This window comes from Streptomyces sp. NPDC017890 (assembly GCF_044328675.1).
Classification (GTDB): domain Bacteria; phylum Actinomycetota; class Actinomycetes; order Streptomycetales; family Streptomycetaceae; genus Streptomyces.
On the sequence record NZ_JBIRHU010000016.1, the window covers coordinates 168030 to 215424 of the forward strand.

The following is a 47395-nucleotide window of genomic DNA, read 5'->3' on the forward strand; positions in this document are numbered from 1 at the left end:
TGGTCGCGGCCGGCCAGGCGCAGGGTCGCGAGGTCGTCACCGTCGAGGGCCTGGCCGACTTCGCCAAGGAGCGCGCCGAGGGCTGCGCGACCGGCGCCTGCGGCAGCACCGGCGGCGTCGAGGGGAGAGGCACCACCCTCGACCGGGCCAAGCGGTGGCAGGCAGAGGGCACCGACTCGCAGACCGGCGAAGGCACCGAACTGGCCCCCATCCAGCAGGCGTTCATCGACGCCGGCGCCGTCCAGTGCGGCTTCTGCACGCCCGGTCTGCTGGTCGCCGCCGACGAGATGCTGGAGCGCAACCCGAACCCGACCGACGCGGACATCCGCGAGGCGCTGTCGGGCAACCTGTGCCGCTGCACGGGCTACGAGAAGATCATGGACGCGGTCCGCCTGGCCGCGGCCCGTCAGTCCGAGGGGGTCTGAACATGGCTGCCACCGGCGCACCCACGAAAATCACCCAGGGGTCCCAGACCAAGGGCGGCATCGGCGAGTCCACGCTCCGCCCGGACGGCACCCTCAAGGTCACCGGCGAGTTCGCGTACTCGTCCGACATGTGGCACGAGGACATGCTCTGGGGCCAGATCCTGCGCTCCACCGTCGCGCACGCCGAGATCGTCTCCATCGACACCGGCGAGGCCCTCGCCATGGCGGGCGTCTACGCCGTCATGACGTACGACGACCTGCCGACCGAGGTCCGCAACTACGGCCTGGAGATCCAGGACACCCCGGTCCTCGCGCACGGGAAGGTACGCCACCACGGCGAACCGGTCGCGATCGTCGCAGCCGACCACCCGGAGACCGCGCGCCGTGCCGCCGCGAAGATCAAGGTGGAGTACCGGGAGCTGCCCGTCATCACCGACGAGGCCTCCGCGACCGCCCCCGACGCGATCCTCGTCCACGACAACCGCGACGACCACCACGTCGGCCACGTCCCGCACCCCAACATCGTGCACCGCCAGCCGATCGTCCGCGGCGACGCCGACGCGGCCGCCCGGCGGGCCGACGTGATCGTCAGGGGCGAGTACTACTTCGGCATGCAGGACCAGGCCTTCCTCGGCCCCGAGTCCGGTCTCGCGGTGCCGTCCGAGGACGGCGGCGTCGAGCTGTACGTCGCCACGCAGTGGCTGCACTCGGACCTGAAGCAGATCGCCCCGGTCCTCGGCCTGCCCGAGGACAAGGTCCGCATGACGCTCTCCGGCGTCGGTGGTGCCTTCGGCGGGCGCGAGGACATCTCGATGCAGATCCACGCCTGCCTGCTGGCCCTGCGCACCGGCAAGCCGGTCAAGATCGTCTACAACCGCTTCGAGTCCTTCTTCGGCCACGTCCACCGCCACCCGGCGAAGCTCCACTACGAGCACGGCGCCACCAAGGACGGCAGGCTCACGCACCTGAAGTGCCGGATCGTCCTGGACGGCGGCGCCTACGCCTCCGCCTCCCCGGCGGTCGTCGGCAACGCCGCCTCCCTGGCGGTCGGCCCGTACGTGGTCGACGACGTGGACATCGAGGCCATCGCCCTCTACTCCAACAACCCGCCCTGCGGCGCGATGCGCGGCTTCGGCGCGGTCCAGGCGTGCTTCGCCTACGAGGCGCAGATGGACAAGGTGGCCAAGGAACTCGGCATGGACCCGGTGGAGTTCCGCCGGATCAACGCCATGGAGCAGGGCACCATCATGCCCACCGGCCAGCCGGTCGACTCCCCGGCGCCCGTCGCCGAGCTGCTGCGCCGCGTCAAGGCGATGCCGATGCCGCCGGAACGCCAGTGGGAGTCCAGCGAGGGCTCGGACGTACGCCAGCTGCCCGGCGGCCTGTCCAACACCACGCACGGCGAGGGAGTCGTCCGCGGTGTCGGCTACGCGGTCGGCATCAAGAACGTCGGCTTCTCCGAGGGCTTCGACGACTACTCCACGGCCAGGGTCCGCGTGGAGGTCGTCGGCGGCGAGCCGGTGGCCACCGTGCACACCGCCATGGCGGAGGTCGGCCAGGGCGGCGTCACCGTCCACGCGCAGATCGCCCGCACCGAACTGGGCGTCACGCAGGTGACCATCCACCCGGCGGACACCCAGGTCGGCTCGGCCGGCTCCACCTCCGCCTCCCGGCAGACGTACGTCACCGGCGGCGCCGTGAAGAACGCCTGCGAGCTGGTCCGCGAGAAGGTCCTGGAGATCGGCCGGCGCAAGTTCGGCTCCTACCACCCGGCCTGGGCCACCGCCGAACTCCTCCTGGAGGGCGGCAAGGTCGTCACCGACGGCGGCGAGGTCCTCGCCGGCCTGGCCGACGTGCTGGAGGGAGAGGCCGTCGAGGTGGAGGAGGAGTGGCGGCACCGGCCGACCGAGCCCTTCGACCTGCGCACCGGCCAGGGCAACGGCCACGTCCAGTACTCCTTCGCCGCGCACCGCGCCGTCGTCGAGGTCGACACCGAGCTGGGCCTGGTCAAGGTGATCGAGCTGGCCTGCGCGCAGGACGTCGGCAAGGCGCTCAACCCGCTCTCCGTCATCGGCCAGATCCAGGGCGGCACCGTCCAGGGCATGGGCATCGCCGTGATGGAGGAGATCGTCGTCGACCCCAGGACCGCGAAGGTCAGGAATCCGTCCTTCACGGACTACCTGCTCCCCACCATCCTCGACACGCCGACCATCCCGGTCGACGTGCTCGAACTCGCCGACGACCACGCCCCGTACGGGCTGCGCGGCATCGGCGAGGCACCCACCCTGTCGTCGACCCCGGCGGTCCTCGCGGCCGTCCGCAACGCGACCGGGCTGGCGCTCGACCGCACGCCGGTACGGCCGGAGCACCTGACCGGCACGGTGTGAGTGACCCTCCGGGCGGCGCACGGAACGTCACACACTCCGCGCCGCCCGGAGCACAACCCAAGCCCCGCTCCGCTCGCGGTGCTTGACGTCCCACAACGCACGCAGCACCACGCAGGTGCCACGCCGCACACAGCACCACGCAGGTACTACCACGCAGGTGCCACGACGCACACCGCACCACGCAGGCACCATCACGCACGCGTTCGTCTCGGGCCGTCCCCCGGGTCGTACACATCCCAAATCCCGCGACCGCCCCGGCGGTCGACCCGGGTGCACCTTTGAACCTTGGGAGACGGCCCCATGACCCAGCAGTCAGTGGAGCCCAAGACCACCGCCGAGGACGCGGGCGCGGGTTCCCGCGTCCCGGCCGGCCGGTCTTGGCTCGACCGGTACTTTCACATCACCCACCGAGGATCCACCGTCGCGCGTGAGGTGCGCGGCGGCACCACCACCTTCATGGCGATGGCTTACATCGTCCTGCTCAACCCCGTCATCCTGTCCGGCAAGGACGCCGCCGGGGACACCCTGGGGCAGAAGGCCCTGATCACCGCGACGGCGCTCGCCGCGGCGGTCACCACGCTCCTCATGGGCTTCGTCGGCAAGGTGCCTCTCGCCCTGGCCGCCGGACTCTCGGTGTCCGGGGTGATCGCCGGGCAGGTCGTCCCGCAGATGACCTGGCCGCAGGCCATGGGCATGTGTGTGATGTACGGCGTGGTGATCATGCTGCTCGTGGTCACCGGGCTCCGCGAGATGATCATGAACGCGATCCCGCTCGCCCTCAAGCACGCCATCACCATGGGCATCGGCCTGTTCATCGCCATCATCGGCCTGGTCAAGGGCGGCTTCGTCCACGCGGGCAAGGCGACCCCGCTCACCCTCGGCCCCACCGGTGAACTCGCCGGCTGGCCCGTCCTGCTCTTCGCGGGCACCCTGCTCCTGATCTTCATGCTCCAGGCGCGCGACATGCCCGGCGCGATCCTGATCGGCATCGTCACCGGCACGATCGTCGCCGCCGTGCTGAACGCCACCGGGGTCATCGACCCCGAGCAGTGGGCCAACGGCGCCCCCGAGCTGCACGGCAGCGCGGTCTCCATGCCGGACTTCTCGCTCTTCGGCGACCTGGAGTTCGGCGGCTGGGGCGAGGTCGGCGCGATGACGGTCGGCATGATCGTCTTCACGCTGGTACTGGCCGGGTTCTTCGACGCGATGGCCACCATCATCGGCGTCGGCACCGAGGCGAAGCTCGCCGACGACAAGGGCCGGATGCCGGGCCTGTCGAAGGCGCTGTTCGTCGACGGCGCCGGCGGGGCGATCGGCGGTGTGGCGGGAGGCTCCGGCCAGACCGTCTTCGTCGAGTCCGCGACCGGCGTCGGGGAAGGGGCCCGCACCGGACTCGCCTCGGTCGTCACCGGCCTGTTCTTCGCGGCCTGCCTCTTCTTCACGCCGATCACCGCGATCGTGCCGCAGGAGGTCGCCTCCGCCGCCCTGGTCGTCATCGGCGCGATGATGATGATGAACGCCCGGCACGTCGACTGGGCCGACCGGGCCACCGCGATCCCGGTCTTCCTGACCGTCGTCCTGATGCCGTTCACGTACTCCATCACGGCGGGCGTGGCCGCCGGCGTCATCTCCTACGTCGCCATCAAGGCCGCCCAGGGCAAGGCCCGGGAGATCGGCGCGTTCATGTGGGCCCTGACGGTGATCTTCATCGTCTACTTCGCCCTCAACCCGATCGAGAGCTGGCTGGGCGTGCACTAGCCGCCGCCCCGGGAACCCGTCACCCACCCATCGTCAAAGGAGACCGACAGATGCTGGACATCGCCGAAGAGCTGAACCGGTGGGTCGAGCAGGGACGCGACTTCGCCGTGGCCACCGTGGTGGCCGTGAGCGGCAGCGCCCCCCGCCGGCCCGGCGCCGCCCTCGCGGTGGACGCCGACGGCACGGCGATCGGCTCGGTCTCCGGAGGCTGTGTGGAGGGTGCCGTGTACGAGCTGTGCCGGCAGGCGCTGGGGGACGGCGAAACCGTCCTCGAACGCTTCGGCTACAGCGACGAGGACGCCTTCGCCGTGGGTCTGACCTGCGGCGGGGTCATCGACATCCTCGTCACGCCGGTACGGGCGGACGACCCCGCCCGTCCGGCGCTGGCCGCCGCGCTCGCCGCCGCCGCGCGAGGTGAGGCGGCGGCGGTGGCACGAATCGTCAGCGGTCCGGCCGAGCTGACGGGCCGCGCGCTCGTCGTCCGCCCGGACGGCACCCGCGCCGGAGGTTTCGGCGCCCACCCCGAACTGGACCGCACGGTGGCCGCCGAGGCGGGCGCCTTCCTGGACGCCGGCCGCACCGGCACCCTGGAGATCGGAGAGCAAGGCTCACGTTGCGGAGCACCGCTCACACTGCTGATCGAGTCCTCGGTCCCGGCGCCTCGCATGATCGTCTTCGGCGCGATCGACTTCGCCTCGGCGCTGGTCCGCACCGGTAAGTTCCTCGGCTACCACGTGACGGTGTGCGACGCGCGCCCCGTCTTCGCGACGAAGGTCCGCTTCCCCGACGCGGACGAGATCGTCGTCGAGTGGCCCCACGAGTACCTCGCACGCACCGAGGTCGACGCGCGCACGGTGCTGTGCGTCCTGACCCACGACGCCAAGTTCGACGTACCGCTGCTCCAACTGGCGCTGCGCCTGCCGGTCGCCTACGTCGGCGCGATGGGCTCCCGCCGCACCCACCTCGACCGCGAGGCACGCCTGCGCGAGGTCGGCGTGAGCGACCTGGAGCTGACCCGGCTCAGGTCCCCCATCGGCCTCGACCTCGGCGCCCGCACCCCCGAGGAGACGGCGCTGTCCATCGCCGCCGAGATCGTCGCGGCCCGCCGCGGCGGCACGGGCGCCTCCCTGACCGGCGCCCACACCCCGATCCACCACGACGGCCCGACGGCACCGGCGGGGCGCATCGGGTCGGTGGCCTGATCAGTGCCGATCGCCGGCACCGTCGGCTTTTCAGTGTCGCAAGAGTCTGAAGCTGAGGGGCGTGTTTCCGTAGCGTGGCTGAAGCCGGGAGGGGTTCACTCGCGAGGCCTTCGTGCTGTCCCTGCCCACCACTCGCTGTGGGACGTGCGCCCACGGCGCGGTTCGGTCCTCCTCTCAAGCCGGCCAGGCATCAGCGACCACGAACGAGACGACCGTGCCGCCGAGGCGACTGGGGCCGGAGTGCCAGGACTCCGCGAGGGAGTCGACGAGGTGGAGCCCTCGGCCGTGGGTGTCGTGCGCGTCCGGGTGTCGCAGTCGTACGCCTGCCGGGAGGCCGGGGCTGTGGACCTCGACGCGGAGTGAGGTCCCGTCGCGGAACCACTCGACGTGTACCAGCCACGGATCTTCCGACGTGCCGTGGCAGATGGCGTTCGTGACCAGTTCGGAGATCAGCAGGACACAGTCGTCGATCGAGCAGACCGGGTTGTACGGGGCGATGAACTTCCGGAACCAGCGCCGGAGGCGGGGGACGGACTCGGGTTCCGGATGCAAGGTCATCGCTCCGAGCCTCGGCGAGTCCTCGCAGGGATATCGGTCAATCGTGTAAGCCACGTGCGCTCACTCCTTGCCGCCGCCGTCTTCATCGTCAGTTGTCTCTAGTTGCAGTCCCAGGACTGCAAGCCGTCAAGGGTGATCCTGGCCTCACAGTCCCAGGACTGTCAACAGTCCTGGGACTGTGTTTGACTGGCTGCTGTCGAGAGGAGGGTTGTATGGCGCCCAAGTGGCGGGAGCTCGCGGACCGGCTGGCCGAACAGATCCGCAAGGGCCAGTACGCGTCCGGTGACCGGTTGCCGCAGATCAGAGACCTGGTGGAAGCGGGCGAAGGTTCGAAGTCCACGGTCCATGCGGCATACAAGGCGTTGGAAGCCGAAGGGCTGGTCACGTCCTCGCGGGGGCACGGCACGGTTGTCCGTGAGCGGGCTCCGCTCAAACGGCTCGGCGTTGCGCGATACGACAAGGCCAAGTGGCGGGACGGCGATGAAGTGGCATTCGTCGCTGACCGCGTGGCGTCCGGACGGGCGTACAAGCGGAATGAGCAGACTCAGACCGTCAGTCGGGTGGCGGCGTCGGCTGCCGTCGCTGAGGCGCTCGGTCTGCCGGAGGGTGCAGAGGTCTACGCGCGTGCCCGCGTGGTGAGGGAGGGCTCGCAGCCGACGCATACGCTGACCAGCTACTACCGTCGCGAGCACGTGGAAGGAACCCGCATCGTCGACCCGACGCCAGGGCCCGCCGGTCCGGGCGGAGGCTTTCGTGTCCTGTACGACGCCGGATACGAGATCGACCACATGCGGGAGACGCTGTTCGCGCGTGTTCCCACGGCCGAGGAAGCCCGGCTCCTCCAGCTCGCGCCGGGTGACTGGGTGATGGAGTAGCACCGCACGACGTACACGGCCGACGGCACCGCGGTGGAGTTCGCGATCGGTGTGCACGCGGCGACGCGCTTCTCATGGACGTACGACTTCGAGGTTCCCGACTCGGCGAAACCGGGGGACGAGCGCAAGTGATCTCAGCACAGGCATGGGCCGATGCTCAACGACTGTGGGACTTCCAGCGAATGGGCCATGAACCGCGCCCCTGCTCCGTGGGGATCGGGCTGGGCAGTCATGATCTCGGCGTCGCGGAGACGACCGCCGATCTGTACCACCGGGGCATGATGCCGCTGGTCGTCTTCACCGGGGCGACCAGCCGTACCACTCGCGACCGTATGCCGCGCGGAGAGGCTGAGCACTACCGTGAGCGGGCGGTGGAGTTGGGGGTTCCGGCCACTGCGATCCTCGTTGAGCCGCGGGCGCGGAACACGGGGGAGAACATCACTCTCTCCCGTGCGCTGCTCGAAGAGCATGGGACCGACACGTCCTCCGTACTCCTCGTCAGCAAGCCGTACGAGGAACGTCGCGCCTACGCCACGGCCCGGAAGCTGTGGCCGGGGGTGGAATTCGTCAGCGCGTCGGCCTCCATGACCCTTCCCGCATACGTCGACTGGATCCAGGACGCACGGCTGGTCGTCGACATGCTCGTCGGCTCGCTGCAGCGCTTGCTGATCTATCCCGCGCAAGGCTTCATGGTCACGCAAGACGTGCCGGACGGAGTCATCCGCGCGTACGAACGGCTTGTGGCGAGTGGCTTCACGAGCCGCCTCGCGCCGCGGACGAGCGCAAGAAGCTGACCTGGGGACGGCAGGCAGTGCCGAACGCGCTCTGAGGTGGCCGGCAACGGAGGCGTCAGTCCTCCGAGACGTCCGGCTGAGGCGGGCCTGGACCCTGGCGCCAGGCCCGCCACCGTCACCGTCCCGCCTCCCCCGCGTACACGGGGGCCCGACAAGTGGGATGCGCGCTGACCAGCGAAGGACCGCACCCCTACCTGGTCAGTGCCACCTCCGCGACCACCGGCCGGTGGTCCGAGGCCACGGCCTCCTCCGGGACCGAGGCGCCGCGCACCCGCACGCCCTCGCCCACGGCCACGTAGTCGATCCGCTTGACGGGTGCCGCGGCCGGATACGTGCCGCCGGTGCCCGTGCCGGCGTCGCGCAGATCCCGCCAGAGCGGGGCCAGTTCGGGTGCCGAAGGCTCGGCGTTGAAGTCGCCCAGCAGTACCTGCCGCGCACCCGGCAGGGCCGCCCGCTCCCGCGCCATGATCCGCCGGGTGTCGGCGACCTGCGCGACCCGCACCGCCGGGTCGGACCGGTAGTCGAGGTGCGTCACGAACACCTGCACCGGCACTCCGCGCACTTTGAGCGTCACCTCGCCGAACCCGGGCGCGGGTGCCGGTACCGGATTCTCGTCCTGGGTGGACAGGCGGGTGATCTCGTGGTTCGTCGCGGAGCGGACCGGGTAGCGGGACAGCACCGCCACGCCGTACTCGCGCCGCGGGCCGCCGGCCTCCGCGGGGTCGAGGCTGTAGATGGGGGCGAACGACACCCGCATGCCGAGCCGGCGCCCCAACTCCTCGGCCGTGTCCAGCCCCTGACTGCGTGCGCCCCAGTGCACGTCGACCTCCTGGAGGCCGATCACGTCCGCGTCGAGGGCGCGCAGTGCGGCTGCCTGCCGGTCGAGGTCGAAGACGCCGTCCGATCCGGTGCCGGCGTGGATGTTGTAGGTGGCGATGCGCAGCGGGACGGCGGTTCCCTGGTCGGCGGAGGCGGCCGGTGTCGCCACCGCCAGGCTCAACAGGGCACCGGTCACGGACAGTTGGATGAACGTGCGCACTCTGGCAGACATGGCGGCACGGTACGCGGGAAACGCCCGCGGCGGGGTGTGCCACGCGATCCTGTCCGCGGCCCGTCGCCGGAGCGCCACCGGTGGTTCACGGACGCCGCAGCAGCTGGTTGACCGCGCGGCCGAAGACGTACCGCCCCGCACGGCCCAGCGCGCCGTCGAAGGCGGACGGGAGGAGGCGGACCCTAAGTTCCTCGCGCCACACGACGCGGGTACGGCCGCCGGGTCCGGGGCGGACCTCGATCTCGGCGAAGCCCCCGACCAGCCGGCCGCGTTTCTCCAGCCGGCACAGGCCGGGTCTGTCGTCGTGCGGTGGCTGCCAGACGGTCACCTCCATGGTGTCGTCGAAGGCGAGCGGGCCGACGCCCGTACGGGCCACGATCACCGTGCCCGGGCGAGTGGGTCCGGGTGTGGTGACGGTGACCCGGGTCAGTGGCACGGCGTCGCCGTGCCGCTGCCATGCGGTGAGCCGGCGCCAGGCCTCGTCCAGCGGGAGCGGGGCGGTGCGTTCGAGCGAGAAGGTGGCCACGGAGCGATCGTAGGGAACCGGTCGCGTGACCGGGCGCAGGGACTAGCGGTAGACCTTGCCCGGTTCGGCCTTTCCGGGGGCCAGGAGCTGGGGGACCGTCACGAAGACGTAGCCGCGCTTCTTGAGCGCGTCGATGATCCCGGGCACGGCGGGCACGGTGCCGTCGTAGATGTCGTGCAGCAGGATGATGCCGTCCCGGGACGACTGTTTCAGGACGCGCTCGGTGATCAGGTCGGAGTCGTTCGTCGTGTAGTCCTTGGCGGTCACGCTCCACAGCACCTCCGCCAGCCCCAGCTCGCGGCAGATCTCGTGCACCGTGTCGTCGGTGCGGCCCTGCGGCGGGCGCATCAGGGTGGGGCGCTGCCCGGTCAGGCGCTCTATCTCCTTGTTGGGGCGCTCCAGTTCCTCGCGTATCTCGTCCGGTTCGGCGTCCGTGAGGATCTGGTGCGTCCAGGTGTGGTTGGCCACCTCGTGGCCCTCGTCGGCCATGCGTCTGACCAGCTCGGGATAGGTGTCGATGTGTCGTTTGCCGAGCAGGAAGAAGGTCGCCGGGACCTTCTTCTCCTTGAGTATGTCGAGCAGCCGGGCGGAGTGCTCGCTCGGTCCGGCGTCGAAGGTCAGCGCGATGCACTTGACGCGACCGCAGTCGACGGTGCCGAACCCGGCCCGCGCCTGGGCGCCCGCCGCGCCCCGGACGGAGCTGGGGGAGGTCGTCTCGAGTTGCGTGCAGCCGCTCAGTGCGAGTGTCAGTGAGGCGGCGGCCGCGAGTGTCGCGATCGCGCGCAACCTGGTCCCCGTTTTTGTCATCTTCCCGGTCAGCGAAGGCATGCGAGGACTATACACAGCGAGTATATACTCAGTTTATAGAGGCTCTTCGAATGCGAGTTCGAGGTAGAGGGGGCGTTCACCGGGTTACTCAGCCGACACGCAAGTGAGGCTGAGAGTGAGGAGGACCCCGTGAGCGAGATCCCCGTGAGCGAGATCCCCGTGAGTGAGAGTCCCGCGGGCGCCGGCCCCCGGAGCGGTCGCGGCTGGCGCCGGGCCCTGGTGACCGGCGGAGCCGGATTCGTGGGTTCCCACCTGTGCGGCCGCCTGCTGGACGACGGCGCCGACGTGGTGTGCCTGGACAACCTGGCCACCGGCTCCCGAGGCAACGTGGCGGAACTGGAACGGCACCGCGGCTTCCGGTTCGTCCACGCCGACGCCACCGACCCGGCGGCCCTGCGCGGCCTGCCTGGCCGGTTCGACCTCGTCCTGCACTTCGCCTGCCCGGCCTCGCCCGCCGACTACCTCCGGCTGCCCCTGGAGACCCTCGACGTCGGCAGTACCGGCACCCGCAACGCCCTGGAGCGGGCCCGCGCCGACGGTGCCCGCTTCCTGCTCGCCTCCACCTCCGAGGTCTACGGCGACCCGCTGGAGCACCCGCAGAGCGAGACGTACTGGGGCAACGTCAACCCGGTCGGCCCGCGCAGCGTCTACGACGAGTCCAAGCGCTTCGCCGAGGCCCTGGTCACCGCCCACCGCCAGGTGCACGGCACCGACGCCGCCATCGTCCGCATCTTCAACACCTACGGCCCCCGCATGCGCACCGGCGACGGCCGTGCCGTGCCCACCTTCATCGCGCAGGCCCTGGACGGCATGCCCCTCACCGTCGCCGGCGACGGCGGCCAGACCCGCTCCCTGTGCTACGTCGACGACACCGTCGACGGCGTCCTGGCCCTCGCCGCGTCCGGCGAGACCGGACCGATGAACATCGGCGGCGCCGACGAGATCACCATGCTGGAACTGGCCCGCCGCGTCGTCGAGCTCACCGGCTCCGGTTCCCGGATCCGCTTCGTGGAACGCCCCGTCGACGATCCCGGCCGGCGCAAGCCCGACACCACCCTGGCCCGGGAACGGCTCGACTGGCGGCCGCGGGTCGGCTGGAGCGAGGGGCTGGAGCGGACCATCGGCTGGTTCGCGCACGCCGTCGCGGCCTGACCCGTATCCCGGCCGCTCACAGAAAGCCGTCGGCCGCTCACACGAAGCCGGTCGCAGGCAGTCGCTCAAAGAGTGTCGCTCAAAGACCGTTGCTCACGGACAGTCGCTCAGGGACCGTCGCTCAAAGACCGTTGCTCACGGACAGTCGCTCACAGGCAGTGACATATCCGGTCATATCCGGAAGTGAGTTGTCTCCAAGTGTTTGAGTCAGCTGCGGTGCGGCACCCGCGAGCCCAGAGAGACACCAGTAGTCGCCCGGGACGGAGCACCTTCCATGCGCATCCTCGGTATCAACGCCCTGTTCCACGACCCGGCCGCCGCACTCGTCGTCGACGGCCGGACCGTCGCGGCCGCCGAGGAAGAGCGCTTCAGCCGCCGCAAGCACGGCAAGCGCCCTTTGCCCTTCTCGGCGTGGGAGGTACCGGAGCTGTCGGCGCGATGGTGCCTGGAACACGCCGGGGTGCGGCCCGAGGAACTGGACGCCGTCGCGTACTCCTTCGACCCCGCGCTCGCCCGGCCCGCCCGTGCCATGGGCCTGGACGACCCCTGGGACCCGCTGCGGCTGGAGTACGCCCGCCGCGCCCCCGAGTTCCTCGCCGAGGCGCTGCCCGGACTCGACCCCGAGCAGGTCGTCTTCGTCCCGCACCACGTGGCGCACGCCGCCTCCGCCGGACCGGCCTCACCGCACCCCGACAACGACGTCCTCGTCCTGGACGGACGCGGCGAGTCCGCCTCCCACCTGGCCGGCCGCTACCGCGACGGCAAGCTCGACACGCTCGCCACGCAGGCGCTCCCGCACTCGCTCGGTCTGGTCTACGAGGAACTGACCGAACACCTGGGCTTCCTGCGCAGCAGCGACGAGTACAAGGTGATGGCCCTCGCCTCCTACGGCACCCCCCGCCATCTCGACCGCCTGCGCGAGCACATCCACGCCACCGGCGACGGCGGCTTCCGCGCCCACGGCGTCGACTGGGCGGCCCTCGCCCCGGCCCGCGCCAAGGGCGAGCACTGGACGAAGGACCACGCCGACCTCGCCGCGAGCACCCAGGCCGTACTGGAGGAACTGCTCCTCGAACTCGTCCACTGGCTGCACCGCGAGGCCCAGGGAGAAGCGCTGACGATGGCGGGCGGCGTCGCGCTGAACTGCGTCGCCAACTCGAAGATCGCCGCCCGGGGACCGTACCGGCACGTGTGGGTGCAGCCCGCCGCCGGCGACGCGGGCACGGCGCTCGGCGGCGCCCTGCACGTGGCCGCCGCCCGGGAGGGTGCCGCCCCCGAGCCCATGCCCGGCGCCGCCCTCGGCCGGGGCTGGAGCGACGACGAGATCCGCGCCTGGCTGGAGACGGCCGCGATCCCCTACGAGGAGCCGGACGACATCGCCGAGACGGTCGCCGACGAACTGGCCCGGGACGGCGTCGTCGCGTGGTTCCAGGGCCGCAGCGAGTTCGGGCCGCGCGCCCTGGGCCACCGCTCCCTGATGGCCCACCCGGGCCGTGCGGAGAACCTGGAGCGGCTCAACCACGTCAAGGGCCGCGAGGAGTTCCGTCCCGTCGCGCCGATGGTGCTGGCCGACCGCGCCCCCGACATCTTCACCGGGCCGGTCCCCAGCCCGTACATGCTCTTCGTGCACGACGTCGCCCCCGCCTGGCGCGACCGCATCCCCGCCGTCGTCCACGTCGACGGCACCGCCCGCATCCAGACCGTCGAGGAGCGTCGCGAGCCGCTCGTGGCCCGCATGCTGACCGCCTTCGAACGGCGCACCGGGCTGCCCGTCGTGGTCAACACCAGCCTCAACACCGCCGGACGGCCCATGGTCGACGACCCGCGCGACGCGCTGGAGTGCTTCGGCTCCGCACCCGTGGACCTGCTGGCCATCGGCCCGTTCGCGGTGCGCCGGGGGAAGGCGTTCGCATGAGTGGCGCACCCGCGACCGGCGGCCCCATGACGGGCTACGCCGTGGTCGTCCCCACCCTCGTCCGCGACACGCTGGCCGACTGCCTCGCAGCGCTGGTCGCCGCGATCGGGCCCCGCCCCGACGAGATCGTCCTCGTCGACGACCGGCCCGACCCCGACGCCGACCCCGACGCGCTGGAGCATCCGCTCAGCGTCCTCGGCGACCTGCGCGAGCGCACGGTGGTGCTGCGCAGCGGGGGCCGGGGGCCCGCCGCCGCCCGCAACACCGGCCTCCGCGCGGTCACCTCACCCTGGACCGCCTTCCTCGACGACGACGTGCAGGTCGGACCGCACTGGTGCGACCAACTGGTCCAGGACCTCGCCGAGGCGGCCCCCGACACCGGAGCCGTGCAGGGCGTCATCGCCGTCCCGCTGCCCGGCGAGCGCCGCCCCACCGACTGGGAGCGCGGCACCGCCGGCCTCGCGCGGGCCCAGTGGATCACCGCCGACATGGCCTACCGCACCGACGTGCTCAAGGAGGTCGACGGCTTCGACGAACGCTTCACCCGCGCCTTCCGTGAGGACGCCGACCTCGCGCTGCGCGTCCTCGACGCCGGCTGGCGCATCCGGCGGGGCCGCCGCACCACCCGCCACCCCGTACGCCCCGCCTCCCGCTGGGTGTCTCTGAAACAGCAGCGCGGCAACGCCGACGACGCCCTGATGCGACGGCTGCACGGCCCCGGCTGGTGGGCGAAGGCGGTCGCTCCCAAGGGCCGCATCCGGCGCCACGCGGCGATCACCGCCACCGGCACGGCCGCCCTCGTCCTCGCCGCCGCCGGCCGCCCCCGCACCGCCGCCCTCGCCGGGCTCGGCTGGGCCGCAGGCACCGCCGAGTTCGCGTGGGCCCGCATCGTCCCCGGGCCGCACACCCGCCACGAGGTCACGACCATGCTGGTCACCAGCGCGCTCATCCCACCCGCCGCGACCTGGCACCGGCTGAGCGGAATGTGGCGGCACCGCGCCGCCCCCGCCTGGCGGGAGGTGGCAGCATGAGCCCCGTCAAGGCCGTGCTCTTCGACCGCGACGGCACCCTCGTCCACGACGTCCCCTACAACGGCGACCCCGGGCGGGTCCGGCCCGTCGAGGGTGCCCGTGAGGCGGTGGCGCTGCTGCGCGCACACGGCATCCGCGTCGGCGTCGTCACCAACCAGTCCGGTGTAGCCCGCGGTCTCATCAGCGACACCGACGTCCGCCGCGTCAACCGGCGGATCGACGACCTCATCGGCCCCTTCGACGTCTGGGCGATCTGCCCGCACGGTCCCGACGACGGCTGCCACTGCCGCAAGCCGCAGCCCGGCCTGGTCCTCTGGGCGGCCGGACGCGTCTGCGCCACCCCCGCCGACTGCGTCGTCATCGGCGACATCGGCGCGGACACGGAGGCCGCCGAACGCGCGGGCGCTCACGGCATCCTCGTCCCCAACGCCCGGACCCGCCCGGAGGAGACGGCCACCGCGGCCCACGTCGCCCCGGACCTCCTGACCGCCGTACGGGCGGTACTCGCCGGCCCGCCGAGGGGCCGGGTCCTCGCGGACGAACGACCCATCGAGGCGGCGTTCGGGACGGGCACCGACGGAACGCGTCAGGAGGAGGCGTCCGCCCCGGACGCGGACCGTGCCGCGACGGCCGCCGACGCGGACGGGCCCGTGCCCGCGTCCGGGGTGGCGGCATCTCGTGCTCCGGTGGACACGTGCGGGAGGCCGGGCGCGGGCGTGGACGGTGCGGAGACGGCCGCCGGTGCCGGTGCTGGTGCCGACGCCGGCGAAGCCGCGCCCGCGCCCACGGCGGCCCGGTCCCGTGCCGCCGTGGAGACCCGCGGGAGGCCGCGATGAAGGCGCTCGTCACCCGGCTCGACAGCTTCGGCGACGTGCTGCTCGCCGGGCCCGCCGTACGGGCCGTCGCCGCCCGGGCCGGCCACGTCACGCTGCTGTGCGGGTCGCGCGGCGCGCCCGCCGCCCGCCTGCTGCCCGGCGTGGACGAGGTGATGGTGTGGGACGCGCCGTGGGGCGGGTTCCAGCCGCCCGACGTCAGCCGGGCGGACATCGACGCGCTCGTGGACCGGATCGACGCCGACACCGCGCTGATCCTCACCTCCTTCCACCAGTCCCCGCTGCCCACCGCCCTCGTCCTGCGCCTCGCCGGCGTCCGGCACATCGCCGCGGACAGCGTCGACTACCCCGGCTCCCTCCTCGACCTGCGCCACCGGCGCGCCCCGCACGCCCACGAGGCCGAGGCCGCGCTGGACCTGGCCGAGGCGGCCGGGTTCCCCCGCCCCGACGACGGACGCCTGCGCGTGCGCACGCCGCCCCGCACCGACGCGCTGACCGGCCCCGGCCCCTACGTCGTGCTCCACCCCGGCGCCAGCGTCCCCGCCCGCGCCTGGAGCCCCGAACGCGGCGCCGAGGCCGTGCGCGAACTCGCCGCCGCGGGGCACCGCGTGCTGGTCACCGGCGGCCCCGACGAACGCGACCTCACCGCGTACGTGGCGGGCGAGCACGGCACCGACCTCGGCGGCCGCACCGAGGCCCCGGAACTGGCAGGCGTCCTCGCGGGCGCCGCCGTCGTCGTCACCGGCAACACCGCGCCCGCCCACCTCGCCGCCGCCGTCGGCACCCCGGTCGTGTCCCTGTTCGCACCCGTCGTACCGGCCGAGCGCTGGCGGCCGTACGGCGTCCCGTACGTCCTGCTCGGTGACCAGGACGCGCCCTGCGCCGACAGCAGGGCCCGGGACTGCCCCGTCCCCGGCCACCCCTGCCTGAACACCGTCACCGCCACCGACGTGGCAGCCGCCGTCGAGAAACTCCTGGGGGAGGCATGAGGATCCTCATCTGGCACGTGCACGGGTCGTGGACCACGGCCTTCGTGCAGGGCCCGCACACCTACCTCGTCCCCGTCACCCCGGACCGCGGGCCCGACGGTCTCGGCCGCGCCCGCACCTGGGACTGGCCGGACTCCGTCGTGGAAGTACCCCCGGAGCGGCTGCCGGACGAACACATCGACCTCGTGATCATCCAGCGCCCGCACGAGATCGCCCTGGTCGACCAGTGGCTCGGCCGCCGCCCCCCGCTGGTCTACCTGGAGCACAACGCCCCCGACGGCGACGTGCCCGACACCCGCCACCCCGCGGCGGACCTCCCCGACGTCACCACCCTCGTCCACGTCACCCACTTCAACCGGCTGATGTGGGACGCGGGTCCGGCCGACACCACGGTCATCGAACACGGCATCGTCGACCCCGGCCACCGCTGGACCGGCGAACTGGACCGCGCCGCCGTCGTCGTCAACGAGCCCGTCCGGCGCGGTCGTACGACCGGAACCGACCTGCTCCCCGCCTTCTCCCGCGCCGCCCCGCTCGACGTGTTCGGCATGCGCACCGACGGACTCGCCGAGCACATCGGCGTCGACCCCGAACGCTGCCGCACACAGGACGTCCCCCAGAGCGACCTGCACACCGAACTGGCCCGCCGCCGCGTCTACGTCCACCCCGTCCGCTGGACCTCCCTCGGCCTGTCCCTCCTGGAGGCCATGCACCTGGGCATGCCCGTGGTCGCCCTCGCCACCACCGAGGTGACCGAGGCCGTGCCCCCGGGCGCCGGAGTGGTCTCCAACCGCATCGACGTACTGACCGACGCCGTACGCGACTTCCTCGCCGACCCGTTGCACGCGCGGACGGTCGGCGACGGGGCCCGTGCGGCGGCCCTGTCCCGCTACGGGCTGTCCCGCTTCCTGGACGACTGGGAGCGGCTGCTGAAGGAGGTGACCCGATGAGGATCGCCATGGTGTCCGAGCACGCGAGCCCGCTCGCCGCGCTCGGCGGCGTCGACGCCGGTGGACAGAACGTCTACGTGGCCCGCCTCACCGAGGAGTTGGCCAAGCGCGGCCACGACGTCACGGTCTACACCCGCCGGGACGCCACCGCCCTGCCCGACCGGGTGCCGCTGCCCGGCGGCGCGGTCGTCGAACATGTGCCGGCCGGACCACCCGCGGCCGTGCCCAAGGACGAACTGTTCCCGCACATGCCCGCCTTCGGCGCCCACCTGGCCCGCGCCTGGGCGCGGGAGACGCCCGACGTGGTGCACGCCCACTTCTGGATGTCCGGCATGGCCTCCCGGATCGGCGTACGGCCGCACGGCGTCCCCCTCGTGCAGACCTTCCACGCCCTGGGCACCGTCAAGCGGCGCCACCAGGGCATGCGGGACACCAGCCCGTACGAGCGCATCGGCATCGAACGGCAGCTCGGCCGCGCCTGCGAAAGGGTCCTGGCCACCTGCACGGACGAGGTCGTCGAACTCGGGGACATGGGGGTACCGCCCCGACAGGTGTCCGTCGTCCCCTGCGGCGTGGACGCCGAGCACTTCCACCCCACCGCCGACACCGGCCGCACCCCCGCCCGCACGGAGCGGCACCGGCTGCTCGCCTGCGGCCGGCTCGTGCCTCGCAAGGGCTACGACCAGGCCATCCGCGCCCTGGCCCGCATCCCCGGAACCGAACTCCTCATCGCGGGCGGCCCACCCGCCGGCGGACTCGACGCCGACCCCGAGGCACAGCGCCTGACCGCGCTCGCGCGCCGCACCGGCGTCGCCGACCGGGTCCGGCTGCTCGGCGCGGTCGACCCCGAGGACATGCCCGCCCTGCTCCGCAGCGCCGACCTGGTGCTGTGCACCCCGGTCTACGAGCCCTTCGGCATCGTGCCGCTGGAGGCGATGGCCTGCGGCGTACCGGTTCTCGCCACCGACGTCGGCGGCCACCGCGACTCCGTGGCCGACGGGACCACGGGCCGCCTGGTCGCCCCGGGGGACCCGGAGGCCATCGCGGACGCCGCCCGTGAACTCCTCGCCGACGAACGGCTGTGCCGCCAGTACGGCAGGAACGGCCGCGAACGCGTCCTGCGGCACTACACCTGGGCGCGCGTCGCCGACGGCGCGGAGCAGGTGTACCGGCTGACCCTCGCCGACCACGCACTGTCGAAGGAGGTGGCGTGATGACCGTGCACCCGCCCGTCGTCGGGCACTGCGACGAACTCCAGGAGGCGCTGGGGGCGTTCCGGGCCTCCGCGCACATCACCGAACGCTGGGGTTCGCGGCTCGCCGCCGTCCTCTGCGGCGGCGGCCGGCTGCTGGCCGCCGGCAACGGCGGCAGCGCCGCCCAGGCGCAGCACCTGACCGCCGAACTCGTCGGCCGCTACCGCGACGACCGCCCGCCGTTCTCCGCCATCGCCCTGCACGCCGACACCTCCTCCACGACGGCCATCGCCAACGACTACGGCGTCGACGAGGTGTTCGCCCGCCAGGTCCGAGCCCACGGCCGCGAGGGCGACGTCCTGATGCTGCTGTCCACCAGCGGCGCCAGCGCCAACCTGCTCTCCGCGGCCGACGCCGCCCGCGCGGCCGGCGTACGGGTGTGGGCGCTCACCGGCTGCGAGCCCAACCCGCTCATGGCGGGCAGTGACGAGTCGCTGTGCGTGCGGGCCCCTTCGACAGCCACCGTGCAGGAGATCCACCTGGTCGCCGTGCACATGATCTGCGCCGCCTTCGACGCCGCCTTGGAACGCGGCGTACGGGGCGCACCGGGAGCACCCGGCAAGGGAACGCGGAGGTGACGAGACGCATGACGGACAGGACCCCCCTGGTCGTGGTCGGCGACGCTCTGCTGGACCGCGACCTGACCGGCTCCGCCGACCGGCTGGCGCCCGACGCGCCCGTTCCGGTCGTGTCGGAGTGCGCCGAGCGTGTACGTCCGGGCGGCGCCGCGCTCGCCGCGTACCTCGCCGCCCGCGACGGCCGCGAGGTCACGCTGATCACGGGCGCGGGCGACGACCCGGCGAGCACGGCCCTGCGCGAACTCCTCGCCCCCTGGCTGACCCTGATCCCCCTGCCCCTGACCGGCAGTCTGCCCGAGAAGACCCGCGTCCTGGCGCAGGACCGGCCCGTCGTCCGCCTCGACCGCGGCGGCGGCCGGGCCCGCGAGGCCACGGACGAGGCCCGCGCCGCGCTGCGCTCGGCCCGGGCCGTCCTGGTCTCCGACTACGGCCGTGGCACGGCGGACGCCCTGCGGGACGTACTGGCCGCCCGCCCGCCACTGGTCTGGGACCCGCACCCGCGCGGAGGCCCGCCGGTTCCCGGCACCCGGCTGGTGACACCGGCCGAGAAGGAGGCGCACGGCTTCGCACCGCGCGACGGCCACCCGGGCGGGGGCCTGCGCGCCGCCGCCCTCGACGCCGCCGCCCTGGTACGCGACTGGCGGGTGGCCGCGGTGACGGTGACCCTCGGATCGCGCGGCGCCCTCCTCTCCTACGGCGAACACCCCCTGCTCGTCCCCGCGCCCACCGCCCACCACGGCGACTCCTGCGGCGCGGGCGACCGGTTCGCCGCCACCGCCGCCGGGCTGCTCGCCGACGGGGCGCTGGTGGGGGAGGCCGTCGAGGGCGCCGTGGCCGCCGCGACGGCGTTCGTCGCGGCCGGCGGAGCGGGCGCCCTGCCCGCCGCGGACTCCGGCCCGCCGTCGTCCTCGCCGCCCGACACCGACGATCCGCACTCCCTGGCCGCCCGCGTCCGCGCCCAGCACGGCACGGTGGTCGCCGCGGGCGGCTGCTTCGACCTGCTGCACGCCGGCCACGTCGGCCTCCTCCAGGCCGCCCGGCGGCTCGGCGACTGCCTGGTCGTCTGCGTCAACTCCGACGCCTCCGTCCAGCGCCGCAAGGGCGACGGCCGCCCCGTCAACCCCCTCGCCGACCGCGTCCGCGTCCTGCGCGCCCTCGCCTGCGTCGACGCGGTCGCCGTCTTCGACGAGGACACCCCCGAACGCCTCCTCGGCGACCTGCGCCCCGACGTCTGGGTCAAGGGCGGCGACTACGCGGGCGCGGACCTCCCCGAGGCCGGCCTCCTCCAGGAGTGGGGCGGCCAGGCCGTCCTCCTGCCCTACCTGGACGGCCGCTCCTCCACTGCCCTGATGGCCCGCGCCGCGGAGGGAGTGCGATGACGCACGGCACCCCGGCCACCGAGCGCGGCCGAGCCCCGGCCCCACCGTCCGCCGCCCGTCCGCCGGCGGGCGGCACCGCACCCCCCGCGTCGGCCGGCGGCCCGGTGACGGGCGACCCGGTGCATCCGCCGTCCGCCGCGATGGCGCACCCGCCCGATGCCGGTGCGGCGTACGCCGTCTCGGGCGCGGGGCGGCACGAGGGTGGTGGGCGGGCGCGTCCCCGACTGCTCGTTCTGCGTGCCCTCGGGCTCGGTGACCTGCTGGCCGGGGTGCCCGCGCTGCGCGCGCTGCGTCGCGCGTACCCCGGGCACGAGCTGGTGCTGGCGGCCCCCGCCGAGCTGGCGCCCGTCGTCGCGGCGACCGGCGTCGTGGACCGGCTGCTGCCCGCCGCCGAACCCGGCCGTGCCGTCCCGCGCACCCTCGACTGGACCGGGCCGCCCCCCGACGTCGCCGTCGACCTGCACGGCAACGGGCCGCCCAGCCACCGCCTGCTGATGGACCTGCGCCCGCTGAGGCTGCTGGCGTTCGCGCACCCCGAGACCCCGGAGATCGACGGCCCGCCCTGGTACGCCGAGGAGCACGAGCGCGACCGGTGGTGCCGGCTGCTGCGGGCGTACGGCATCGACGCCGACCCGGCCGACCTGCGGTTGCCGCGTCCTGACGTACCGTCCCGCGCCCCCGGCGCCGTCGTCCTGCACCCCGGCGCCGGCGCCCCGTCCCGCTGCTGGCCCGTGGACCGGTACGCGGCCGTCGCCGAGGCGCTGCGCGCGCGGGGACGCCGGGTCGTCGTCACCGGGGGAGCGGACGAGGCCGACCTGGTGGCCCGGCTGGCCAAGCTCGCCCACCTGCCCGACACGGACGTGTTCGGCGGCGGCCTGCCCCACGACCGGCTCTCCGCGCTGGTGGCCGAAGCCCGCGCCGTCGTCAGTGGCGACACCGGCATCGCCCACCTCGCCGTCGCCCACGCCACGCCCTCCGTCACCCTGTTCGGCCCGGTCCCGCCCAGCCGCTGGGGCCCGCCGGACCATCCCCGGCACCGCACCCTGTGGCACCCGGGCCCGGACGGCGGCCACGGCGACCCGCACGGCGACGAGACCGATCCCGCGCTGCTGCGGATCACCACCGGCGACGTCCTTGCCGACCTCGACGCTCTGGAAGCCCTGGAAGAGGCCCCATGAACCACGCCACGAACCGCGGCCCGTCGACCACCCGCGAACGGTCCCACCCTGACCCCACCAGGCCTGCCCCCGTCGGCGTCGTCATCGCCACCCGCAACCGCTCCGCGAGCCTCGCCGTCACCGTGCGGCACCTGCTCGCCCTGCCCGAGCGTCCCGAGGTCCTCGTCGTCGACAACGCCTCCACCGACGACACCCGCGCCATGCTGGCCCGCGACTTCCCGCAGGTCCGCGTGGTCTCCCTGCCGTTCAACCGCGGCGCCCTCGCCCGAACCCACGGCGTCCGCGCCCTCGACACCCCGTACGTGGCGTTCAGCGACGACGACTCCTGGTGGGCGCCCGGCGCCCTCACCGCCGCCGCCCGGCACTTCGACGAGCACCCCCGGCTCGGCCTGCTCTCCGCCCGCACCCTCGTCGGCCCCGCCCACACCGCGGACCCCCTCAACGACCTGCTCGCCGCCTCCCCCCTCGGCGCGGCCACCGACCTGCCCGGCACCCAGGTGCTCGGCTTCCTCGGCTGCGCGGCCGTCACCCGCCGCACTTCCTACCTGGACGCGGGCGGCTACCACCCGCTGCTCTTCTTCGGCGCCGAGGAGACCCTCCTCGCCTACGACCTCGCCGCCCGCGGCTGGGGCGTCACGCACTGCCCCGACGTGGTCGCCCACCATCACCCGGACCCCGGCCCCCGCACGGACCGCCCGGCCGTCGTACGCCGCAACGAACTCCTCACCGCCTGGCTGCGCCGCCCCCTCCCGCACGCGCTCGCCCGCACCCGCGCCCTCGCCGCCGACGCCCGACACGACCCGCACGCCCGGCGCGCCCTGCGCGAGACGCTCACCCGCCTGCCCGCCGCCCTGAGGGCCCGCAGGCCGCTGCCCCCGCACGTGGAGCGCGCCGCCCGGCTCCTGGACCCGGCGAGCGGAGCGACGTCATGACCGACCCCCGGACCACCGTCGTCGTCATCACCCACAACCGGCGCCCCGAACTCCTGCGCACCTTGGACCGCCTCGCCGAACTCCCCGAAAAACCCGCGGTGATCGTCACCGACAACGCCTCCACCGACGGCACCGCCTCCGCCGTCGCCCGCCACCACCCGCAGGTACGGCTCCTGCGCCCCGGCCGCAACCTCGGCGCCGTCGGCCGCAACCTGGCGGTCCGCCAGGTCCGCACGCCCTACGTCGCCTTCTGCGACGACGACTCCTGGTGGGCACCGGGCTCCTTGGCCGGGGCCGCCGACCTGCTCGACCGCTACCCGGCGGTCGGCTCGGTCACCGCCCGCATCCTCGTCGAACCCGACGGCACCGAGGACCCGATCGTCAAGGAACTGCGCGACTCGCCCGTGCCCCGCCCCGACTGGCTCCCCGGGCCGGCCCTCGGGTCCTTCCTGGCCGCCGCGACCGTACTGCGCACCGATGCCTTCCGGGCCGCGGGCGGCTTCCACCCCAGGCTGTGGCTGGGCGGCGAGGAGGAGCTGCTCGCCGCCGACCTGGCGGCGAACGGCTGGTGGCTGACGTACGCCGACGGCCTGACGATCCATCACCAACCCTCCACCGTGCGGGATCCGACGCTGCGCCGGGCGCACGGTATCCGCAACACCCTGTGGTTCACGTGGCTGCGCCGCCCGGCCGGCCCGGCCCTGCGCCGCACCCTCCACCTGGCCCGCACGGTCCCGCGCGACGCCGCGTCCCTGCGCGCCTTCGCCGAGGCGACGGCCGCCCTGCCCTGGGTGCTGCGCGAACGCCGGGTGCTGCCGCCGGAGGTCGAGGCCCGCCTGCGCTCACTGGAACCCGCCCAGCGCGACTCGACCGCCCGCAGTTACACGGGCTGACGCCCCCGCCCACCACCGCACTGGCCGACTCCGCGCCGAGGGGACGCGGGGTCGGCCGCAGGAACGGCAGGACGAGCGGCGACAGGGCGGGGCCGGCTGCACGGGGGGCCGCCGCCCAGCCCTCCGTCCAGGCCTCGCGGCGCGGGGACTAACCGACCGGCCGCACCCCCAGCGCCGCCACCAGCCCGTCCGCCGCGTCCGCGACCGCCTCCGCCGACCGGAACCCGGCACCGATCCGTCCGGCCTCCTCCCGCCCACCGGTCAGGCACCAGTCCCACCACCGGTCCAGTGCGGCCTCCGCCAGGTGTTCGGCGGCCACCAGCGCCGGCCAGCCGCAGGCCCGCGCCTGCGCCGTCACCTTCGCGCCGCCCGCGACCGGGTCCACCGCCAGCGCGGGCGTCCCGGCCCGCAGTGCCAGGACCAGCCCGTGCAGCCGGTCGGTGACGACCAGGTCCAGCCGGGCCAGTACGGCCTCCAGCTGGGCCGGCGTGCCGCACAGCCGCCAGTCGTGTGCGTCGAGCCGCGTCTCCAGTTCCAGCCGGGCGCAGTCCTTTCCGGCCAGCCAGCGCGTCAGCCCCGCGGCGACCTCCTCGTGCCGCCGCTGCCCCCCGTACTCGTGCTGTCCGTGGGTGAGGACCACTCCGACGACCGGCCGGGCGGGCAGCGCGGGCGCGCGGGCCGCGAGATCCAGGGTCGGTACGGCGCCGGCGGTGTCCCGGGCCAGTACCTGGTGGAAGCCGGTGACGGCCGGGGAGCCGGGGTCGACGACGGAGACGCCGACGGCGATCCGCACGCAGTGCGCGAACCGCCGGTGCACCTCCTCGACCTGCGGCCCGTGGACCGGCCCGCACACGAAGACCAGCCGGGAGTACGCGGCCGGGTCCACGTCCGCGAAGTGCCGCCCGTCCGCCCGGAACCCCGGGCTCCACACGACGTCGTACGCGAGTCCCGCGTCCCGCAGCACCTCCTCCACCCGCCGCAGCGCCAGCACGTCCCCGGCGGTCGCCTCCCCGTGCAGGAAGCTGAACCAGCCGGTCACCAGGATCCTGTCTCGTCCGTGCACAGTGCGCACGGGTGCCCCGGCGCCGGCACGGCAATCCAGCACGGGCAGCCGGTGCCGAGCGGTGCCGACGATCCGCCGGTCCGGGGCCGCACGGCTGCGGGACGTGCGCGCACCCGCGAAGGGACCGGGTACGGCTCGCACCGCGCCGATGCCTCGCCGATGACTGAACGGGCGGCGCCCCGCACTCGCGGCCAGTACCTGTCCGCGACCCCCGCTACCGTCGCACCATGACGACCAAGGCACCCACGACGGCCCCCGTCCTCGGCACCCGCGCCCTGAACCGCGCCACCCTGGCCCGGCAGTTGCTGCTGCGCCGCGCGTCGATGACCGCCGAGGCCGCCGTCGCGCACCTCGTCGGACTCCAGGCCCAGAACGTGAAGCCCCCGTACTACGCGCTCGCCGCCCGCCTCGACGGCTTCACGCCCGACGACCTCTCCGGGCCGATGGCCGACCGCAGGGTCGCCCGCCTCGTCACCATGCGCTCCACCATCCACACCCACACCGCCGACGACTGCCTCACCCTGCGGCCACTGGTGCAGGCCGCCCGGGACCGCGAGCTGGGGAACTTCCGCAAGGGCCTCGTGGGTGTCGACCTGGACCGGCTCGCCGTCCTCGCCCGCGAGCTGGTCGAGGACGAGCCGCGCACCATGGGGCAACTGCGCGAGGCACTCCTCACCGAGTGGCCCGACGCCGACCCGCAGTCGCTGGCCGTCGCCGCCCGCTGCCGGCTCCCGCTCGTGCAGGTGACGCCGCGCGGACTGTGGGGGAGGAGCGGACAGGTCACCCTCACCACCGCCGAGCACTGGCTCGGGCGCCCCGCGCGGCCCGCTCCGGCACCGGACGACACCGTGCTGCGCTACCTCGCCGCGTTCGGTCCCGCCTCCGTCAAGGACATGCAGACCTGGGCGGGCCTGACCCGGCTCAGGGACGCCTTCGAGCGGCTCCGCCCCCGGCTCGTCACCTTCCGCGACCCGAGCGGCACCGAGCTCTTCGATCTGCCCGAGGCGCCCCGCCCCGACCCTGACACCCCCGCCCCGCCGCGCTTCCTGCCCGAGTTCGACAACCTGCTCCTCTCCCACGCCGACCGCACCCGGTTCGTCCCGCCCGAACACAAGGGGCGTACGTGGAGGAAGAACGTGGCCTACCGCGTCCTCCTCGTCGACGGCTTCGTGGCCGGACTGTGGAAACCGGCCGACGACGCCCTCGTCGTCGAGCCCTTCGGGCACCTCACCGGGGCGCGGCGGGACGAGGTCGTGGCCGAGGGGGAGCGGATGCTGGCGACGATGCACCCGCGGGCCGCGTACGGCGTCCGTTTCGCAACGGTACGCGGCTGACGGTGGAGAGGGGGCGTTGCGGGCCGCTCGTGGAGGCTCGCAACGCCCCCCGGTCTTGCACCTGAGGGGTACTCAGGAGGTCTCGGGGGACCGCCGGGCCGACGCTACGAGGTGACCTGGAGCAGGTCCGGCCGGCCTGGCGCGGTTGAGCCCGGACATGAGTCTCCTCAAGGGGTTGCCGGTGGGGGGTTCGCACGGGCGTGGGGGGCACGGGGGCCTCGGGACAGGCCCCCGTATGCCCGGGCGAGCGGCACGTGCTCACGCTAGGACCGGCGGCAGGGACCGCCCAATGAGGGAAGGCCCTAAGGGAGCCGGGCAGGGAAAACCCTCGGTTCACCGTCGGTAAACCCTGCCCTTGTCAGTCGGCTCGCCGGCCCGCCGACAGTCTGACGATGTCGACCCGGGATCGGATCCCGAGCTTGCGGTAGACCCGGGTCAGGGTCGCCTCGACCGTCTTGACACTGACGAACAGACGGGCGGCGATCTCCCGGTTGGTCGCGCCCTCCATGACGAGCGCGGCGACCTGACGCTCCATCGGGGCGAGGCCCGCCAGGCCGCCGGGCACGGCGGCCGGCGCGGGGGGCGGTCCGGCCGCCTGCGCCGCGACGGCCGCCTCCACCTGCCGCAGCCACGGCAGCGCCCGGCAGCGCCGGAACAGCCGGGCCGCCTCGTCGTACGACCCCGTGCCCGGCGTCCGTCCCGGCCGGCCGGCGTGCAGCGCCGCCAGCGCGAAGGCGGCCCGCGCCTCCTCCAGGCCGTAGCCCAGCCCGGCGAGCCGCTCCCGGGCCGACGTCAACCGGGCGACGGCGGCCCGGTGTTCACCCCGCGCCGCCCGCACCTGCGCCTCGGCCCGGTCCAGCACGGCGAGCACGCTCTCCCGCCCGAGCCGCAGCGCGTGCCCGCGCGTGCCGTCGATGACGTCCTGCGCCTCGGCCGGCTCCCCGGAGCGCACCAGCGCCTCGGCCAGATCGCCCTGCCACCGGCCGCGCGCCGGGTCGGTGATGCCCGCGCCGGCCTCCAGTTCCCGCACCCGGCGCAGTGCCCGGACGGCCGCCCGCGCGTCGCCCGCCACCAGGCTCGCGTGGCCGAGCGCGGCGAGCGCCCGCGACAGGTACACGGCGTCGCCGTCCTCCTCGGCCCGCCGCACGGCCTCCCGGGCCAGCGTCAGCGCCCGCTCCACGTCACCGCCGGCCGCCTCCGCCATCGCGGCCTGCATCGCGCCCGCGCCCTCGCCGATGCCCGCGTCCCGGGCCAGCGCCAGACTCTCCCGGGCCAGTTCCAGGGCCCGGCCGCAGTGCCCGGAGTGGAGCTCGGTCTCGGCGAGGAAGCGCAGGTAGTGGACCTCGCTCTCGGCCATGCCGCGCCGCCGCACCTCGCGCAGCAGCGCGGTGACGGTGGTCCGCGCCTCGGCCAGCCGGTCGCTCATCAGCAGCCACCGGAACCGGGACGAACCGGCCCCGTTGTGATGGCACGCCACCCGCGGGTCCTGCGGCTCCTCCAGCGCCCGCCGGATGGTCGCCGGAGCGTCCGGATGCCCCATCAGCGTCTCCGCCTGCGCCTGGAACGCGAGCGCGAGCAGCTCGGTGCGCCGGTCCCCGGCCCGTGCCGCCAGCCGGGCCGCGTGCGCGGCCTCCTCCCGGCCCTGCGCGAAGTCGCCCTGCACCACCAGGCCGCGCCAGGCCAGCTGGTAGTGGACCAGGGCGAGCAGCCGCGGGTCGTCGCCCGCGTCGGCCAGGGCCTGCGGGAAGACGGCGTCGACCTCGCCGATGGCCTGCCCGGCCGCCTCGATCACCACCATCCAGGCGCGTACCCGCTCGCCGGGCACGGTGGCCCGCGTCAGCACCTCGCGGGCGATGTCCCGGGCGAGGTCGGGCTCACCCGCGGTGATGGCGTCCTCGGCGGCCGTCAGCCGGCGCTCGTCCGGCCCCGGTGTGCCGTCCGCGGGGGTGTGCCGGGCGGCGAGCAGCCCCAGCGACGCTGCCACGGACGGCGCCCCGCGGTCCCGGGCCAGCGCGGCGGCCTCGCCCAGCCGGGCCGCCGTCTCCGGGTCGGTGCCGGTGGTCGCCAGGGCCAGGTGCCGGGCGCGCTCGATGGGGTCACAGGCCGCCGTGGACAGCGCGGCGTGCGCGGCCCGCCGCTCCGGCGCCGGCGCCTCGGCGTACAGCGCGGCCGAGATCAGCGGATGCGCGAACCGTACGGCCGGACCTTCCGGGTCGGTCGCCAGCAGCCCCAGCGCCGCCGCCTGGGCGGTCTCCGCCTCGGCGTTGTCCCGGCCGGCGGCGTGCAGCAGGGCGGGGGTGGGGCGGGCGCCGGCGCTGGCCACCAGAAGGGTGCGGCGGGCGTCGTCCGACAGCATCTCCAGGCGGGTCAGGACAAGGGCGCGCAGGGAGGTCGGCACGGGCAGCGGCTCGCCCGGCCGGGGCGGGGTGGGGCTCTCGGCGAGGGCCCGGCCCAGCTCCAGCGCGAACAGCGGATTGCCGCCGCTGGTGCGGTGGATGTCGCGGACCGTGGAGCGGGGCAGGCCCGAGTGGCCGCGTTCGTCGAGCAGCGTCGACACCTGGGCCCGGGTCAGCGGGCCGAGGCGGACCGCACGGGTGTCCGGCGGGAACGCGCGCAGCTGCCGGCCGTACGCGGCGCCCTCCGCCTCCGGGCCCTCGGTCCGCACCGCGCACAGCAGCCGTACCGGGGTGTCGCCCAGGCGGCGGGCGGCGAAGCCGAGGAGTTCGGCGCTGGCCGGGTCGAGCCACTGCAGGTCGTCGGCGACGACGAGGACGGGCCCCTCGGCGGCGAGTGCGCGCAGCGTGGACAGCACGGCCAGGCGCAGCGCCAGCCCGTCGCGCTGGAGCGTGGACTCGCCGCGGCCGGTGAGCGCCGACTCCAGCGCGGTGCGCTGGGCGCCGGGCAGCGCGTCCGACACCTCGTCCAGGACCAGACCCAGAAGGTCGGCGAGGGCGAGGAACGGAAGATGGGATTCGGACTCGGTGGCCGAACAGCGCAACACGGTGTGTGCCGTACGCGCGTATTCCGCGGCCAGGGCCCGCAGAACGGTCGATTTTCCAATTCCGGCGGGTCCGTGCAGCAGCACACTGCCGCCCCGGGAGAGCTGCTCACGCGCCGCGCCGAACGCCTCCTCCCGCCCGATGACCAGGTCGGAACGGCATCCGGCAGACTCCGCGAAGTCCCGTCGCACGGCGACCGCCCCCTCCGTATGTCGTGTCCCGGCCAATATTAGGCAACGGCCGTCGAATTACGGCGAGACGAGGAGGTGAGTCACGGCGAGACGAGGAGGTGAGGCGAATGACGACCGGCGGCACGAATGCGGAAAGCCCTCACATCGCGCCGCGACTTCACCCGCGTGAGGGCTACGGCAGCCAGCCCGCCCGGCGTGCCGCGACGACCGCCTCCCCGCGGGTGCGCGCACCGAGCTTGCGCATGGCCGAACGCAGGTAGCTCTTGACCGTTTCCGGCCGCACGCCGAGCCGTTCCGCGGCCGCCGCGTTCGTCGCCCCCTCGGCGACGCAGGCCAGTACGTCCACCTCACGGGGAGCCGGCCGGACCTCCCGCGCCGCTTTGCCGCCCGCGGCCAGCAACCCGCACGCGCGCAGCAGTTCCTCCCGCAGCGCGGGGTCCGCAATCCTGGGCGCCAGTGCCCGCAGCGCCGCGTGGGCCTCCCGTACCTGCTCCCAGGCCGCGGAGCCCGCCGGCTCGTGCGCCGGACCGCACTCCGGCCGCGGCCGGGCCGCCGCCAGCAGTTCGCCCGCCGCGTCCCGCAGCACGAGCGCCTGCTCCACGTCCCGCGCCGCTTCCACCGCCACGCTCAGCGTGCGGTCGCCCAGGGGCTGGGCCGTGCGCAGGGCGCCGTACAGCACGCCACGCACCCGGCGCCGTACGACCACCGGCACCGCCAGCACCGAGCGCAGGCCCTCGGCGGCGACCTGGAGGTCGTACTCGTGGCTGATCCGCCGGGAGACGGAGTAGTCCGTGACGGCGCACGGCCGCGACAGCTCCACCGCCTTGCCGCCCAGGCCGTTGCCCGAGGTCACCGCGAGGGAGCTCAGCGCGGTCGTGGCGGTGCCGCTGAGCTCGCTGATGCGCACCCGCCGCCGGCCGGTCTCCATCAGCCCGCCGAAAGCGACCGGCAGCCCGGTCGTGCGCCGCAACCGCGTCAGCGCACCGCGGATCTCCACCGTGCCGGCAGCGTCCATCGCCACTCGTTCCGCCCTCCCCCGCGCCCGTCCCGGGACGCACACCCCCGTTCGGGGGTAGTGAGACCTGCATCACGGATTACACGATGGCAGAGAGCCGCCCGGCAAGGTCCGGCACAGAGGAGGACACATGACGACGGCCACGGAGCTGTTCCGCAGCGCACGGGACTTCCTGCTGGAACACCGCGACGACTACACCGCCGCCCACGAGGGGTTCCGGTGGCCCCGGCCCGAACACTTCAACTGGGCCCTGGACTGGTTCGACGCCATCGCCGACGGCAACACGCGCACCGCGCTGCACATCGTCGAGGAGGACGGAACCGAGGCCCGGGTCTCCTTCGCCGAGATGTCGTCCCGCTCCGACCGGGTGGCGAACCGGCTGCGCGAGTGGGGCGTCGGCCCCGGCGACCGCATCCTCGTCATGCTCGGCAACCAGGCCGAACTGTGGGAGACGGCGCTCGCGGCGATGAAGCTGCGCGCCGTCGTCATCCCCGCCACCCCGCTGCTCGGCCCCGCCGACCTGCGCGACCGTGTCGACCGCGGCCGGGTGCGCCATGTCATCGCGCGCGCCGAGGACACCGCCAAGTTCACCGACGTACCCGGCGCCTACACACGCATCGCGGTCGGCGGTACGGCGGAGCCCGGCTGGCAGCCGTACGAGGACGTGTACACGGCCTCCGACACCTTCGCCCCCGACGGCCCGACCGCCGCCGACGACCCGCTGATGCTGTACTTCACCTCGGGCACCACCGCCCGCCCCAAGCTGGTCGAGCACACCCACGTGTCGTACCCCGTAGGGCACCTGGCCACCATGTACTGGATCGGCCTGAAGCCCGGCGACGTCCACCTGAACATCTCCTCGCCCGGCTGGGCCAAGCACGCCTGGTCGAACCTGTTCGCGCCGTGGAACGCCGAGGCGACCGTCTTCCTGTACAACTACACCCGGTTCGACGCGGCCCTGCTGATGGCCGAGATGGACAGGGCCCGGGTGACCACCTTCTGTGCCCCGCCGACCGTGTGGCGCATGCTCATCCAGGCCGACCTGACGCAGCTCGCCACCCCGCCCCGCGAGGTCGTCGCGGCCGGTGAGCCGCTGAACCCCGAGGTGATCGAACAGGTCCGCCGCGTGTGGGGCGTGACCGTCCGGGACGGCTTCGGCCAGACCGAGACCGCCGTCCAGGTCTCCAACAGCCCCGGCCAGGTCCTCAAGACCGGCTCCATGGGCCGCCCCAGCCCCGGCTACCGCGTCGAACTCCTCGACCCGGCCACCGGCGCGCCCGGCGCCACCGAGGGCGAGATCGCCCTGGACCTGTCCGAACGCCCCGTCGGCCTGATGACCGGCTACCACGGCGACCCCGACCGCACGGCGGAGGTGATGGCCGACGGCTACTACCGCACCGGCGACATCGGCGCACGCGACGAGGACGGCTACCTCACCTACGTGGGCCGGGCCGACGACGTCTTCAAGGCCAGCGACTACAAGATCAGCCCCTTCGAGCTGGAGAGCGCCCTGCTGGAGCACGAGGCGGTCGCGGAGGCGGCGGTCGTGCCGGCCCCGGACGAACTGCGCCTGGCCGTGCCGAAGGCGTACGTCGTGCTGGCGGCGGGCTGGGAGCCGGGCCCGGACACCGCGAAGGTCCTCTTCGAGCACTCCCGCGACACCCTCGCCCCCTACAAGCGCGTCCGCCGCCTGGAGTTCGGTGAGCTGCCCAAGACCGTCTCCGGCAAGATCCGCCGCATCGAACTGCGCGAGGCCACGGCGGCCGGTTCCGCGGACGAGTACCGGGAGGAGGACTTCCGATGACCTCGCCCCGCACCAAGGACGTGATCATCCGGGGTGGAGAGAACATCTGCCCGCGCGAGGTCGAGGAGTTCCGCCACGCCCACCCGAAGATCGCGGACGTCCAGGCCGTCGGCGTACCGCACGAGCACTACGGCGAGGAGCTCCTCACCCGCGTCATCCCGCGCGACGCGGCCGACCCGCTCACCCCGGAGGAACCGCGCGCCTACTGCGACGGGCAGTTGGCCCATACAAGGTGCCCAGCCGCCCCCAGGTCCTCGACTCCTTCCCGATGACGGTCTCGGGGAAGGTGCGCAAGGTCGAGCTGCGGGAGCGGTACGGCACGGCGCGTAGGCCGTACGGGGTGAGGCTTCAGCCGGCCGTGGCGTCCAGCGTCACGGCCGGCGCGTTGACCGGGCGCGGTACACCCGCGGGGTCGAGGACGAAGAGCGGGACGCCCAGCAGGTCGGCGCGGGCGCGGGCCTCCTCGGTGTACCCGGCGAGGGAGAAGTGGACGCAGCTCGCGGCGTCCGCCGTGGCCGTCAGCCACAGGCACTCCACGTCCCGCGCCGTGGCCGGGCCCACCGTGGGATCCACCTGGACGACGATGCCGGGCGCGGCCAGCCCGATGCCGCAGACGGGGCGCCGGTCGGCGCGGCGGACGTCCCGGTGACCCAGTCCGCGCAGATACAGGACGGCGGCGGTGACCGCGTCGCGGGCGGTGCGGACCGGGACGGCCCGGTGCGCCGGGACCCGCGACCCGGGGGTGCGCCCGGACCGGCCCGTCGCCGCGCGGTCCACCGGTACGCACAGCACCGTCCCGCACGAGCAGCCCAGCTCCGGACGCGGCCACCGGCTCTCGGTCCCGCAGGCGGCGCAGCGCACGCCGATCCACTCCTCGTCCCACGACCGGTGGGTGACCGCGGTCGCGGCCCGGCGCGGATCGAGCTCCGGGGCGACGGGCGCTCCGCACGCGCAGGGGTACGACGGTGCCGTGTAGCGGTGCCGGCGCCCGCATGCGGTGCAGCACACCGGGATGGTCTCGGACATGGCCCCATCGTCCTCTCTTGACGGCCCTCGGCCACCCACTTACATTACTTCCAGATCGTAGAAAACAAATTTCGCTATACGGAAGTTGCTACGGAAGTGCTCACCGCGGGGCGCGACGGGAGTGCGAATCCGACAGCCGACAGCAGGAGTACTCGATGGCTCGTATGACCGCTGCCCGCGCGGCAGTTGAGATTCTCAAGCGCGAGGGCGTCACCGACGCGTTCGGTGTGCCGGGCGCGGCGATCAACCCGTTCTACGCGGCGCTCAAGGCCTCCGGCGGCGTCCAGCACACCCTTGCCCGGCACGTCGAGGGCGCATCGCACATGGCCGAGGGCTACACCCGGACCCACGCCGGCAACATCGGCGTCTGCATCGGCACCTCCGGGCCGGCCGGCACCGACATGATCACCGGCCTGTACTCGGCGATCGGCGACTCGATCCCGATCCTGTGCATCACCGGCCAGGCGCCGACCGCGGTGATCCACAAGGAGGACTTCCAGGCCGTCGACATCGCCTCGATCGCCAAGCCGGTGACGAAGATGGCGGTCACCGTCCTGGAGGCCGCACAGGTCCCCGGCGTCTTCCAGCAGGCGTTCCACCTGATGCGCTCCGCCCGGCCCGGCCCGGTCCTCATCGACCTGCCGATCGACGTCCAGTTGACGGAGATCGAGTTCGACCCGGACACCTACGAGCCGCTCCCGGTCTACAAGCCGGCGGCGACCCGCGCCCAGATCGAGAAGGCGATCGGCATGCTGAACGCCGCCGAGCGCCCGCTGATCGTGGCCGGCGGCGGTGTCATCAACGCCGACGCCGCCGACCTCCTGGTCGAGTTCGCCGAGCTGACCGGCACCCCGGTCGTCCCGACCCTGATGGGCTGGGGCCTGCTGCCCGACGACCACGAGCTGAACGCCGGCATGGTCGGCCTGCAGACCTCGCACCGCTACGGCAACGCGACCTTCCTGGAGTCCGACTTCGTCCTCGGCATCGGCAACCGCTGGGCCAACCGCCACACCGGCAAGCTGGACGTCTACACCGCCGGCCGCACGTTCGTCCACGTCGACGTCGAGCCGACCCAGATCGGCAAGATCTTCGCCCCGGACTACGGCATCGCCTCCGACGCGAAGGCGGCCCTGAAGCTGTTCGTCGAGGTGGCGAAGGAACTGAAGGCGGCCGGCAAGCTGCCCGACCGCTCCGCGTGGGCCGCCTCCGCCCAGGAGCGCAAGGCCACCCTCCAGCGTCGTACGCACTTCGACGACATCCCGATCAAGCCGCAGCGCGTCTACGAGGAGATGAACAAGGCCTTCGGCCCGGAGACCCGGTACGTCTCCACCATCGGCCTCTCGCAGATCGCCGGCGCCCAGATGCTCCACGTCTACCGGCCGCGGCACTGGATCAACTGCGGTCAGGCCGGCCCGCTCGGCTGGACCGTCCCCGCCGCGCTCGGCGTCGCCAAGGCCGACCCCGACGCGCAGGTCGTGGCGCTCTCCGGTGACTACGACTTCCAGTTCATGATCGAGGAACTGGCCGTCGGCGCGCAGCACAAGATCCCGTACGTCCACGTCCTGGTCAACAACTCCTACCTGGGCCTGATCCGCCAGGCGCAGCGGGCGTTCGAGATCGACTTCCAGGTCAACCTGGAGTTCGAGAACATCAACTCGCCCGAGCTGGGCGTCTACGGCGTCGACCACGTCAAGGTCGCCGAGGGCCTCGGCTGCAAGGCGATCCGGGTGACCGATCCCGGCGAGCTGGGCGCGGCCCTGGAGCAGGCCAAGAAGCTGGCCGCCGAGCACCGGGTGCCGGTCGTCGTCGAGGCGATCCTGGAGCGCGTCACCAACATCTCCATGTCGGGCACCAACGACATCGGCAACGTCGTCGAGTTCGAGGAGCTGGCGACCGAGCCGGGGCACGCCCCGACCGCGATCCGGACGCTGAAGGCCTGACCCTGCGCAGTGCGCGCAGAGCGGCCCGTTCCTGACGAACGGGCCGCTCCTTCGTGTGCCCCGCCGCTGCCCGTCACCGCTCAGTCGCCCGCCGCTCAGTCGCCTCCGCCGCCCCCGCCTCCGCCGCCGCAGTAGTACGCCGCGCCGCCTCCCGAGCCGCTTCCGCGTCCGGGCGGCGAGTTCTTGAGGAGGCGCTTGTCCGCCACCTCCACCCGCTCGACGAGTCCGGCCCGCAGCGCGAAGCGGGGCAGCAGGACGCGCAGGGCGGCCACGTCGTGCAGGGCGACGGCGAGCAGTCTGTCGTCCGCCGTCATGCCGCGCCGGCTCGTGGGCAGCGGGTGCGCCTCCCGGAGAGCTCCCACCCGGCGACGGGCGGCGCGGGTGGGACCGAGCAGCGGATAGCGCAGCAGCCCGGCCTCCGCCAGCGGAATCCGCATCAGCGCCAGCGCGAGGCGGACGTCCGGGTGCCGGGTCAGCCTCCGTACCGCGAGGGGCTCGTGGAGGCACTCCCGTACCGCCTCCGCCAGGGGCGGGAGGGGAACCGCGGCCGTCCCCGGCGCCGACGGCAGCGCCCGTACGGTGCCCGGCGGGCCGGCGTCGAGGGCGCCCCGCAGGTACAGGTCCACCACGGCGACCGTCACGGCGGCGCGGGGGCCGCCGCGCAGCAGCGCGACCTCGTGCGGTGCGAGCCGGACCGTCCTGTCGTCGTCCATGAGACCCCCCGAGAGCACCCCGTGTGCCCGGGGTTGTGCCCGCTGCCGGGGGCGCCTACGCGCGTTCAGCCCTCGTGGTGCCCATGGTGCTCGTGCAGCCCCGGCCAGTCCTCCGGGCCGCCGCCCTGCCACTCGACCAGCTCGCTGTCCTCCACGTCGGTCACGTAGAGGTCGGCCAGCCGCAGCAGCTCGGCGACGTCGTCGACGTGCGAGGCCACACCGAGGGTCTCGTCGCCGGAGGTGACCCGGCGCGAGCCTCCCCCACTGCCTTGAGGGCGTGGGGGTACCCCCATCGCGCGGGGGAGTGGACGACGATGTGCGGGTGCTCGGGTGGGTGTGCCGTTGCCATGTCTCCAGGCTGCTGCGCGGGCGGGGAATCCGCACCCGGTGCACGCCGAGAAGCGCCGGATGCGGGACCGTCCGCATCCGGCGCTTGTCGCCCGGTCAAGGTTCTTCACGTGGTGTCCGTCCGACAGCGCGAGGCTGGGCGCGACAGGTCGTTCGCGCCGCCGGACGGAGTTCTGGGCCCCTTGCGCGAAGGGGCGGACGATGGCTGGGACCGCGGCGGTGCGACGGGTCCGGAGCGCCTCTCCCCTCAGGTCGTAGGAGAGGCTCCCGGGCCCTTCACCACCGCACTGGCTCGCAGGCCGCCGCGGTCCTCGCCCTGCCCGCGCCGACGCCGGGCGGCCACCCCTCATCCGGGCCGCTCCGGTGCCTTCGCAGGCCGCGCACACGGTCCCGGCCTCCCCGCCGGGGCCCGTGCGCGAGCTGGTGGATCAGTCCTCGCGCAGGGCGCGGACCGCCTCCTCCACGCGCTTGCCGTACTCGGGGTCGGCGGCGTGGAAGTGCGCGAGGTTCTTCTCGACCACGTCATTGCGGGAGACCTGGGACAGGCCGCCGGCGATGTTCGCGACCAGACGCGCGCGCTCGTCCTCGGTCATCAGCCGGAACAGCTCACCGGCCTGGAAGAAGTGGTCGTCCTTGGTGTGCAGCGGCGCCTCGTGGGTGCCGGTGTGGCCGGAGACCGGGAGCGGGGCCGCCAGCGGGCGGCCGGTCTCGACCGGGCCGTCGTAGGAGTTCGGCTCGTAGTTCCTGGCGCCGCGGCCCTGGGCGTTGGATGCCATCAGACCGTCGCGGCCGTAGTTGGCAGCGCCACCGGGCACCGCCTTCGGGGCGTTCACCGCGAGCTGGGTGTGGTTGACGCCCAGGCGGTAGCGGTGCGCGTCCGCGTAGGCGAACAGGCGGCCCTGGAGCATCTTGTCGGGGGAGGGGCCGATGCCCGGAACGAAGTTGTTCGGGGAGAACGCGGCCTGCTCGACCTCGGCGAAGACGTTGTCCGGGTTGCGGTCCAGCACCAGCCGGCCCACGCGGCGCAGCGGGTAGTCGCCGTGCGGCCACACCTTGGTCACGTCGAACGGGTTGAAGCGGTAGTTCGCCGCCTCGGCCACCGGCATCAGCTGCACGTGCAGCGTCCAGGACGGGTGCACGCCCCGCTCGATCGCCTGCACCAGGTCCGTCTGGTGCGAGGTCGGGTCCTGGCCGGCGAGCTCCGCGGCCTGGTCGGCGGTCAGACAGCGGATGCCCTGGTCCGTCTTGAAGTGGTACTTGACGAAGAACGACTCGCCCTTGGCGTTCGTCCACTGGTAGGTGTGCGAGCCGAAGCCGTCCATGTGGCGGTACGACGCCGGGATGCCGCGGTCGCCCATCAGCCAGGTCACCTGGTGGGTGGCCTCGGGGGAGTGCGCCCAGAAGTCCCAGACGTTGTCCGGCTCCTGACGGCCCGAGAACGGGTCGCGCTTCTGCGAGTGGATGAAGTCGGGGAACTTGATCGGGTCCTTGATGAAGAACACCGGGGTGTTGTTGCCGACGAGGTCGTAGTTGCCCTCCTCGGTGTAGAACTTCACCGCGAAGCCGCGCGGGTCGCGGACCGCGTCCGCGCCGCCGAGGGAGTCGGCCACGGTGGAGAAACGCAGGAAGACCTCGGTGCGCTTGCCGACGGTGTTCAGGAAGTCGGCGTGGGTGACGTCGGTGACGTCGTCGGTCACCTCGAAGTGGCCGTAGGCGCCGGAGCCGCGGGCGTGCACCACGCGCTCCGGGATGCGCTCGCGGTTGAAGCGGGCGAGCTTCTCCAGGAGGTGCTGGTCCTGGATCAGGAGGGGGCCGCCGATGCCGGCGGAGGCGGAGTTCTGGTTGTCGGCGACCGGGGCGCCGGACTCTGTCGTGAGCACGCGCTGCGACATCGGGGACCTTCCGTGCGAGGGGTCAGCGGAAACTGGTTTCCGCTTCGTGGAGCCTAGGTTTGAGGAAACGGCACGTCAACAGTTTGTTGAAGCATGTCGATGGTTTGTTGAAGCGCGTCGACGGTTTGTCGAAGTACGCCAACAGCTCGTTGAGCCGGGTTCCGGGCGGCGCCGCCGCTCGGGCGCGACAGGACAGGTGTCAGCGACGGCGCCGCCCGGAAGTCTCGTGAGGTGCGTCCGGTCAGACCTGGGCGCCGGACAGGCGCTCCACGGCCCGCAGCAGGGCCGAGTGGTCCAGGCCGCCGTCGCCCTGCGCGCGCAGCGACGCGACGAGCTGGGCGACCACGGCGCCGACCGGCAGCGCGGCGCCGACGTTGCGGGCGGCGTCGGTGACGATGCCCATGTCCTTGTGGTGCAGGTCGATGCGGAAGCCCGGCTTGAAGTCGCGGGCCAGGAAGTTGTCCTTCTTCCGCGTCAGCACGGTCGAGCCGGCCAGCCCGCCGTTGAGGACGTCGAGGGCGGCCTTGAGGTCCACGCCCGACTTCTCCAGGAAGACCACGGCCTCGGCGCACGCCTGGATGTTGACGGCGACGATCAGCTGGTTGGCGGCCTTCACGGTCTGGCCCGAGCCGTGCGGACCGCACAGCACGATGGTCTTGCCCAGCGCCTCGAGGAGCGGCTTGGCCTCGTCGAAGTCGGCCTGCTCACCGCCGACCATGATGGACAGCACGGCCTCGACGGCACCGGCCTCGCCGCCGGACACCGGGGCGTCCAGGACACGGATGCCCTTGTCCTTCGCGGCCTTCGCCAGGTCGACCGAGGTCTGCGGGGTGATCGAGGACATGTCGACCAGCAGGGCACCGGACTTCGCGTTCTCCAGGATGCCGTCGGGGCCGTAGGCGATGGCCTCGACCTGCGGCGACGCGGGCACCATGGTGACGACGACGTCGGCGTCGCGCACGGCCTCGGCGATCGAGCCGGCCGCGGTGCCGCCGGCGGCGGACAGGCGGTCCAGCTTGTCCTGCTCCAGGGTGAAGCCGGTGACCTGGTAACCCGCCTTGATCAGGTTCTCCGACATGGGGGACCCCATGATGCCGAGACCGATCCAGGCGACCTTGGGAAGCGTGCTCATGATGGGTGCCTCTCTGAAAATCTGTGAAGAGTTCCTGCGGGGTGGCGCTCAGCGGGCCGCGCGGGCCTCGGCCGGCAGCCAGGAGAAGGACTCGGCGCTGGGGGTGTCGCCCGGCTTGTACTCCAGGCCGACCCAGCCGTCGTAACCGGCCTTCCTCAGCCGGCCGAGCAGCTCCTGGAGAGGGAGGGAGCCGGTGCCGGGGGCGCCGCGGCCGGGGTTGTCGGCGATCTGCACGTGGCCGGTCTTCGCGGCGTACGCGTCGATCACCTGCGGCAGGTCCTCGCCGTTCATGGACAGGTGGTAGAGGTCCATGAGGAACTTGGCGTTGCCGAGTCCGGTGGCCTCGTTGACCTTGTCGACGACCGCGATCGCGGCCGGCGCCGACACCAGCGGGTACAGCGGCGACTCGGGCTTGTTGAGCGCCTCGATCAGCAGGACCGCGCCGATCCGGTCGGCCGCGCGGGCGGCGAGGACCAGGTTCTCCAGCGCCAGCTCGTCCTGCTCGGCCGGGTCCACGCCCTCGACGCGGTTGCCGTACAGGGCGTTGAGGGCCGTGCAGCCCAGCGACTTGGCGAAGTCGGCGGCCACGTCGATGTTGGCGCGGAAGCGGTCCGACTCCTCGCCGGGGACCGACAGGGCGCCGCGGTCGGGGCCCGGCAGCCGGCCTGCGTAGAAGTTCAGCCCGGTGAGCTGGACGCCCGCGTCCTCGATGGCCTTCTTCAGGCCGTCGAGCTCGGACTGCTCGGGGGTGGGCGAGTCGATCCAGGGCCACCACAGCTCGACCGCGGTGAAGCCGGCCGCGGCGGCGGCCGCGGGGCGTTCCAGGAGCGGGAGTTCCGTGAAGAGGATCGACAGGTTGACGTTGAAGCGCTGGTCTGCGGCGGTGTTCGACTCAAAACCCGGCATGGGGTGCCGCGCTCCCTTCCGTTTCGATCATTGTTCCGCATTACGGAAGTTGCTTTCTGCTTAATGGAAGATTGCCGTCGGTGCTCGGCGCTTGTCAAGAGGGGGCGGCGGAAACGGTCACCGGGCGTTAGGTTGACCGGGTGCGATTGAGAGTGGAGTTCACGACCGAGCCCTTCGACCTGGACGAGGCGCCCGCGCACGCGGTGGTCGCCCGGGAGGTCGTCGAGGCGGCGGAGCTGGACGAGGTGGACGTCGGCCCGTTCGGCAACACCGCCGAGGGTGGCGCCGACGAGGTGCTCGCCGCGGTGGAGGCGTTGCTGCGCCGGTCCCTCCAGGCGGGCGCCACCCGGATCTCCCTCCAGGTCAACGTGGCCGGACCGAGCGCCGAAGAGGAGGGCGAGCGGTGAACGGTGCGGGGGAGGAACCCTTCATCGCGGCCGTGAAGCCCCTGGTCGACGCCATGGGCGGCGAGCTGCTGCCGCCGGACGAGGCCGGCCAGGACGACGTCGTGCTCTCCTGGGAGGGCGCCGACGTCGTCGCCGTACGCCTGCCGCAGCTCGCCGACTCCCTGGACCACATCCTGGCCGCTCTGGAGCGCCGGCAGGGCAGGCCGCTCGCCGAACTGGACCGCAGGGCCAAGCAGGAGGTGGTGCGGATGCTGGAGGCGCGCGGCGCCTTCTCCGTTCGGCACGGCGTGGAGACCGTCGCGGGCGCCCTCGGCGTCAGCCGCTTCACCGTCTACAACTACCTCAATCGCGAGAAGGACTCCTGACCTGCACAGGAGCCCCACATCACGAGCCGTCGTCCGGTAACCGGGCGGCGGCTTTCGTAACACCGAATTTTCAACAAAGTGTTGACGCGTTGTTTCCGAGGGCGTTAGCTATCGGCACGCCCGTTCAGCACAAGGCCACGGAGGCTCCCGTGACGTCCACTTCCGCGTCGGGCCTGGCCCGTTTCAACGCATCCGAGGAGTCCGCGGCACTCGCGGAACTCCACGAGGCGTGTGCCTCCACGGCGTGGGCCCGGCAACTGCTCGCAGCCCGCCCCTATGCCACCCCCGAGGACCTGTACGCCGCGAGTGACGCCGCCATGGCCGAGCTGACGGCGGACGACCTCGCGGAGGCGATGGCCGGGCACCCGCCCATCGGCCGGCCCAAGCCGGGCGACCCGACCTCCTCCCGCGAGCAGGCCGGGATGGCCGGCGCCTCCGAGGAACTCAAGGCGGAGATGCTCGAACTCAACCTGGCCTACCAGGACAAGTTCGGCCACGTCTTCCTCATCTGCGCCACCGGCCGGACCGGCGAGCAGATGCGGGACGCGGTCAAGGAGCGGATCGGCAACTCGCCCGAACAGGAGCGGGAGATCGTCCGCACCGAACTGGGGAAGATCAACCGCATCCGCCTTTCCCGACTCGTCGAACAGGACGCCTGACCATGAGCACCAGCACCACCGCCTCCGTGTCCACGCACATCCTGGACACCAGCGTCGGCCGCCCCGCCGAGGGCGTCGCCGTCCACCTCGCCGCCCGTGCCGGCGGCGACGCGGACTGGCAGAAGCTCGGCGGCTCCGCGACCGACGCCGACGGCCGGTGCAAGGACCTTGCGGCCCTGCCGGAGGGCACCACACACGTACGGCTCGACTTCGCCGTCGAGACGTATTTCGAGAAGAAGCAAGCCGCGGCCCAGCAGGACGCCCCCGCGCTCCGGGACAGCGAGAACGGCCGGCCGGTGTTCTTCCCCGAGGTCACCATCACCTTCGCGGTGGTGCCCGGGGAGCACTACCACGTTCCGCTGCTGCTCAACCCGTTCGGCTACTCCGTTTACCGAGGGAGCTGACCGACACATGACCCGTTTCGTCCTGGGACAGAACCAGTACGGCAAGGCAGAGAACCGCGTCGTCAAGATCACGCGTGACGGCGACACGCACCACATCAAGGACCTGAACGTCTCCGTCGCCCTCTCCGGCGACATGGAGGAGGTCCACCGCAGCGGGTCCAACGCGAACGTCCTGCCGACCGACACCACCAAGAACACGGTGTTCGCCTTCGCCAAGGAGCACGGGATCGAGAGCGCCGAGGACCTCGGCGTCAAGCTCGCCCGCCACTTCGTCGACAACAACGAGCCCATCCACCGGGCCCGTATCCGCATCGAGGAGTACGGCTGGGAGCGGATCGAGACCTCCAAGGGCGGCGCCCGCTTCGTCGGCTCGGAGGAGATCGCGCACTCCTTCGTCCGCACCGGCCAGGAGACCCGCGTCGCGGAGATCACCTACGACGGCCACGGCATCCAGGTCCTCTCCGGATTCAAGGACCTGACCGTCCTGAACTCGACCAACTCCGAGTTCTTCGGCTACCTGAAGGACAAGTACACCACCCTCAAGGAGGACTACGACCGGATCCTCGCCACCACCGTCTCCACCTGGTGGCGGCACAACTGGGACGGCATCGACTCGCACGCCCCGGACTGGGACCGCTCGTACAACGGGGTGCGCAAGCACGCGCTCCAGGCGTTCGCCGAGACCTACTCGTACTCGCTCCAGCAGACCCTCTTCGAGATGGGTGTGCGGGTGCTGAACTCGCGCGACGAGGTCGACGAGATCCGCTTCTCGATGCCCAACAAGCACCACTTCCGCTCGGACCTGTCGCCCTTCGGGATCGACAACGAGGCCAAGGACGGCGCCGTCTACTACGCCGCCGACCGGCCCTACGGCCTGATCGAGGCCACCATCCTGCGCGACGGCGCCGAGCAACTCATCCCGGTCGACATGACCAACCTCTGACGCGGGACGCGCGCCACCGGCCCGGCCCCCCCCCGGGGCCGGTGGCGCGCCACACCGGAGGGAACACCATGGCACAGCCTGCAACGGAGCCGGCGAAAGGCTCAAGTTCCACCCCGTCACCGGAGCACACGGAGGACGCCGTCACGTCCGTGCACCCGGTCGACGAGAAGCTCCACCCCTCGCGGCTCGTCCCCGCCGCGCTCCAGCACATCGCCGCCATGTACGCGGGCGTTGTCACTCCTCCGCTCATCATCGGCCAGGCCGTCGGCCTCGACATCGAGGGCCGCACCCGGCTGATCGCCGCGAGCCTGCTCATCGCGGGCATCGCCACCCTGATCCAGACCATCGGCGTCAAGGGCTTCGTCGGCAACCGCCTGCCGTTCGTCAACGCCGCCTCCTCGGCCGGCATCGCGCCCATCCTCGCCATCGCCGAGACCAACAGCGAGGGCAGCCAACTCCCCGCCATCTACGGCGCGGTGATGGTCGCCGGCGTCTTCTGCCTCGCCGTCGGCCCGTTCTTCGGCCGCCTGCTCCGCTTCTTCCCGCCCCTGGTCACCGGCGTCGTCATCACCCTCATCGGCGTCACGCTGATGCCGGTCCCCGTCGGCTGGGCCCAGGGCGGCGACGAGAGCGCCGCCGACTTCGGCTCCATGGGCAACCTCGCGCTCGCCGCCTTCACCCTCGCCGTCATCCTCGTCATGCAGCGCTTCGGCAAGGGCTTCCTCAAGCAGGTCGCCCTGCTCTTCGGCCTGCTCATCGGCACCCTGGCCGCCATCCCCTTCGGCATGGCCGACTTCAGCGGCATCCAGTCCGCGCCGGTGGCCGCGCTGCCCACGCCCTTCGCCTTCGGCGCCCCCGAGTTCCAGCCCGCCGCGATCCTGTCGCTGTGCATCGTGATGCTGGTCCTGATGACCGAGTCGTCCGCCGGCATGCTCGCCCTCGGCGAGATCTGCGACCGCCGCACCGACGGCAAGGTCATCACCCGCGGCCTGCGCACCGACGGCCTCGCCACCCTGGTCGGCCCCGTCTTCGGCGGCTTCCCCACCTCGGCCTTCGCGCAGAACGTCGGCGTCGTCACCCTCACCCGGGTCCGCAGCCGCTACGTCGTCGCCGTCGCCGGCGCCACCCTGCTCGTCCTCGGCGCCTTCCCGGTCCTCGGCGCGGTCGTCTCCCTGGTCCCGATGCCGGTCCTCGGCGGCGCGGGCATCGTCCTCTTCGGCTCGATCGCCGTCAGCGGCATCCGTACGCTGTCCGAGGCCGGTCTCGACGACAGCTCCAACATCATCCTGGTGGCAGTGGCGCTCGGTGCGGGCATCATCCCGCTGGCCGCGCCGACCTTCTACGCCGAGTTCCCGGCGTGGGCACAGACCGTACTCGGCTCCGGCATCAGCGCCGGCGCGCTCGTCGCGGTCTGTCTCAACCTGTTCTTCAACCATCTCGGCACCCGGAGCCGCACCACCGTTCCGGCACTCAAATCCTCCTAGGGTCCTGCCGTGCCCTCCCCGTGGGTGACCACTCCCGCCCATGGGCCCCCTGAAAGAGAAGGAAGCAGCATGGCAGCATCATCGGCACCGGAGCGCGCCTCCGGGCGCGTGGTCGAGCGTGTGGTCATAGAGAACTGCGCGATCGCCACGGTGGACGCGGGCGACACCGAGATCGCCTCGGGCCACCTCGTCCTCGCGGGCAACAGGATCGAGTCCGTCGGCGCGGGAGGGGCACCCGAGGGCCTGGAGAACGTGGTGCGCCGGATCGACGCGACCGGCCACCTGGTCACGCCCGGACTGGTCAACACCCACCACCACTTCTACCAGTGGATCACCCGGGGCATGGCCACCGACCACAACCTGTTCGACTGGCTGGTCGCGCTGTACCCGACCTGGGCGCGCATCGACGAGCCGATGGCGTACGCGGCGGCCCAGGGCTCCCTCGCCATGATGGCCCGCGGTGGCGTCACCACCGCCATGGACCACCACTACGTCTTCCCGCGGGGCTCCGGGGACCTGTCCGGCGCGATCATCCGCGCGGCCCAGGAGACGGGCGTCCGCTTCACCCTCGCCCGCGGCTCCATGGACCGCGGCGAGTCCGACGGCGGGCTGCCGCCTGACTTCGCCGTGGAGAGCCTGGACGGCGCGCTCGCCGCCACCGAGGCCACCGTCCGGGAACACCACGACGCCTCCTTCGACGCCATGACCCAGGTCGCGGTCGCCCCTTGCTCCCCCTTCTCCGTGTCGACCGAACTGATGCGCCAGGGCGCGGAGCTGGCCCGCCGGCTCGGCGTCCGGCTGCACACCCACGGCTCGGAGACCGTGGAGGAGGAGAAGTTCTGCCACGAGCTGTTCGGCATGGGCCCGACCGACTACTTCGAGTCCACCGGCTGGCTCGGCGAGGACGTGTGGATGGCGCACTGCGTCCACATGAACGACTCCGACATCGCCGCCTTCGCCCGCACGAGGACCGGCGTCGCGCACTGCCCGTCCTCCAACGCGCGACTGGCCGCCGGCATCGCCCGCGTCCCCGACATGCTCGCCGCCGGTGTCCCGGTCGGCCTCGGCGTCGACGGCACCGCCTCCAACGAGTCCGGCGAACTCCACACCGAACTGCGGGGCGCTCTCCTCATCAACCGCCTCGGCGCCCACCGCGAGGCCGCGCTGAACGCCCGCAAGGCACTGCGCCTGGGCACCTACGGCGGCGCCCAGGTCCTGGGCCGGGCCGCCGAGACCGGCTCCCTGGAGCCGGGCAAGCTGGCCGACCTGGTGCTGTGGCGGATGGACACCCTCGCCCACTCCTCCATCGCCGACCCGGTGACCGCCCTCGTCCTCGGCGCCGCCGCCCCGGTCACGGCGTCGTTCGTGGGCGGCCGCCAGATCGTCGAGAACGGCCGGCTGCTCACGGTCGACGAGGACGCCATCGCCCGCTCCACCCGGGACGAGGCGCGGCGACTGGCGGGCATCGCCGAGCAGGGCTGAACCACCGCAGCAGCTGAACACCGACAGTTCGCAAGGCACTTGAGCTCCGGCCGGGAGGGACGGCTTCCGGCCGGTGGCCGTGGACCCGAGCGGGGTCCACGGCGGCCGTCTCCGGGGCGTGCGCCCATGCGTACGCCCCCGGAGCGGTCACCGTTTCCCCGAACGGTCCGTCCCGGTCCCGCACGACCACCCGCACCACCTCCCTGACACCCACGTCAGAGCCGACGTGTACCCGACCGGAGGAACGCCGCTGTGGCCGACCACCCTGTTGACGAGAAACTCCCGCCACTGAAAATGGCGACGACCGGCCTGCAGCACGTGGCCGCCATGTACGCCGGAGTCGTCGCCCCACCCCTGATCGTCGGCGCGGCCATCGGCCTCACCGCCACCGAACTGACCTTCCTCACCGGTGCCTGCCTGTTCACCGCGGGCCTCGCCACCTTCCTGCAGACCCTGGGCATCTGGAAGATCGGTGCCCGGCTGCCCTTCGTCAACGGCGTCACCTTCGCCGGTGTCGCCCCCATGACCGCGATCGTCGCGTCCACCGAGGACAAGTCCGACGCGTTGCCGATCATCTTCGGCGCCGTCATCGTCGCCGGACTCATCGGCTTCTTCGCGGCGCCCTTCTTCAGCAAGGCGATCCGGTTCTTCCCGCCGGTCGTCACCGGTACGGTCATCACCCTCATCGGTATATCCCTGCTGCCCGTGGCCTTCGGCTGGGCGCAGGGTTCCAGTCCCGAGGCCGACGACTTCGGGTCGTCCACCAACCTGGCTCTGGCCGGCATCACCCTCGTCGTCGTCCTCCTGCTGCGCCGCTTCACCCGAGGCTTCGTCAAGCAGATCGCCGTGCTGCTCGGCCTGGTCGCGGGCACGCTCATCGCGATCCCGTTCGGCGTCACGGACTTCGGGCCGGTCGCGGACGCGAGCGTCGTCGGCTTCCCGACGCCGTTCCACTTCGGCGCCCCGCAGTTCCAGCTCGCCGCGATCCTCTCCATGTGCGTGGTGATGGTGGTCTCGATGACCGAGTCCACCGCCGACATGCTCGCCCTGGGCGAGATCGTGGACCGCCCGGCCGACGAGAAGACCATCGCGGCCGGCCTGCGCGCCGACACCCTCGGCTCCGCGCTCAGCCCGGTCTTCAACGGCTTCATGTGCAGCGCCTTCGCCCAGAACATCGGCCTCGTCGCGATGACGAAGATCCGCAGCCGCTTCGTCGTGGCCGCGGGCGGCGGCTTCCTGGTCCTGATGGGCCTGTGCCCGATGGCCGCCTCGCTCATCGCCGTCGTGCCCCGCCCGGTGCTCGGCGGGGCGGGTGTGGTGCTGTTCGGCTCGGTCGCGGCCAGCGGTATCCAGACCCTGGTGCGGGCGAGCCTGGACAAGGACAACAACGTCCTGATCGTGGCGGTCTCCCTGGCCGTCGGCATCATCCCGATCGCGGCGCCGGAGTTCTACCACTCGTTCCCGGAGAACGCGAAGATCATCCTCGACTCGGGCATCTCGACCGGCTGTCTGGCCGCCGTCCTGCTCAACCTGGTCTTCAACCACATCGGCGGCCGGGGACGGGACGCGGAGGACGTGACCCACCCGATGGAGGCGGGGACGGAGATCACCGAGGCAACGGCAACCCGGGCGCCGGCCACGCCGTGACCCGAGGGCCTGACGCCGACGGGCGGGGGGGCCCCCCCCCGGGGGGGGGGGCCCCCCCCCCCGCGCCCCCCCCCCCCCCCCCCCGCCCGCCCCCCCCCCCCGGGTGAGGGGGGGGTAACCCCCAACGTAAAGAAGAACCCGCCCCCCCCCGCCC

Annotated in this window: 40 protein-coding genes and 3 pseudogenes (1 of these 43 running past the window's edge); 30 read left to right on the forward strand and 13 right to left on the reverse strand. The window is 73.0% G+C overall.

The features are described 5' to 3' along the window. From ACH4F2_RS22120 to ACH4F2_RS22135, 4 genes are all read left to right on the forward strand, one after another. On the forward strand, window positions 1-425 hold the 3' portion of the coding sequence (locus ACH4F2_RS22120) for a (2Fe-2S)-binding protein (RefSeq protein ID WP_398134424.1). The gene continues 181 nt to the left of window position 1, outside the view; only the last 425 of its 606 coding nucleotides appear in the window; its start codon lies beyond the left edge, outside the window; its stop codon occupies window positions 423-425. Window positions 426-427: 2 nt separating this feature from the next. Then, window positions 428-2812 carry a xanthine dehydrogenase family protein molybdopterin-binding subunit gene (locus tag ACH4F2_RS22125; RefSeq protein ID WP_398134425.1) on the forward strand — a complete coding sequence of 795 codons (2385 nt, stop codon included), beginning with the start codon at window positions 428-430 and terminating at the stop codon, window positions 2810-2812. A gap of 300 nt (window positions 2813-3112) precedes the next feature. Beyond that, window positions 3113-4570 carry an NCS2 family permease gene (locus ACH4F2_RS22130; protein WP_398134426.1) on the forward strand — a complete coding sequence of 486 codons (1458 nt, stop codon included), beginning with the start codon at window positions 3113-3115 and terminating at the stop codon, window positions 4568-4570. 50 nt (window positions 4571-4620) lie between these two features. Continuing rightward, window positions 4621-5772, forward strand: a complete 1152-nt coding sequence (locus ACH4F2_RS22135) for an XdhC family protein (protein WP_398134427.1) — start codon at window positions 4621-4623, stop codon at window positions 5770-5772. 174 nt (window positions 5773-5946) lie between these two features. On the opposite strand, the gene ACH4F2_RS22140 is transcribed toward ACH4F2_RS22135, so the two are convergent. Beyond that, window positions 5947-6384 (reverse strand): ATP-binding protein, encoded by a 438-nt coding sequence (locus ACH4F2_RS22140; RefSeq protein WP_398134428.1) that lies wholly within the window; start codon window positions 6382-6384, stop codon window positions 5947-5949. A 158-nt stretch (window positions 6385-6542) separates the two neighbouring features. Here ACH4F2_RS22140 and ACH4F2_RS22145 point away from each other — a divergent pair. Together ACH4F2_RS22145 and ACH4F2_RS22150 are read left to right on the forward strand one after the other, a co-directional pair. Continuing rightward, window positions 6543-7337, forward strand: a pseudogene (locus ACH4F2_RS22145) (GntR family transcriptional regulator). After that, the gene (locus ACH4F2_RS22150; protein WP_398134429.1) at window positions 7334-7999 is read left to right on the forward strand and encodes a YdcF family protein; all 666 of its coding nucleotides are present in this window, start codon (window positions 7334-7336) and stop codon (window positions 7997-7999) included. Before ACH4F2_RS22145 ends, ACH4F2_RS22150 begins: the two are co-directional and overlap by 4 nt. Before the next feature lie 190 nt (window positions 8000-8189). On the opposite strand, the gene ACH4F2_RS22155 is transcribed toward ACH4F2_RS22150, so the two are convergent. The 3 genes from ACH4F2_RS22155 to ACH4F2_RS22165 all read right to left on the reverse strand — a co-directional run bounded on the left by ACH4F2_RS22155 (window position 8190) and on the right by ACH4F2_RS22165 (window position 10404). Continuing rightward, entirely contained in the window at window positions 8190-9050 is an 861-nt protein-coding gene (locus ACH4F2_RS22155) for an endonuclease/exonuclease/phosphatase family protein (RefSeq protein WP_398134430.1), read from the reverse strand. Window positions 9051-9135: 85 nt separating this feature from the next. Continuing rightward, complete coding sequence (locus ACH4F2_RS22160; protein WP_398134431.1) at window positions 9136-9576, reverse strand: SRPBCC family protein; 441 nt, start codon at window positions 9574-9576, stop codon at window positions 9136-9138. Between the two features lie 42 nt (window positions 9577-9618). Then, window positions 9619-10404 carry a polysaccharide deacetylase family protein gene (locus tag ACH4F2_RS22165; RefSeq protein ID WP_398134432.1) on the reverse strand — a complete coding sequence of 262 codons (786 nt, stop codon included), beginning with the start codon at window positions 10402-10404 and terminating at the stop codon, window positions 9619-9621. 159 nt (window positions 10405-10563) lie between these two features. On the opposite strand from ACH4F2_RS22165, the gene ACH4F2_RS22170 reads away from it, so the two are divergent. The 12 genes from ACH4F2_RS22170 (at window position 10564) to ACH4F2_RS22225 (ending at window position 23487) form a co-directional block, all read left to right on the forward strand. After that, entirely contained in the window at window positions 10564-11556 is a 993-nt protein-coding gene (locus ACH4F2_RS22170; RefSeq protein ID WP_398134466.1) for a UDP-glucuronic acid decarboxylase family protein, read from the forward strand. A 274-nt stretch (window positions 11557-11830) separates the two neighbouring features. Then, a complete protein-coding gene (locus tag ACH4F2_RS22175; RefSeq protein ID WP_398134433.1) occupies window positions 11831-13471 on the forward strand; it encodes a carbamoyltransferase in 1641 nt (546 codons plus the stop codon). Beyond that, window positions 13468-14502 (forward strand): glycosyltransferase family 2 protein, encoded by a 1035-nt coding sequence (locus ACH4F2_RS22180; RefSeq protein ID WP_398134434.1) that lies wholly within the window; start codon window positions 13468-13470, stop codon window positions 14500-14502. The genes ACH4F2_RS22175 and ACH4F2_RS22180 overlap by 4 nt, the downstream gene beginning before the upstream one ends. Next, window positions 14499-15338 (forward strand): D-glycero-alpha-D-manno-heptose-1,7-bisphosphate 7-phosphatase, encoded by an 840-nt coding sequence (locus tag ACH4F2_RS22185; RefSeq protein ID WP_398134435.1) that lies wholly within the window; start codon window positions 14499-14501, stop codon window positions 15336-15338. Before ACH4F2_RS22180 ends, ACH4F2_RS22185 begins: the two co-directional genes overlap by 4 nt. Next, window positions 15335-16324 (forward strand): glycosyltransferase family 9 protein, encoded by a 990-nt coding sequence (locus ACH4F2_RS22190; protein ID WP_398134436.1) that lies wholly within the window; start codon window positions 15335-15337, stop codon window positions 16322-16324. The genes ACH4F2_RS22185 and ACH4F2_RS22190 overlap by 4 nt, the downstream gene beginning before the upstream one ends. Beyond that, window positions 16321-17274 carry a glycosyltransferase gene (locus tag ACH4F2_RS22195; RefSeq protein ID WP_398134437.1) on the forward strand — a complete coding sequence of 318 codons (954 nt, stop codon included), beginning with the start codon at window positions 16321-16323 and terminating at the stop codon, window positions 17272-17274. Before ACH4F2_RS22190 ends, ACH4F2_RS22195 begins: the two co-directional genes overlap by 4 nt. After that, on the forward strand, window positions 17271-18488 hold the full coding sequence (locus tag ACH4F2_RS22200) for a glycosyltransferase family 4 protein (protein WP_398134438.1): 1218 nt from the start codon (window positions 17271-17273) through the stop codon (window positions 18486-18488). Before ACH4F2_RS22195 ends, ACH4F2_RS22200 begins: the two co-directional genes overlap by 4 nt. Beyond that, entirely contained in the window at window positions 18488-19105 is a 618-nt protein-coding gene (locus tag ACH4F2_RS22205; RefSeq protein WP_398134439.1) for an SIS domain-containing protein, read from the forward strand. Before ACH4F2_RS22200 ends, ACH4F2_RS22205 begins: the two co-directional genes overlap by 1 nt. An 8-nt stretch (window positions 19106-19113) precedes the next feature. After that, window positions 19114-20484 carry a D-glycero-beta-D-manno-heptose 1-phosphate adenylyltransferase gene (gene rfaE2, locus ACH4F2_RS22210; RefSeq protein ID WP_398134440.1) on the forward strand — a complete coding sequence of 457 codons (1371 nt, stop codon included), beginning with the start codon at window positions 19114-19116 and terminating at the stop codon, window positions 20482-20484. Further along, window positions 20481-21662, forward strand: coding sequence for a glycosyltransferase family 9 protein (locus ACH4F2_RS22215; RefSeq protein WP_398134441.1), 1182 nt, complete (start codon window positions 20481-20483; stop codon window positions 21660-21662). The genes rfaE2 and ACH4F2_RS22215 overlap by 4 nt, the downstream gene beginning before the upstream one ends. Next, window positions 21659-22594, forward strand: coding sequence for a glycosyltransferase family 2 protein (locus ACH4F2_RS22220; RefSeq protein WP_398134442.1), 936 nt, complete (start codon window positions 21659-21661; stop codon window positions 22592-22594). Before ACH4F2_RS22215 ends, ACH4F2_RS22220 begins: the two co-directional genes overlap by 4 nt. Further along, on the forward strand, window positions 22591-23487 hold the full coding sequence (locus tag ACH4F2_RS22225) for a glycosyltransferase family 2 protein (protein ID WP_398134443.1): 897 nt from the start codon (window positions 22591-22593) through the stop codon (window positions 23485-23487). The genes ACH4F2_RS22220 and ACH4F2_RS22225 overlap by 4 nt, the downstream gene beginning before the upstream one ends. A gap of 148 nt (window positions 23488-23635) precedes the next feature. Here the strand turns inward: ACH4F2_RS22225 and ACH4F2_RS22230 are convergent, their stop codons facing one another. After that, window positions 23636-24550 carry a polysaccharide pyruvyl transferase family protein gene (locus tag ACH4F2_RS22230; RefSeq protein ID WP_398134467.1) on the reverse strand — a complete coding sequence of 305 codons (915 nt, stop codon included), beginning with the start codon at window positions 24548-24550 and terminating at the stop codon, window positions 23636-23638. A gap of 227 nt (window positions 24551-24777) precedes the next feature. Between ACH4F2_RS22230 and ACH4F2_RS22235 the strand changes: the two genes are divergently transcribed. After that, window positions 24778-25884 (forward strand): winged helix DNA-binding domain-containing protein, encoded by a 1107-nt coding sequence (locus ACH4F2_RS22235; protein ID WP_398134444.1) that lies wholly within the window; start codon window positions 24778-24780, stop codon window positions 25882-25884. 358 nt (window positions 25885-26242) lie between these two features. Here ACH4F2_RS22235 and ACH4F2_RS22240 read toward each other — a convergent pair whose 3' ends face one another. After that, window positions 26243-29074, reverse strand: coding sequence for an AAA family ATPase (locus ACH4F2_RS22240; RefSeq protein WP_398134445.1), 2832 nt, complete (start codon window positions 29072-29074; stop codon window positions 26243-26245). A gap of 172 nt (window positions 29075-29246) precedes the next feature. Next, window positions 29247-30095, reverse strand: a complete 849-nt coding sequence (locus ACH4F2_RS22245; protein ID WP_398134446.1) for a response regulator transcription factor — start codon at window positions 30093-30095, stop codon at window positions 29247-29249. 124 nt (window positions 30096-30219) lie between these two features. On the opposite strand from ACH4F2_RS22245, the gene ACH4F2_RS22250 reads away from it, so the two are divergent. Together ACH4F2_RS22250 and ACH4F2_RS22255 are read left to right on the forward strand one after the other, a co-directional pair. Then, complete coding sequence (locus ACH4F2_RS22250; RefSeq protein ID WP_398134447.1) at window positions 30220-31893, forward strand: AMP-binding protein; 1674 nt, start codon at window positions 30220-30222, stop codon at window positions 31891-31893. 8 nt (window positions 31894-31901) lie between these two features. Next, a pseudogene (locus tag ACH4F2_RS22255) lies at window positions 31902-32212 on the forward strand (AMP-binding protein); the annotation flags it as partial. A 29-nt stretch (window positions 32213-32241) separates the two neighbouring features. Here ACH4F2_RS22255 and ACH4F2_RS22260 read toward each other — a convergent pair. Then, complete coding sequence (locus ACH4F2_RS22260) at window positions 32242-32919, reverse strand: hypothetical protein (protein ID WP_398134448.1); 678 nt, start codon at window positions 32917-32919, stop codon at window positions 32242-32244. 155 nt (window positions 32920-33074) lie between these two features. Here ACH4F2_RS22260 and gcl point away from each other — a divergent pair, with 155 nt between their 5' ends. Further along, a complete protein-coding gene (gene gcl / locus ACH4F2_RS22265) occupies window positions 33075-34859 on the forward strand; it encodes a glyoxylate carboligase (protein WP_398134449.1) in 1785 nt (594 codons plus the stop codon). 95 nt (window positions 34860-34954) lie between these two features. Here gcl and ACH4F2_RS22270 read toward each other — a convergent pair whose 3' ends face one another. From ACH4F2_RS22270 to ACH4F2_RS22290, 5 genes and pseudogenes are all read right to left on the reverse strand, one after another. Beyond that, the gene (locus ACH4F2_RS22270; RefSeq protein ID WP_398134450.1) at window positions 34955-35572 is read right to left on the reverse strand and encodes a TIGR04222 domain-containing membrane protein; all 618 of its coding nucleotides are present in this window, start codon (window positions 35570-35572) and stop codon (window positions 34955-34957) included. A 65-nt stretch (window positions 35573-35637) separates the two neighbouring features. Continuing rightward, window positions 35638-35921 (reverse strand): annotated as a pseudogene (locus ACH4F2_RS22275) (hypothetical protein). Window positions 35922-36348: 427 nt separating this feature from the next. Next, window positions 36349-37812 carry a catalase gene (locus tag ACH4F2_RS22280; RefSeq protein ID WP_398134451.1) on the reverse strand — a complete coding sequence of 488 codons (1464 nt, stop codon included), beginning with the start codon at window positions 37810-37812 and terminating at the stop codon, window positions 36349-36351. A gap of 241 nt (window positions 37813-38053) precedes the next feature. Beyond that, window positions 38054-38944: a 2-hydroxy-3-oxopropionate reductase gene (locus ACH4F2_RS22285; RefSeq protein ID WP_398134452.1), complete on the reverse strand. Its 891-nt coding sequence runs from the start codon at window positions 38942-38944 to the stop codon at window positions 38054-38056. Window positions 38945-38992: 48 nt separating this feature from the next. Beyond that, on the reverse strand, window positions 38993-39850 hold the full coding sequence (locus ACH4F2_RS22290) for a TIM barrel protein (RefSeq protein WP_398134453.1): 858 nt from the start codon (window positions 39848-39850) through the stop codon (window positions 38993-38995). Between the two features lie 140 nt (window positions 39851-39990). Between ACH4F2_RS22290 and ACH4F2_RS22295 the strand changes: the two genes are divergently transcribed. The 8 genes from ACH4F2_RS22295 (at window position 39991) to ACH4F2_RS22330 (ending at window position 47241) form a co-directional block, all read left to right on the forward strand. After that, the gene (locus ACH4F2_RS22295) at window positions 39991-40257 is read left to right on the forward strand and encodes a thiamine-binding protein (protein ID WP_398134454.1); all 267 of its coding nucleotides are present in this window, start codon (window positions 39991-39993) and stop codon (window positions 40255-40257) included. Next, window positions 40254-40622, forward strand: a complete 369-nt coding sequence (locus ACH4F2_RS22300) for a helix-turn-helix domain-containing protein (protein ID WP_398134455.1) — start codon at window positions 40254-40256, stop codon at window positions 40620-40622. Before ACH4F2_RS22295 ends, ACH4F2_RS22300 begins: the two co-directional genes overlap by 4 nt. A 149-nt stretch (window positions 40623-40771) precedes the next feature. Beyond that, entirely contained in the window at window positions 40772-41281 is a 510-nt protein-coding gene (uraD, locus tag ACH4F2_RS22305; RefSeq protein ID WP_398134456.1) for a 2-oxo-4-hydroxy-4-carboxy-5-ureidoimidazoline decarboxylase, read from the forward strand. Between the two features lie 2 nt (window positions 41282-41283). Then, window positions 41284-41685, forward strand: coding sequence for a hydroxyisourate hydrolase (gene uraH, locus ACH4F2_RS22310; protein ID WP_398134457.1), 402 nt, complete (start codon window positions 41284-41286; stop codon window positions 41683-41685). Window positions 41686-41692: 7 nt separating this feature from the next. After that, on the forward strand, window positions 41693-42628 hold the full coding sequence (gene pucL / locus ACH4F2_RS22315) for a factor-independent urate hydroxylase (RefSeq protein WP_398134458.1): 936 nt from the start codon (window positions 41693-41695) through the stop codon (window positions 42626-42628). A 68-nt stretch (window positions 42629-42696) separates the two neighbouring features. Beyond that, on the forward strand, window positions 42697-44112 hold the full coding sequence (locus ACH4F2_RS22320) for a nucleobase:cation symporter-2 family protein (RefSeq protein ID WP_398134459.1): 1416 nt from the start codon (window positions 42697-42699) through the stop codon (window positions 44110-44112). Between the two features lie 69 nt (window positions 44113-44181). Continuing rightward, the gene (locus ACH4F2_RS22325; protein ID WP_398134460.1) at window positions 44182-45594 is read left to right on the forward strand and encodes an 8-oxoguanine deaminase; all 1413 of its coding nucleotides are present in this window, start codon (window positions 44182-44184) and stop codon (window positions 45592-45594) included. Between the two features lie 252 nt (window positions 45595-45846). Then, window positions 45847-47241, forward strand: a complete 1395-nt coding sequence (locus ACH4F2_RS22330; protein ID WP_398134461.1) for a nucleobase:cation symporter-2 family protein — start codon at window positions 45847-45849, stop codon at window positions 47239-47241. Window positions 47242-47395: the final 154 nt, after the last annotated feature.

Coding starts and splice junctions, on each gene's coding strand:
- ACH4F2_RS22125 (WP_398134425.1), top strand. CDS start 428: ATGGCTGCCACCGGCGCACCCACGAAAATCACCCAGGGGTCCCAGACC.
- ACH4F2_RS22130 (WP_398134426.1), top strand. CDS start 3,113: ATGACCCAGCAGTCAGTGGAGCCCAAGACCACCGCCGAGGACGCGGGC.
- ACH4F2_RS22135 (WP_398134427.1), top strand. CDS start 4,621: ATGCTGGACATCGCCGAAGAGCTGAACCGGTGGGTCGAGCAGGGACGC.
- ACH4F2_RS22155 (WP_398134430.1), bottom strand. CDS start 9,050: ATGTCTGCCAGAGTGCGCACGTTCATCCAACTGTCCGTGACCGGTGCC.
- ACH4F2_RS22165 (WP_398134432.1), bottom strand. CDS start 10,404: ATGCCTTCGCTGACCGGGAAGATGACAAAAACGGGGACCAGGTTGCGC.
- ACH4F2_RS22175 (WP_398134433.1), top strand. CDS start 11,831: ATGCGCATCCTCGGTATCAACGCCCTGTTCCACGACCCGGCCGCCGCA.
- ACH4F2_RS22180 (WP_398134434.1), top strand. CDS start 13,468: ATGAGTGGCGCACCCGCGACCGGCGGCCCCATGACGGGCTACGCCGTG.
- ACH4F2_RS22185 (WP_398134435.1), top strand. CDS start 14,499: ATGAGCCCCGTCAAGGCCGTGCTCTTCGACCGCGACGGCACCCTCGTC.
- ACH4F2_RS22190 (WP_398134436.1), top strand. CDS start 15,335: ATGAAGGCGCTCGTCACCCGGCTCGACAGCTTCGGCGACGTGCTGCTC.
- ACH4F2_RS22195 (WP_398134437.1), top strand. CDS start 16,321: ATGAGGATCCTCATCTGGCACGTGCACGGGTCGTGGACCACGGCCTTC.
- ACH4F2_RS22200 (WP_398134438.1), top strand. CDS start 17,271: ATGAGGATCGCCATGGTGTCCGAGCACGCGAGCCCGCTCGCCGCGCTC.
- ACH4F2_RS22205 (WP_398134439.1), top strand. CDS start 18,488: ATGACCGTGCACCCGCCCGTCGTCGGGCACTGCGACGAACTCCAGGAG.
- rfaE2 (WP_398134440.1), top strand. CDS start 19,114: ATGACGGACAGGACCCCCCTGGTCGTGGTCGGCGACGCTCTGCTGGAC.
- ACH4F2_RS22215 (WP_398134441.1), top strand. CDS start 20,481: ATGACGCACGGCACCCCGGCCACCGAGCGCGGCCGAGCCCCGGCCCCA.
- ACH4F2_RS22220 (WP_398134442.1), top strand. CDS start 21,659: ATGAACCACGCCACGAACCGCGGCCCGTCGACCACCCGCGAACGGTCC.
- ACH4F2_RS22225 (WP_398134443.1), top strand. CDS start 22,591: ATGACCGACCCCCGGACCACCGTCGTCGTCATCACCCACAACCGGCGC.
- ACH4F2_RS22235 (WP_398134444.1), top strand. CDS start 24,778: ATGACGACCAAGGCACCCACGACGGCCCCCGTCCTCGGCACCCGCGCC.
- ACH4F2_RS22250 (WP_398134447.1), top strand. CDS start 30,220: ATGACGACGGCCACGGAGCTGTTCCGCAGCGCACGGGACTTCCTGCTG.
- ACH4F2_RS22260 (WP_398134448.1), bottom strand. CDS start 32,919: ATGTCCGAGACCATCCCGGTGTGCTGCACCGCATGCGGGCGCCGGCAC.
- gcl (WP_398134449.1), top strand. CDS start 33,075: ATGGCTCGTATGACCGCTGCCCGCGCGGCAGTTGAGATTCTCAAGCGC.
- ACH4F2_RS22270 (WP_398134450.1), bottom strand. CDS start 35,572: ATGGACGACGACAGGACGGTCCGGCTCGCACCGCACGAGGTCGCGCTG.
- ACH4F2_RS22280 (WP_398134451.1), bottom strand. CDS start 37,812: ATGTCGCAGCGCGTGCTCACGACAGAGTCCGGCGCCCCGGTCGCCGAC.
- ACH4F2_RS22285 (WP_398134452.1), bottom strand. CDS start 38,944: ATGAGCACGCTTCCCAAGGTCGCCTGGATCGGTCTCGGCATCATGGGG.
- ACH4F2_RS22290 (WP_398134453.1), bottom strand. CDS start 39,850: ATGCCGGGTTTTGAGTCGAACACCGCCGCAGACCAGCGCTTCAACGTC.
- uraH (WP_398134457.1), top strand. CDS start 41,284: ATGAGCACCAGCACCACCGCCTCCGTGTCCACGCACATCCTGGACACC.
- pucL (WP_398134458.1), top strand. CDS start 41,693: ATGACCCGTTTCGTCCTGGGACAGAACCAGTACGGCAAGGCAGAGAAC.
- ACH4F2_RS22320 (WP_398134459.1), top strand. CDS start 42,697: ATGGCACAGCCTGCAACGGAGCCGGCGAAAGGCTCAAGTTCCACCCCG.
- ACH4F2_RS22325 (WP_398134460.1), top strand. CDS start 44,182: ATGGCAGCATCATCGGCACCGGAGCGCGCCTCCGGGCGCGTGGTCGAG.